A 57671-nucleotide genomic window follows, 5' to 3' on the forward strand; every position below is an offset into this window, starting at 1 on the left:
TGTTCAGCTGATTAGTACTAATAGGTCGAGGGCTTGACCAAGATGATTCACTAACATTGTTTGTTATTTGAATAGGTAAGGGTTAAAATATATAAGTGTGTAAAATATAATTAAACTTAAGTTTTTCTCTATCACTATTTCAAAACATTATAAATTTAATAATGTTGGAAGACTAATTGAAGGGTTATTAACCAGTCATATGTAAGCCAAGATTTACTCTAAACATGAGTAGATTTTGGTTTTTTTATATGGATTATTACTACTAAATGGGTTATTCAATAAATGAATAAAAAAACTACGTTTTGTTGCCGCAAAATTGTTTTACAATCCATTGGTAGAATAATAAAACGAAAAAGGCTATGAAGAATAATTCCCCAAATTATTTCATAGCCTTTTTTAATGTTGAAATAAGTAAAAGCGAGATTAGATACCAGGGTAATCGGGTAAATGTTGGCTTTTCCTATATTTGTATTGCAATATGCTTAAATATAGACTATTCTGAACTAAAGTTTATATGACAGAATACGACATAATATATGTTCTAAAGGAGACCTCCAATGAGTATGACTAAACATGTAACAAAAGATAACATTGTAAACAAATATAGGCTTATTATAATACCATTAATCATTACTATGATATCAATTTTGAGTGTCAGTATAATAAGCTATAATGTAAGCAAAAATATGCTATTAGAACAAATGAAAGAAGATGGAGTAAGTCTTTCGAAACTAGCGACAAGACAAATCGCAGTTAATGCAAGCTCCTTAGAAGTAATCAATGATATGCTAGAAGAAAAAATTAGAATAGCAGGCAATGCGGTAATTGAAAATAGGCAAAATTTAAGTAATGAATATTTACAACAATTGCAGGAAGCACTGAGCATTGATGAACTTCACTGGATGAATGAAAAAGGCAGAATTATATACACAACTATTAATGAATATATGGGCTGGGAACCTTTTAACGGACATCCCCTATACGATTTTATTCTTAATGATGATAAAGAATTGATGGAAGAAATCCGACCGGATGCTGAGTTTGGAATTCTCCTTAAATATGGATCCATTAAAGCAGATGATGGTAGCTTTGTTCAAGTAGGTATTCTAGCTGATCATGTAAATACCTTAACAGAAAGGTTTAGCTATCAAAGAATTGTTGAAGATTTGTCAGATGAAAATAGTATAGCATATGCTATGTATATAGATCAAAGCTTAGTTGCAGTTGCTGATTCAAACAAAGAAGGTATTGGAAAATATCACAACAACAATGAGTTTAAAGAGGCATTGAATGGAAAAATCTCCACGAAAGAATTATTTGTTCATGAATTAGACTCAAACGTTTTAGAGATTGCTGTTCCAGTAACCAATAAAGATCAAACCATGGGTATACTAGTAATTGGTCTTTCCATGGAAGGTGTATATACTTCTATCAACACTATTTTTATAAATTCATTGATGATTACTCTATTTATGATATTAACATTTTTATGGGTTCAAAATAGAAATGTAATTAAGCCAGTTATTAGGCTAGATAAAAATATTCATGAGATAGATATCGAAAACAATATAGAATATAGACTTCCAATAAGGAATAACGATACCTTTTTAGGACTGGACTTATCTATTAATAAAATATTAGATAAAACACATACTTATTTCTATCAGCTTAAGGAGAACAAAGAGGAACTAAAAGCCTATAACAAAGAAATATCTGTTGCATATGATCAACTATCAAGTACTGAAGAAGAATTAAGAGTTCGATATGATGAAATACAAAGCTATGCACAGAAGCTAGAAAGCCTCAAGCAGAAATATGAAATTGCAATTAATGGTACGAATAGTGCGGTATGGGAAATTAATTTAGAAGATGAGACCATTTATATTTCCCAAGAATTTAAAAATATCATAGAGGTGCCATTTGAAGAAAAGGAGACTGTAACAATATTTTTTGAAGAATATGTGGAATTAGAAGATAAAAAGCAATTGATAAAGGATTATGAAAAAATTAGAAATGGTGAAATAGACGAGATTTATAGTCAAATAAGAATTAGAAGCAAAAATGATAAGTTAAAGTGGCTTTTATTTCATGGTAAAGGAATCAGTGATGCAAATGGAAAAACTAGCTATATCAGTGGTATTTTCCTAGATATTCAGAAGCTAAAAGAACAGGAAGAATATATTGAATTTCTAGCTTATCATGACGCCTTAACAGGTCTCCCAAATAGAAGAAGCTTTATGTCAAAGCTACTTAGCGAAATGAGTAATAAGATACCAGGTGCTGTTATGCTTCTTGACCTTGATAATTTCAAAGGAATCAATGATATGTTAGGGCATGTATTTGGAGATATGGTCTTGAAAAAAGTATCACAAATGCTTATGGATATAGCCAATGATAAAATATTTGTATCTAGATTTGGTGGTGATGAATTTCTTATTCTAATTACCGGTGAAGAGGATTACTATAAAATTGAGGAATACGCAAAAAAAATCATTGGTCTATTTAAAAGCAAATTATTAGTTGAAAATGATGAGGTATATCTTAGCTGTAGCTTGGGAATTACAACATATCCAGTTGATAGTAGCGATATGAATCAGTTGATTATGAATGCTGATATGTCTATGTACAAGGTAAAACATTTAGGAAAGAATAATTATATGTTTTTTGACAAAAGCATGACTGAAGACCTGAGAAAACATACAGAGATAGAGAAAATTCTAAGAGAGGCCATTAAGAGTGAAGGCTTTAAACTTGTATATCAACCACAAATAAGTACAACTACTGGTAAGATCATAGCATTCGAAGCTCTTTTGCGGCTTAAGAATCATAATATATCTCCAGGAATTTTTATACCAGTTGCAGAGGAAACAGGGATGATTATTGAAATTGGAAGATGGGTAACAAGGCAAGCAATTATTCAATTAGCCAAATGGAGGGAAACTGGCTTTGAGCAAAAGCCAGTTGCAATAAATTTTTCTGCCAAACAGTTAAATGATGAGGATTTCATTGGGTTCTTACAAGAAACTTTGCAAGAGTTCGACATATCCCCAATTTATTTAGAACTTGAAATTACTGAAAGTATCTTGGTAGAAAAAACAGATGAAATTATGGAGTTTTTACATAACATAAAGAATCTTGGAATGCAAATAGCGTTAGATGATTTTGGTACAGGATATTCATCTATTAGCTACTTAACCTTTGTTCCAGTAGACAAAATTAAGCTTGACAAATCTTTAAATGATAGATTCTTAGAAATTGAGAACATTAAAGTTATGGATAGTATTATATCACTTGCTCATAGTTTGAATTTGGAAGTTATTGCAGAAGGGATAGAATACTTAGAACAATATAAACGGTTACGTGTTGGAGGCTGCGATTACATTCAAGGCTACCTATTTAGTAAGCCTTTAAATGTAGAAGATATTGATGAGATTTACGATTGTAATTTCACTGAAAAAATCATGTAATTAGGTACCTATTTATACGTAGATTATTATGATGCAAAATAAGGTAGCTACATTTGTTTTACAATGACTTTACACGAAACTTTCTTTATCTTAATATGTCCATGATATGATGGTCATATTAAATGAAAAGGAAGTGTTTATCATTAACCGAGTTGAAGAATTTGACTTGATATTGAAAAATAAAAGTATAACTATTGTTTATCAACCGATTATTTCCTTGCAAAATGGCGACATTTTAGGATATGAGGCTTTAATGAGAGGTCCTGAAGATTCATTTATTAGGTCCCCACTTGAATTAATTGAAGTTGCAAAAGAGAACAATCGAATCTTTGAATTGGAAATGCTTAGTAGAGAAAAGGCTATTTCAGGTGCAAAAGAATTAAATAAAAACATGCAATTATTCATTAATATAGAGCCAGATATATTAAAAGATATTCATTATAAAATGGGACATACCAAGGCATTATTAGAACAAAATGGCTTGAGCGAGAACAACATTGTATTGGAAATTACAGAACGTACTGCAATAGCTGATTATGGAAAGTACATTGATTTAATAGATAACTATAAAAAACAGGGTTACAAAATTGCTATTGACGATGTTGGAAGTGGATATTCGGGGCTAGCAAGAATTAACAACACGAAACCGGAATATATCAAAATAGACATGGATTTAATTAGAGGTATAGATAAAGACTCTTTTAAGCAATCATTATTAACAGCATTGGTTAAGTTTGCTTCAATGACGGGTATGCGTACGATAGCAGAGGGTATTGAGACAAAGGAAGAGCTTGAAACCATTATTCGACTAGGTGTTCATTATGGACAAGGTTATTTTATTGCGCGTCCCAATGCAAAAATAATAAAAAAAATGGATGATATTAAGGATTTGATTTTAGATACTGTTTATAAAAGGGACAAACTTACTGCATATGATATTTATACTTGTAAAATTGGTGCAATTGCAGAAACTGGTCATTCCAAGCATTCTTATGATTTGTGTTATATGATTAAAGAATATATGTATAAGAAACAATGTGAGGGGGTAGCGATAGTTAATGAATATAAAGAACCTATTGGATTGATCATGAAAACGGATTTAGATGCTAAAATGGCTACGCAATATGGATATTCTATTTATGCTAAACGACAAGTCCTTCTTCTAATGGATCATTATCCAATTATTGTAGATTATAATATACCGATTAAAAGAGTATCAGAAATCGTAACATTAAGAGAAGTTGACAAAGTATATGACAATATTATTGTCACACAAAATGGTGAGTATTACGGGATTGTTTCTGTAAGAAATTTATTGCAACAAATTACCAATATTGAAACCAATTATGCAAGACATCTAAACCCTCTTACTTTACTACCAGGTAATAAAATCATCAACAGTATTATTTCGAAAAACATTTCTTTAAATAAAAAAGTAGCTATTTGTTACTTGGATTTAGATAATTTTAAAGTCTATAATGATACCTATGGCTTCGAAAATGGGGATAAAATTATTAAAATGACAGCTAGAATTATTGAAAAACATGTTCAAAATTATTTTCCTTTTGATAGTTTTATTGGACACATTGGTGGAGATGATTTTGTGTTTATTATTCAGAATAATCTAGACAATCTGAACGAAGCGCTGATTCGTATATTAGATGAATTTGACCAATCTATAAAACAATTTTTTAGTCAAGATGACTTAATAAAAGGGAAAATATACGCATATGATAGAAACAAAAGTCTTAAAGAATTTGATATTACGTCTGCATCAATTGGTGTGTATTCGGGAGGACTACAAGGTTTTCAGTGCGTAGAAAAATTTGGTGAATACATAGGTGGAATCAAGAAAAAAGCCAAAGAAACAACAGGAAATTGTTACGTAATCTATGATGAAAATAATAGGATGGTTAACCATTATTGTAGCAATAAAATTGATGTGATAGAAGAAAGGGAACAAATTGAACTCCAAGTAGTACGAGGAGTAAAAGATTTGCAAGCTACTCAGTGAAACAATTGCCTACTTCAACTAGATATACCCCTGTCGTTCCCATTTGACATATTCTCAGGGGAACAGTATAATAATGAAAGAGAGTAACTGTGTTGATAGGCCATTAAAAGGGCATTCATAACTAGAATTAGGTGAAAAAGGAGATAATAATTATGGCATTGTCATCATCATCATCATTAATAGCTTCTTTGAGGGCAAAGTCCCTGACAAACTTATCCAAAACTAGTATATCAGCGTTATCAAATGCTTCAAATAAATTTTCCTTACCAACAATAGAAAACGATCATAAGGATGCCTCACCCAGAGAACGATATGTTCCTAACACACCATATTCTAGAGAACATTACATACCTATGGCACCATTAGCCCGAGAGCGTTATAATTCAAGTACAACATCGATCCATGAGCAATTCTTATCCAATAGAGAAGGACAAGATGGAAATATATTCGAGAGTTATAATCCCTCTGGAAATATTGATTGGACAAGCATAATGGATAATTCATCTTTGAATCCAATTACTTTAAATGCATTAGAGCTAAGGAATTCGCTAGTTAGTATTGGGGATAGTCAAATACCTGATACTAGTGATGCTATGAATACGAACGCCTCTAAGAAAATGAATAATTTGAAGAAAGCTTATGGATCATTACCAGTTACAGGAAACACCTTATTGGATAAAGCAAAGGGAATTGCAAAAAGAATCACATCGTTATACGAGGGTGGAGAGGTTACTGGAAACTTTGATGGACAAGGGATGTCTGTTGGATATCTTCAATGGAACATGGGATCTGGTACGTTGCAACCTCTTTTAAAGGAAATGGCGAACTCATCAGCAACACAAGCTGAATTTAATGAAATATTTAAGGATACTGTCTATATAAAGGATAAGAATGGAAATAAAACGAAGATGACTATGGCAGATGCACTTCGTAATGTTCTTGGTAAAAGTAAGTCTGAGCAACTTACTTTTGCAAGATCACTAAACGATCATAAGAATCGCATCGTAGAACCTTGGAAATCAGCTTTTAATTCTTTAATTAAAAATACTAAATTCATTCAAATAGAAGATAAGCACGCAAAACCATATTTGAATACGGCATCTAATATTATTAACAATTCAGATTTTGGTGTTAAGACTGTTCGTGGTTATGCGTTAGCCTTTGACATTGCGGTTCAAAATGGTTCCATTAAATCATCAGCAAAAACATTAATTCAAGATGCTTTAGCCGGCAAGAGTAATAAGCTGACTAATTATAACAATGAATCCCTAAGTAGAAATCAAAAAGTGGTTATCAAAGACTTAAATGAACGATTAAAAGGCGAAACAGACCCTGAACTTAAAAAGTTATATTACACAGCAGCTGCAGTTGCAATATCTTCAAACGATAGGTTTGTTAAAGATGTTTGGGCTAGAAAGTCTGCAATTATTGCTGGAACTGGAAAGGTACATGGCAGCAACTTCAACTTTAATGACAGTGTTGGTTTGAGTGATAATGCAGTGGTATAATAAATGAATATGAATTTATGATAAAACCCTATAACAAAAGTTATTGGGTTTTTATTTATCTATTGACAATTACCTATATATGTAATATATTACATATATAGGTAATACATTACATAGTTGAGAGGTGTATCACATGGATCAAACAGATAAATTAGATAAAATCAAATTCATTTTTGGGAGTTTGTTTATTCTAGCAAATAAACTTCAGGTTCTAGGAGACAATTTTCTAGATGAGATAACCACAAAACAGTGGTTTCTACTAGTTATGGTTGGCCAATTTAAAGATCATTATCCCACACTTAGCCAAGTAGCATCATTAATGGGAAGCTCACATCAGAATGCTAAGCAAATAGCGTTAAAGTTAGAAAAGAAAGGACTTATATGCATTGAAAAGGATACAAAGGACAGTAGAGCAATTAGATTAAAATTAACTCCAGCATGTTATGAATATTTTGAAGGAAGACAAGGAAAAGACAACGAATTTTTGGAGGAACTATTTAAAGACTTAAATGAAATGGAAATAAACACATTGGCAGTTGGTATTCATAAAATAACGGAACGAACTGGAAAAATAGATCCAACGTTGACAACAGAAAAACAAGGATGGATAACAAATATGTTTCATAACAAAGGGGAGGAATTAAAATGAAGATAGTAGTACTTGATGGTATGGAACAAAAAAACCCATTGTCAAATCCATTAATGAGATCTTTAGAGGATAACAATACGGATTATTCTTATTTTAAGTTAATGGATATGGATATCAAACCTTGTAGATCTTGTGGTGTCTGTGGACTCGTTACCCCGGGAAAATGTAGTATCAAAGATGATATTGAAATTATTATGAGTGCTGTAGCTAAAAGCACGATGCTCATTTTCCTTACTCCAATCAGATTTGGAGGATATTCCTCGGAGCTTAAAAAAATTATTGATCGATTTATGTTGCTGGGATTACCACTTTATATTGTTAGAAAGGGACATTTGCTGCATCCATCACGCTATAATACGATTAAATGGCTTTTTGTAATTGGACTATCAGAAAATAAAAGCTTAGTGCAGGAAGAAAGCTTAAGAAAGCTAGTGAAAAATAACGCTTTAAACATGAGGGTATCACAAAAGGCTCTCATTTTCAAACCAACAGAGGACGGACTTTCAATAAAAACTCGAATTGATTATATTCTAGAGGGGGTTGGGATGAATGCTTAAATATCTTTTAATAAATGGAAGTCCAAGAAAAACAGGAACCTCGTATAGTTTTGCAAGAACAATTAAGATGCTCATTGAAAAAGAAGGTAATAACGCAGAAATCATTCATGTTTACGACTATTTTGATGGTAAAGAAAGCATTCATAATTTGAAAACTATTATTCCTGAGTATGATACATTAGCGCTCATCGCACCACTCTATGTAGATACGCTTCCTTATCCAGATATATGGTTTTTAGAAGAAATGTTGAAAGATTGTAAAGATGAGCTTAATACAAAAGGGCTGTTTGCAATAGGTCAATGTGGGTTTCCTGATATTACAAGATGTGAGCCTTTATTAGATGTATGTAAATTTTTTGCCGAAGAAACAAAAATGAATTGGCTCGGTGGACTAGCATATGGTGGTGGTGCAATATTAAATGGTGCATTGCTAGAAAATTTAGGTAAAAAAGGAGAAACAATAACAGCTGCATTCAAGTGTGCATTAGATAGTATTCACCAAAACAAACCAATTTCCCAAAAGGCTCAAGCATTGATTACTTTAAAAATACCTAAACTTCTTTATCGTCCATTAGCAGTATTTTTAAATAACAATGCTAGAAAGACCGCGAAAAAGAATGGAATATGTCTTGAAAGAAAATTTTATCTCGAATAGAATACCAATAAAAATAAATATATCTTCTTCCTTTTCAATTATTATGGTAGAATAGTTTATAAGATATATCATAGGAGGGAGGTCAAGAATGAAGTATAGCGTAGCCTTTGAACCTATTCCTTTCGAGTTGAAAAACGGTGTTAAAACACAAGAAACAGTTATAATAACCTTTTTTGATGATAAAGGTCTACAAACGGAAATAAAAGAATATGGATATTTAGACAATCATGCATTAAGAGATCTAAAAATGGCATCTCCTTCCTTTCAACTTAAAGAGTTATACTTTAAGGATTTTTCTATACAGGATAATCATGATATATATGAATGGGATGATAATAAAACGGTACATAGCTTTCATGCAGAAAAGTGTTTTTTTGATGGAGATGTTAACTTTAGTGGTGTAACTTTTGGTAAAGGCGGCTTTAGTTTGGCTCATTCTTGTTTCGGGAATGGTACAATAGATTTTCATAAGACGGTTTTTTTGTCGGATACAGTACAGCTTAGTGGTATAAAATTTGGTACAGGTGAGAAAATATTTACATCAACTAAGTTTAATGGTAAAATCATAAATTTCTTCAGCACTGATTTCGGTAATGGAGATGTTAATTTTAAGTGCAGTAGCTTAATCAATGCACACTTGAATTTTAGTGGTGCTATTTTTGGCGATGGTGATGTTGATTTTGATTTTACAACATTTGGAGTAGGGGGCGTAGATTTTTCAGGTGTTAATTTTGGAAAAGGACAAATTTCCTTTAGAAATGCCCAGTTTAATAATGGTGATGTTATGTTTTTTGGCTCTAGCTTTGGAGCAGGAAAAGTTACTTTTAGTGACGCTGTTTTTGGAAATGGAAATGTAGATTATAGTTTTTGTAAATTTGAAAAATGTATTGTTCATTTTAAATATGCGAAGCTAGGCATTGGAAAGTTTAATATGAGCAATATAAACCTAATAGATGGGTATATATTGTTCAAATCTGTCCGGTTTAAGAGTCGAAGTATTTATTTCTCAGAAAGCATAATTGATAAGCTGATTTTTCTAAACTCGTTATTTATTGAACATGCAGAAATGAGCCTAGAACAATGTCATGAGTTAGTAGTTGAGAATTGTATTATTGAAAAAACTTTTGATTTAATTGCTACGAGCAAAAAAAAGGTTAACATAGATTGTCTCAATTTGATCAATACAAAAAACCTTGGTCAGATTTACATTGATTGGGGCACAAATGATGTGAAAAAAGCAATTTATTCGCAAGGAATTTCGACAACTTATCGTGAAAAAGCTGATCAGTTTCGCTTGCTAAAAGAGAATTTTCATAAAATAGGACACTATGACGATGAAGATTATTCCTATGTTGAGTATAAAAGATGCATGAGTATGTCTGAACTTAATGGAGAGGACTTATTTAACCATAAATATAAAAAAATTATAATTATAAATAGACGTATTGTATATCCATTTAAATGGTTTGTACTTGACTTTGTAGGAAACTATGCTACAAATCCTTTTAGAATACTTAGTTCAATGTTCATGACAGCGATTATCTTTACTATCTTATATACATTGCCGTTTATTCAATTAAATGGTGATAAAGGATATGCAAAAGCCTTAAATAATCCGTTACTGGACTTGTATTCAAATGCGCTATATCATAGTGTAGCTACGCTTTTTACAATTGGATACGGTGATGTTAACCCTGGGAATATTTATGCTATGATTCTATCTGGTTTGGAAGGTTTTACTGGGTTATTTTTGATGTCATATTTTACAGTTGCATTTGTACGTAAAATATTAAGATAATTTAGCAAAGAATCTAATAACTTGATAAGTGCATATATTCTGTGATATTATATAGTAACAAAGTATGTCATATTATTTAGGAGGATTGTTATGGATGATTCTAAAAAGCGTTATGATAATACAAAATCAAGTCTTGATGAAGGCCTTATTATAAATACTATTATGAACAATTCTCATGATACTATTTATTTCAAAGACATCAAATCAATTTTTCTTTTAAGTAGTAAAGCTCACGCTATGCAATTCGGTTTTGAAAATCCGTTAGATATTGTAGGGAAAAGTGATTTTGATTTTTTTCCAGACTCATTTGCTCGTCAAGCATATGAAGATGAACAAAACATTATTTTTTCGGGGGAACCGTTGATTGGAAGGGTTGAAAAGTGGGAAAAGCCTGATGGTACCACCACATGGCTTTCAGCATCAAAGCATCCTTTATTCGACTATGATGGAAAGATCATCGGTACGTGGGGAACTTCTAGGGACATAACACCGCTGAAAAGAGCAGAAGAAGAATTGGCTAAAGTAAATCAGAAACTTGTTAAAGTGAATAGGAAGCTAGAAGAATTATCGGTTATTGACAGTCTTTCAGGACTTTATAATCATAGACATTTTTACGAGGAACTAAAAAAGACCTTCGATTTATATATAAGACAGAAGCAAAAAGGAAATACCAATAGTTTTTCTGTAGCATTTTTAGATATTGACAATTTTAAAAGTATAAATGATACATATGGTCACTTAGTAGGGGATTTAGCAATTAAGCATATTGCAGATATTATGATTAAACATACACGTTCTATTGATGGGTGCTTTCGATATGGTGGTGATGAATTTGCAATTATTCTATCTGATACCAACCTTGAAGTTGCTAAGGGAATTGCAGAAAAATTGCGGAAAATAATTGAAAGTTCACCAGTGTTCTTAGAAGATATGACTGTATTGATAACAGTTAGTATTGGCGTAGCATGTTATAGTGAATCTGATAGTATGAAGGACTTGATTCAAAAAACTGACGACAAGCTCTATCAATCAAAAAATGAAGGTAGAAATAAAGTCAGTTAATTTTACAAAAGAGGTGATACTATGAACGTTGAATATTTAAATCCGGTAGTGAGTGCTGCAACATATGTATTAAAGGAAGCGTGTGGTTTGGATATAAGCACAGGGAATCCATATTTGACACAGGCAGTATACGATGAGAGGATTTTCATAGTAATGATTGGCATTACAGGTCAGCTTCATGGACAAGTTATATTAAGCATGAATGAAAAAGTTGCCTGTATGGTTGCTTCAAAAATGATGATGGGAATGCCAGTAAATGAATTAAATGATATTGCAAGGAGTGCCCTAGGTGAGCTAATGAATATGACTATGGGAAATGCTGTTACAATGTTTTTTAACAAAGGGATAACCTTAGATATAACACCTCCAACAATATTTTTAAGTAATACGTTGACAATGAACGTAGGTGACGCAAAAATGATTTGCATACCAATAACCTTCGATGGAGATTTGTTAATCGAATTAAATATTGCTATTAAGGAAAATAAGAGCTAATGCAGAAAATTAACGCAGAATTTGTTAGACATGCCTTTGCGAGTAAGGATTCGTTAAGGGAATATAGTATTGCTGCTATGGAAATAGAGTTATGGGAATCTGAAAAAATTATATTCGAAAAATATTTTAATAAAGAAGATAGAATCCTTGATATTGGATGCGGAACAGGCAGAGTTACGTTTGGACTTCACAATTTTGGATATAATAGCCTTATTGGGGTTGATGTATCAAAAGAAATGCTTAAGGAAGCAATTCGCATTAATAATATAAGGAATGCTACCATTGAATTTAGACTTGGAGATGCTACTAAGCTAGACTTAGGAGATAAGATATTTGATGGGGCTATTTTTGCGTATAATGGATTAATGCAAATACCTTGGTTGGAAAACAGAATGAAGGCATTTAAAGAAATAAATAGAATCCTTAAGTTAGGTGCCATATTTATTTTTACTACGCATGATCTGAAGACTAAGGACGTAAATGTTCAAAGGTATTGGAAAGAAGAAATGGAATTATGGAGCAAAGGAAAGCAAGATCCAAGGCTTCCTGAGTTTGGAGATCTACTATATAAAAGTTTTGATAGGCAAATGTATATGCATGTTCCAAGTAGAGAAGAAATAGTGAATTGTTTAAGCGCAACTGGTTTTGAAATTGTCGAGGACTTATATAGACCAGAGATCATTGAGGAATCAGAAGAAGTGCAGTGCTTTTCGGATGATTGTAGATTCTGGATTGTTAGAAAAACAATAGACGTATCCCTTTAATCAAGCATATCAACCACCCTAAATGGGGTGGTTTTATATATAAAGGAGAACTAAAATGAGAGCATTCTATGGAATAGTTTTTGATGATGAAACTAAGAATAAGATTTATGGTATTCAAAGTGAAGTTAAGAAGTATACAAGTAGAGGTAAGTTTGTGCCGTTAGCTAATTTTCACATAACACTAAAATTTTTAGGTGATATCGACCCAAAAGAATTTGATGATTATTGTGATTTACTTGAAAGTGCGGTCGGGGGCTTTAATGCCTTTCAAATCGTTACGAAAGGAATAGGTGAATTTACCAAGGCGAACAAGGCAATGCCATATATAGGAATTAAAGAGAGTAAAGCACTTATTGCCATGAATAATAATATTCAACAAATGGTAAATAGAAGTTATTTGTTAAGACATGAAAACTTCACGCCACATATTACCTTAGCCAGACAGGTTGAAACCAAAGAGCGGCTAAGTGATATAGAAATTACGAACTTTAATATTGAAGTAAATAAAATTGCTTTATTTGAAAGTAAGAATGAGAAAAATAAACTTGTATATGAAGAGAGAGCAATTATTAGACTTGTTTAATTGTAATAAGAATGTTCTGCGAAAACTATTTACTGTTTTATTAATTTGTGATAAAATTAACAGTGTAATAGATTTACCATTCATTGCTAATTGTATTTCATAATTGACAATGACAATATTATGATATAAACTAAAATTGGGATATTTTAACATACTTATTCTTAATAAGAAGGCTTAGGTTTTCTTATTGTAATAAATAAAATAGTTTCTTTATAGAAGCTAAACCCAATTCAGTTAGTGAAAAAATATTTCTAGGAGGAAAAAAAATGGCAGTAAAAGTAGGTATTAATGGTTTTGGACGTATTGGACGTCTTGTATTTCGTGCAGCAATTGACAACGCAGAGGTAGAAGTGGTAGGGATTAATGATCCTTTCATCGACCTTGAATACATGGTATACATGTTAAAGTATGATTCTGTACATGGACAATTTAAAGGTGAAATTTCTATTAGTGGAGACAAACTTGTTGTTAATGGCAAGGATGTTTCTGTATTTGCTTCAATGAAAGCGGATGAAATTAATTGGGCTTCATGTGGAGCTGAATATGTAGTTGAATCAACAGGCGTATTCACAACAACTGAAAGCGCTTCCGCACATTTAAAGGGTGGAGCTAAAAAAGTTGTAATTAGTGCACCATCTGCTGATGCACCAATGTTTGTTATGGGTGTTAACCAAGAAAAATACACTAAAGATATGGTGGTTGTTTCTAATGCATCTTGTACAACAAACTGTTTAGCACCAATTGCAAAAGTACTTAACGATAACTTTGGTATCGTAGAAGGCTTAATGACTACTGTTCATGCTACAACTGCTACTCAAAAAACAGTTGATGGCCCATCAAAAAAAGACTGGAGAGGCGGACGTGCAGCAGCAGCTAACATCATCCCTTCATCAACAGGCGCAGCAAAAGCAGTTGGTAAAGTAATTCCTGAATTAGCAGGTAAATTAACTGGTATGGCTTTCCGTGTACCAACAATCAACGTTTCAGTTGTTGACTTAACTTGCCGTTTAGAAAAACCAGCTACTTATGCTGAAATCAAAGCGGTTATGAAAAAAGCTTCTGAAAATGAATTCAAAGGTATCTTAGGATATACTGAAGATGCAGTTGTATCAAGCGACTTCATTACAGACCCTAGAACTTCAATCTTTGATGCTAACGCGGGTATTAGCTTAAACGATAACTTCGTTAAAGTAGTTTCTTGGTATGATAACGAATGGGGTTATTCAAACAAAGTAATCGACCTTATTGCATACATGGCTAAGGTAGACGCTAAATAATAAGTGGTTATAAAATAACTATACATTTTAAAAATGTTTCGATTGCAGTTGCAGTCGAAACATTTTTTTATTCATTAAGAAGGTTCTGTATATGCAATTGAAAAACAGATAGGTAACGAGGATTTTAACTCGGCGTATAAATAACAAAGATATTTAACGCTGCGCAGCCGATTTTCTTGTAATTCACTTTGAAGTAGAACTATGGATTTACAAAAACGCACATGGCTTTTTGTGAAGGCATATCGGACATTAAAAGCATTTCTCTATCAAAGGTTGCAACGTGAATCGCATAATCCAGTACTTTGCCTGAAATTAGTGTGGACAGCTGATTAGGATGTGAAAGTAATAAATCTTTATTAAAGGAGTTCGACATTTCTGGGAAGAAAGAAGCATAGAAAATATTGCTTTCAACCAAATCTTGGAAGAAATGACTTCCGAAAGAAAGTTCTGGAATCATTCCTCCTTTTGGATATGATTCTTCACAGATTGCAGTAAATTTATTAATTTCTGCAAACATTACAGGAACTCCGAGTGAAGCCATAGTCGAGCCACATCTTCCTGGTACAACGAGCATAATATCATCAGACTCATCAAAGACAGCATTAAGCTTTCCAATTGTTCTGGCAACTTCATGGCGATCTTGTTCTGATAATAAAATATATTGTTCAGGTATTACGTAAACTACTGTTTTGATTACTCTAGCTTCGCCACCGCCTACAAAGCCACCATTAAGTGAGAATAATTTATAATGATCAGGAAGGTTTTCAGGTAATTTGATAGTACTTCCTGCTTTGAAGGTTTGCAAAGGCCTACATTGGACAAAATCAATAATGATATTATCTTTTGATTTATTCATTGTAAACTCTACATCTACAGGGCATTCATAAACTTTTTCGAGGAGTGCTAGAGAGTCTCTCATTTTATTTAGAAAATCAGTGGTTTCGAATAATTGTTTGAAATCAGTTCTTATCACCTTTAAATGATTCATGCCAATGTCTCGTGCTCTTTTTTCGGCAGCTAAATCGCGGCTTATAATCCAATTGGTCTCTACTTCTGTTAGATTATCAATCGCTTCTTGAACTGATATCGTACAGGAGGTATTGTTTTCAATATCCAATACATCCATATAACATTGGGAATTGTTTTCACCATGGTGATCAGTTGGTAAGGTATTAGGCATATCTAAAGAAACAATGCTCGTATAGTCACCATCAGTTCGATCAACTGCTCTTGTGCCAAGCCCCATTACGATTCGAATCATACCAGCCTCAGGATTCATATTTAAATGCCATACATAAGAGCTATAGGATAGACCTACGCCAGCAACCAATGGATAGAAGTAATTTCCATGATAAGAGCCCGACACCCTTTGAACCAATACAGACATTTGTTCTCCAAGATTATTCAGTCCTCGTTTCTTGCGATATATTAATGCAGGTAATTCAACAGTACTAGCATATACGTTGCGAATTGCACTAATGAAGGATTCCATACGTTCTTGTGTATCGCCTTGATTTGCGCAAAATACACTATGGTATTTGCCAGCAAATGCATTGCCATATCCATCCTCAAGTAAGCTACTAGAGCGAACTATAATTGGAGTTCTTCCTAAAGCATCTAAAGCTTGCTCAAATTGACTCATAATAATACTTGGAAAGCTACCTGCAAGTATTTTTGCATGTAGTTCCTTGGCAACGGTAAAGTAACCTTCTGTTGAACGTTGTTGCATATGTAATAGCCATAAGCCATTATGGATTAAGAAGGACTGCCATACATCAGAACCAATGTATAAAGAATCTTTTTGTAAATGTGCAGCTGCTTTCTCACCCTTGGTATGACCGCATAAGATACGCCTAGCAAGCAACATTCCAACTGATTTTCCACCTATATATCCAGTGCCAATCATGCGATTCCGAATACCCAATAAGTCATCTAAAGTAAAATGATTTTTAGCAAGAGCTAATATTTTTTCGTCTTTTCCAAGTAAAAGGGTACATAGTCTATGTATCATTCTATCTATTTCTTCTTTATCAGGACTAGACCATCTAAGTGATTCTGCTTTAATAAATAGCTGTTCCCAATAATCTAGTTTATGAATGATAGGATATGGAAGACGTAATATATGATGCAATCCATCTGTTTGAGGAATTAACTTATTATCCGACCAAATATGAGGCATGAACATAGTAGGTGAATCTCTATTCCAAACCTTTTTTGGTTGTACTACTTGGCCATCATCGGACGTATTTAAATCTATCATAATTTGTGTTGTATCTAATATTCTAGAAACTGTAGCCCAATCATGGTGCTTACGCATGATACAGAAATAAGCAACAGTATCTAACAAAAATAAATAGGGGCAAGTAACAGCAAAAAAATTGCCAATCATCAAATCGGTTGCCCAGGTTTGTTGTAGTGATGAAAGTGAATCAAAAATGTAATAGGCTCCTAAACCAGCCTCAGTTATAATGTTATAAATCTCAAAAGAAAAATGCTGAAACCCCAACGAAGAATCTAATATATATACCTCAACACCTTCTGTATCTTCAATAATCGGAGGATGTGAAGCAAATCTAATATATAGAATTTTTCTGCCTTCTTTTCTTGCATTTGAAGCAAACGCACGAGCATATTGCATATAATCTTCTAAACTATCTACCTTCCAAACTACATTATCTCCTAGCCAAATATGATCAATGATCTCATCAAGTGCAGGTACTCCAGAATGAATTCTCTTATCAGACATTTAGTCAACTCCTTTGATATCTGTATCTATTTCATAGGGTTATATTCATTTATAATACTAAATTATAAGAAAACATACAAGAGTATTGTGATTTAAGCTTGCATTTGGTTACGAAACCGTAGCGAATGCAGAGGTTTTGTAGATTGACTGCCAAGAATTTAACCTAAAAAAAAGAAAACTCCCTAGGAACAATGTTGACACCTATGTGCAAACAACCCAAGAGTTTTTCTTCTAATATTGAATATATAATAGAAATAACTGTTTTGTCGATAGCTTAAATCAGTAAGAAATGAACTAAAATTACTCTTTATTTTCCACTTCAATATCTGTTAATTGCGGATGCCACAATGGTAATGCAACAATCGCTTTATATAAATCCCCATCAATCTCTATCTTAAACGTACCACCTTGAAGGGTAGTTAAGCTTTGAGCTATAGATAGCCCTAAGCCAGAGCCTTCAGTAGTTCTTGATACTTCACCACGCACAAACCTTTCTGTCAATTGTTCAGGGGAAATATCAAGGGGCATAGCCGAAATGTTTTTTACTGTTAACTGACCGTGTGTAGCCGTTTGAATGATATCAATATATACTCTGGAACTCTTAAGCGAGTACTTTATTACATTTGACATTAAATTTTCGACGATTCGCCACATATACTTCCCATCCGCACTTACAAGGGTAGAAAGATCTGAATTTATTCGAATATCTAATTCAGAAGCTTTAATTAGTTCTTCATATTCACCACATGCTTGTAACATCAGCTCATGTAAATCTACTTTTTCAGCAGTAACTATAAGATTTCCACTTGATGCTTTGCTCGCTTCAACCAAATCTTCGACCAGATTTTTTAATCTATTTGATTTTTCTTCTAGTATTTCTACATATCCATTGGCTATCTCATTTTTTAATTCTTCTTTTTTCAGAAGGTCTACATATGTGATAATAGAGGTCAAAGGAGTTTTTAAATCATGAGAAACATTTGTAATAAGATCTGTTTTCATTCGCTCACCTTTAACGGCCTCTATAACTGCTTTTTTAAGTCCAATCTGTAAACTTTGAACGTCTTCCGCAAAGCTTGAGAATGCAACGGATATTTTAGAAGAATCTATTTTGTAGTCTAAGTTGCCTTTTGATATCTCTTTTGTTGCTTCCATTATTTTGGATAGGGAAACAAGTGACTTGCCTAAAAATATTAAAACAACAGTATTAAAACCAATTAAGAAAATTGTACCAAAGAAAAATGATGTATAGCCACCTAAAATTGACAAAGCAAATACAATACTATTTATACCGCCATAGGCTAAAAGTAAGAGCATGAGCCATACCTTGAATACCTTGCCGTTAAAGCACATTTTAATAAAGTTTCTGAATGCTTTTAATATAACATAAAATAAGGAATTCGTTATTAACTGCTTGTTTTTAATTTGTCTTATCATTGAAAGTAAGTAACTTAGGCCAATCATAAAATCAATTGAGAGCACCATTGATGTGATTATAATGAGTTCAAGATCATCACCATAATATGAAAATTGACCTACAAAACCAACTGAGATAATTGCGGCTAATAGAACCAACAAAGAATGCATATCGGTATATATTTTATCAATAAAGATTAAGTGAATATGTCCACCCTTTTCTCTTCTTCCTGCAACACAAAAGAGATAAATCATTAAACCAAGTAAAGTAACAAATGAAACAATACCAATGATCATAATATTTTTAATATTATCTTTAATTTTGTTATAGGTCACATAGGAATCATAAAATATATCTCCAGGTTGTAGTGGTTCTTGAATAGATGCATATATTTCATAATTTGTTTGAGCTAGCATAGAATTAAAATCAAAATAATATTGATATCTATAGTTTTTTGTAGTGGTATAATTTGATTCGAGTTCATTAAAATAAACGCTCATTGGCATATTTTGAATGAATTTTACTTTATCTGGGGCCGTTACATTTGTCATTTGATCATTGGTTTTCGTATTTTGAATTAAAAAGAAGAAGTTTTTGGTACCAGAGATATTATTTTCAATAGTCTTTAAGCGCTTCAAATTATCTTGAATCATATATAATTCATTGTTTGATGCTTTGATGGTTTCTTCATCAATGAGCACAGTTTTTAATTCAATAATATTATGTAAAAGATCTGTGAATTCACGTTGAAAGTTGGAGGTTTCAAGGTAACTTTTAGTAATGACTTCTTCATGATGATACAATAAATAAATACCGCTTCCAGTAGCCCCAATAAAACAAATCAAAGCTAAAACAGTAGCTATTATTTTTGAACCTAACGCATATTTAATATTTTTCAATTTTGTATCCAATGCCCCACACCACCTTTAAGTATTTCGGATCCTTGGAATTAATTTCTATCTTTTCTCTAATACGTCTTATGTGTACAGCAACGGTATTTTCAGCAGAAAAAGAGGGTTCATTCCAGACCCGTTCATAAATTTGATTAATAGAAAAAACTTTCCCTAAATTTTCCATGAGAAGCTTAACAATGCCATATTCAGTAGCAGTAAGTTTAATCGTTTCGGAATCTAAGTGCAGTTCTTTGGTGTCTTGATCGAGCTCAAGTGCACCAGTTTTTAATACATTTGCTTTTTGAGCGATACTTCCGAGTGCAGTATAGCGACGCATTTGAGACTTCACTCTTGCAAGGAGCTCTAAAGGATTGAAGGGTTTGGTAACATAATCATCTGCTCCGAAGTTAAGCCCTATTATCTTATCTGTATCCTCAGATTTTGCTGACAAAAGAATGATTGGTATATTTTGAGTTTCTCTTATTTTAAGAGTTGTTGTTAGTCCGTCTAACTCGGGCATCATAATATCCAATATGATCAAATGGATTTCGTTTTCTGATAATGCCTTTAGAGCCTGTGTACCAGTATAAGCTTTTATTACTCCATAATTTTCTTGCTTAAGGTAGATTTCAAGAGCATCTACAATTGCAATTTCATCGTCACATACTAGGATATTTAGTGAATTCATTTAAAGAACCTCCATTGTTTTTATTCATTGATTATGAACGTTCCACATAATCAATTGGAAAAGCGGCAGATAGCTAACACTGATTTTAGCACGTCATAGCCGATTTTCTTGTCCAGTAGGAAAGTTCTACTTTCCACGAAGCATAGAACAAAGTGTTAGATAGCATAAATTATTACGTAACGCGCTGACAAGCGCTTTGTTCTAGTATCACCTGCCTTTTGTACTATAATAGCAAGTAATATTTACAAAACCCTTTATATAAATCTTACATTATTCTTAATAAAATTGCCTTTCAATATATAGCCAATATACACTATTATACTGAAGGAAGCAACGAATTCTGAGGCTTTTGTTGCCTTAAGTTATGATTTGCTATATACTTTAACCAAAGAACATTACTGTGATGGAGGTATTATTTGATGATGATTGGGTTTATTGGAACAGGCGTAATGGGTAGAAGCATGGCGTTACATTTAATAGAGAACGGCTATAACTTGATTGTATATAATAGAACGAAAGCAAGAGCTGAGGATTTACTAGAAATGGGCGCCATATGGAAGGACACTGTTGGTGAGGTTGCTAGGGAAGCAGATGTCATTATTACAATGGTAGGATACCCAAAGGATGTCGAAGAGATATATTTGAGTGAAAATGGAATTATTCAATGTGCAAAGCCGGGAAGTACAATGATTGACATGACGACCTCCAAGCCTTCTTTGGCAAAACAAATTCATGAAATAGCTAAGACCAAAGGTCTGCATGCATTAGATGCTCCTGTTTCCGGTGGTGATATTGGTGCTAAAAACGCTACTCTAGCAATTATGGTAGGTGGAGATTTAAAGGTATTTGAGGAAATGAAAACTATATTTGAATGTATGGGTAAAAATATTGTATGGCAGGGAGAAGCAGGAGCGGGACAACATACAAAAATGTGCAATCAAATAGCGATTGCATCAAATATGATAGGTGTATGTGAAGCAATGGTATATGCAAAAAAAGCTGGACTTGATCCGGAAATTGTTTTGAAAAGTATCGGAGCTGGTGCGGCGGGTAGCTGGTCATTGAGTAATTTGGCTCCGAGAATGATTAAGGGTGACTTTGCACCAGGGTTTTATGTTAAGCATTTTATTAAAGATATGAGTATAGCATTGACTGAAGCAAAGGAAATGGGGTTTAGTGCACCGGGATTAGAGTTATCAAAAAGTTTATATGATCTGATTGCAAGTGATGGAAAGGAAGATCATGGCACACAGGTTTTATTCCAATTATTGAATAATCAAAAGTTACTTTAATGGAATGTGCAAGACCGATAGAAGGTTATAATGAAAGAAATACAATGTGATAGGAATATATAAAAAACTTTATTTATGAAGAGCTTAAGTGTATAATTATATATATATAATTGCTACTATATGTAGAATAACTTGAGGTGGTATTATGCAGGTTAAAGAGATTAAAAAATTATTTTATACAAATGATGTAAAAGAAGATCAATATCGTGCATATACAATTATATTCATGGCATCAGCACTTGGGCTTTTGCTACACTTATCCTTTGCGATTATATTTCATCTATTGGATATTCATATTTTGGCTAGAATTAATTATGTTAGCATATTCATCTATAGCTTTTGTGTATTCATTAATCGAAAGGCTTACCACAATCTAGCATTACTCACAGCTTTGTTTGAGGTTGTGGTACATTCGGTCATAGCTACATTGCTATTGGGGTGGAGTGTGGGATTTCATTACTACATTTTGTGTATTGGTTCACTTTCTTTTTATGCAACAACAATAAAGATTCATTTGAAAATTGCGGTTTCAGTTTTTTTGCTGATTACATATATTTTATTAAGCTATTTAACAGACGGGATAGCAGGTCCTTATACATTAAATGTAACGCATAGCGCTTTATTTAATTACTTTAATATTATTTGTTCTTTTTCCGTATTCACCTTTATGGCATATTTATATAGTCATTCAGTTGGAAAGGTTGAGTATGCTTTGCGAAAAGAAAACGTAGTTTTAGGAGTAGATGCAAATACGGATGTTTTAACTGGAATACTTAACCGGAGATATATCATGAAGGTAATTGAAGAAAGAATTAGGGACTATCAAAAAAACAATGAATCATTTGTGCTGGTTATGTCGGACATCGATGACTTTAAGAGTTTAAATGATAAGTATGGACATGAGTGTGGTGACATCGTTTTAAGTGCCGTAGCAGCCTTTTTTTTAAAAAATTTAAGGAAAGATGACTTGATAAGTCGATGGGGTGGCGAGGAATTTCTAATACTACTCCCTAAGACTACTATTTCTGAGGGTGAAGCTGTTGTTGAGAAAATTAGAGAGAGGTTATCAAATCATACGATATTATACCAAAGAGAAGAAATAAGAATTACGATGACCTTTGGGATATGTGAGTTTTATGAAAATATGAGTTTTTCTGACTTAATAAATATTGCGGATCAGCGATTATATAAAGGGAAGAATCAAGGTAAGAATTGTGTTGTTTCTTAAGATGAGAAATAAATAAACATATAGCTGACTTCAGGTTGTCGATAAAAGCATTTTTTCTGATAAGTGTATTCATTATTGGAAGTAAGTGTTCATTTTTCTGGCCTTACCCTTCGGCCGGTCAGGCGAAAAATGAACACTTACTTCCTTAGTATGAATCTAGAAGAAAAAATGCTTTTATCTCTGTTTCGATAAGATCAAGTAAATTGTCAACATTTTGTAGCCTCTTTAGGAGGTTTTGTTTTTTATTCGTGAAAAATTTTTTTGAGCCATATTAGGGCGAAAGTAATAATTCCGTAGAACATTAATACAATCATCAGGGTGTAAAGTCTTTCCATATTGGTACCATCAGCCATTAAAACAGGACCTAGACCAAAAAAGGTAACTAAAAGGTATAGAATAATAAATAGGAAGTAGATTATTATTTTTTTCATCCAAATACTCCTTTACATAAATTATATTATATTAATTTTAATCAATTTTAATACTATAGCAAAAGTGTTATTTCTTCAATTATTAACCATTATCAAAATCATAAATATCTTTATTTCTCAAGAGAAAAAGTGTATAATTAATCTTATATATTGACTTTTTTTGCACGGGATCATCTTTGAATAGGAACAGCTTTGCACTAGTAACTAAAAATTTTCATAAAAAAGACATCAGGAGGATAAGAATGAGTATTAAGCTAAAAAACATAATCATAGTTGAGGTATTGGTATTTTTGACTGTATTAATTATTTCTACATACTTTTATAATGTTACGAGGGAACAATATTTTGATTCAATTCAGGGGAAACTACAAGCAATCGTTTCGACAGTTGCTCAAAACATCGACACTCAAACGCATGAAGAAATTTTTCAAGGCAAAGAAAAGACGGAAGCCTATATGGATATCTTTAATAATTTATCCAAGGTGGTTGAACAAAATGAGTTAGAATTTATTTACACAATGAAAATAGTCGATGATTCTATTTTGTTTGTAATAGATAGTGATCCAGAAAGTGATACTCAAGTTGGTGAGATATATATGCCTTTAACTGAGAGTACTGAAGCATTGAAAAAAACAATAGATGGGACAATAAGTGTAGAAGAGGAATTCTATACAGATGGATATGGAACGTTTTTATCAGCCTATGCCCCTATCATTGATAGCAATGGAGATATAGTTGCAATTGTTGGTGCAGATATAGAGGCAAGTGAGATCATATCAAATTTACGAGAACTAACTATAAAAATACTTGCATTTGGATTCATCATTTTATTAGTTGTGCTAGTTGTAATATATTTTGTTTTTGATAAAATGACCAAGCCACTTCTAGTAATTAATAAAAAGGTGCATGACCTTTCGACAAGCAATGGAGATTTAACGCAGCGTCTGGAGGTACTATCCAATGATGAACTTGGTAATTTAGCTAAAAGCACCAATGCATTATTAGAGTTTTTGAACGGGGTCATTAGCAATATTAATAAAGATACAATTATTTTAAATAAGAGTATTGATCGTATCAATGATAAAATCAATCATTTTGATTCTGATACAAATATTATGCTAGGGCAGAGCCAGAAATTAGCTCAGGATGCGCATAATACGAAAGATAATTTGGATGATAGCAATTTACATATTAACGAATTATTAGATTCTATAAATGAAGTTAAGGGTACTATGGAGGGATGTAAGAGCCACCTTGCCACAGCTACTAAGATGATTAGTAAGAACAAAGAAAATATTACGAACGAAAAAGAAACCATAAGTAAACTGAGTACTGCAAGTGAAAAGACCAGTACTGCTGTTACTAGGCTTATGAATGTATCTAGTAATATTGGAGATATACTAAAGATTGTAATGCAAATATCTGAACAAACAAACCTTTTGGCTTTAAATGCAGCTATAGAAGCAGCTAGAGCAGGGGAATCAGGCAAGGGCTTTTCTGTAGTAGCAGATGAGATTAGAAAATTGGCAGAGCAATCTGCTCAATCCACTTCAAAAATTGGAGGACTACTAACAGAAGTCCAAAAGGAAATCGGAAATATTAAAGACGAAAAAGACAATATGGATGTTGAGTATGAACATACGATTGATTTATTCCAAGCTAGTAGCCAAGAGCTAGACCAGGTATTTGAATTAATAGAAGTAATTAGTGAAGCGATTGAAAACAGTCAACAAGAAATTAATGTACTGGCTAGTATGAAGAGTGGTATTGAAAAGAATCTTAATTCCATTCAAGATATTGCATTGACAACAAATGAGAGTGCAAGTAGCATTGAGGATAGTTTAAGAAGGCAAAGAAGTACTGTAAAAGAAATAACTAGTTCTATGAATGAAGTGGTTAATATCTCTACTAGTTTGAATAAAGAAGTACATCGATTTAAAATATAACCTAGGAGAAGGAAATGAACCCTTACGAAGAAAAATTAAGAAATTATATAGAACAGAGCAACATTGAGGCTGAACAATTGATATTTCAAGAATCTTGTCATTCTGTAGCAGAAGCAGCGCTTGCACTAGGAGTTCCTGAAGACGAAATTGTCAAAAATATTTGTCTAATCGATGTTAAAGATAATTTGATTTTAGTAACTGTGAAGGGTGAAGACAGGGTAAGTACCTCAAGGGTTGCTAAGGTATTAAATGTTGATGGGGTTAGAGTAGCAACTGAAGAAGAGATCCGTGATAAAACAGGTTATTTATGTGGAGGAGTACCCTCTTTTGGTTTTGAGGCTACCTATATTATTGATCCTAGGGTGATGGAAAAAGAATTTGTATATACAGGTGGAGGTTCTGAAAATGCTTTGCTGAAAATTTCAACAAGGGATTTGCAGGGAGCAAGTAATGGAATGGTTTTACGGGTAAGAAGGTAGAAAGAGAAACAATCATTTGTGAGCGAGAAAAGATATAAATAAGGCTACTAGTTGATAAATATACCCTTTGAATCAAGTATATTTATTAACTAGTAGCCTTATGTTTTTTTGTTTATACGGTTTGTAATTCTAGCATGAGCCCTGCAATGATGTCTTTTACGGATTCGATTTTAGTACATTTATAAACGTTGCTTCCAACAAACATTAGACCATCTTGAACATTTCCTTTAACCGAAGTAACAAGTGCTTTGGTTATACAATATGGTGTTTGTGTGGGATCACATTTGTTGAGGCAGGCATAGCATTTAGTAATTGCTTCTCTTTTTGTGATATCACGTTTTTTTAGAAAGTTATTATACAGTGCCCTACCAGGTAGACCTACAGGACTGTTGGTAATGACGATATCTTCTTCCTTTGCATCTAAATATGCCTTTTTGAATTCATCGCTTGCATCACATTCAGGAGTTGTTACGAATCTAGTTGCCATTTGAACTCCAGATGCACCTAATTTTAAGAACTTACCAATATCCGCACCACTAAAAATACCACCAGCGGCAATAACTGGAATCTCTATGTTAGAATCCTTAAGATATTCAAGCACCTCAACCACTATAGTCTCAAGGGTTTGTGTCGTATGTTCAATTAACTCATTATACTTAAATCCAAGATGTCCACCTGCTTCAGGACCTTCAATGATGATTGCATCTGCTTCTCGGTTGTAATTCTTTCGCCAAGAGGTTGTAATGATTCTTGCAGCTTTTAGGGAAGATACAATAGGTATAATTTTGACCTTTGTATTATCAACAAGTGCAGGTAAGTCAAGAGGAAGACCGGCACCAGAAATAATAACGTCTACTTTTGCTTCTACAGCAGCTTTAACCATTTCTGCATAATTTTTCATGGCAACCATTAAATTTATGCCAATGAAACCATCAGGGCTCTTTTCTTTTGCCTTTGTTATTTCACTTTTAATAGTTCTTATATTGGCTTCCTTGGAATTTGTTTCAAAGTCTAATTCTTCATAACCAATCTGTGCACCGGATATGACACCTAAACCACCTTCATTTGCAACAGCGGAGGCTAAAGAAGAACGAGATACTCCAATTCCCATACCACCTTGTATAATAGGTATCTTAAATGTAAGATCACCAATTTTCATTTTAGGTATATTCATTTCATTACTCCTTATAATTAGTTTGACTATCAAAGCAATTGCAATATTAGAATACCACATATTACAAGTATTAACAATATAAAAGTTCAGTAATCGTTAAAATTTACATGGTAGAACTTTTTTGATAAATAAGAAAGTGCTGCAAATGCAATTTGAAAAGCGGCATATAGGTAATGAGGTTTTTATCTCGGCGCAGCCGATTTTCTTGATGAATAGATACTAGATAAAAATATGTCGTGAACGTATTTTGAGAAACAAAAAAAGCATTTATCGAAAATGCTTTTTCATTCACTAGGAAACCGAGACATCAATTTTTGCTGTATCTAAGTCAGGTATTCTACTGTTATAAAGCAAACCTATTAATACAACAATTCCTCCAATAAAATCACCAGTGGAGAACTTGTTGAATCTAAAATAATCAATAATCATACCAGCGGCTAATTGGCCAATGAATACTAGCATTGTAGTATATACAGCAGGTATTTTATTAATAATCGTTCCATTTAGCATCGTTATAGCAATTACTACCACTGAGCCAGAGTAGAGATAAATAGGAACATCTTTAAGGATTTCTATATTAAACTCATGTATAAATAAGAGAATAAGGATAGAGCCTATAGTTCCGGCAGAAAAGTTGACGAGAGTAGTTGGCATTAAACCAACCTTTTTATTAATACTGCCAAGCATGATTATACTAATAAGTACTGTGAAACCAGAGAAAATAGTTAAAGGAATATACATAAAGGACCTCCTATTTAATATAAAATCATAATTAGAATACCTAGAGACATGATGATGATCCCTATTAATTTCTTGGGACGAAAGGGTTGCTTAGCAAGTCCGAACAACCCGCCAAAGTCAACGATAACTGAAGCGAGTAGTTGTCCATATAATACGAGTCCCATCGTTAAGGTAGCGCCTAAATTGATAAAGCTTATATTGTTTAAGGTGATGTTAACGAGACCAATCACACCAACAAAATATAAGTATTTTGGAAGAAAAAGGACATCTTTAATAGGGATTTTTTTGATTACTATAATAAGGATTACTATGATTAAGCAAAGACTATTGATTATGAATAAAGAAAAATATAAGCCAGTAGCTGTTGCGAGTGTTCCGTTTAGAAGCACCATGATGGAGATAAGCAAGCCATTTAGTATTGCAAGATATTTATACATGTTGTCTCCCTTATAATGTAATAAATTGTGTGGTTGCATAGTTATTAAATCATTGTTACAATGAAATAAATAGGACATATGTCAGGTTGAGGAGCTTCTTATGAAAAATATTGAGGATAAAAATAAAATTAAGCATTACATACAGGAATATGATTTGGATAAGGTAATAGGAAAAGAGCTTTTCAGTTATTGTGAACTGCACACCTTTGATAAAGGAGAATATATTTGCCAAACAGAGCAGGAGGTAAACTATTTTTATTTTTTTGTTGAAGGTAAGGCTAAAATATATACCTTATTAGAGAATGGTAAGAAGTCACTTCTTAGGTTCTATCAACCACTAAATGTGCTGGGAGATGTTGAGGTATTTCATTATAATCAATATAGAGTATTTGTTGAAGCATTAGAGGCTTGTACCTGTATTGGAATACCAATTAAGCTTGTTAGAAAACATGGCATTCATAACGCTAATTTTTTAAGGTTTCTTGGTACTCACTTAGCAAAAAAGCTTGACTCCATTACATTTAAATCATCGATGAGTTTGTATCCTCTAGAGGCTAGGTTAGCTAATTATATTCTTGAGAACAATCAAAAAGAAAATAACATTTGTTTAATAGAATCAAATTATGTTGATTTAGCTGAATTACTTGGAAGTAGCTATCGGCATCTCAATAGAATCATCATTAAACTGATTGGAGATAGAATAATTGATAAAAAGGGTAAAACAATCATAATAATCAACCTGGAAGCATTGAAAGCCCTTTCGGGAGATTGTTACGATAGTTAATGCAATATCAATCATTGTTATATAGGTAGAAGTCGTTGACAATTGGGTTGGAATAGCCTATTATTTAAAGTGTAATATTTTCCCGCCTACAAGAGCTAAACAAAAAGGTGGGGTTTTTTATTCGTGGTTGACTAGATTGGAGCATTAAAAATGGGGATTACAACATTGAATTTGAGATTAGATCAAAGAAAATTTGCTGTTATTTGTTTTTCATTCTTTTTTGCATGGATATTAGCGGTTCCTTTTGAAGGACAAGTACTATATGCATTGACTGAAAAAGCAAATGTGGATCCATCGAAGTATATTTTTATTTCAATACTTGCTAATTTTATTGGACTAATTAGCTGTGGTTTTATTGTAAGAAAACAAATCTCCGCCAAAATAGTAATGATCATATCAATACTGATATGTGTGTCGGGTAGCATGGTTTTTTTTCTGGAATTTTCGATGCTGTGGTATATTGCACTCATTATCGCTTCCTTTTTTGCAGGCTTATTTGTAGCAAGTTTTGGCTTTTATGTTAAGAATTATGCTGCATCTGATCAACGTTATAAAATGGCAGCGGATGTGTTGATTTATTCAAATATCATTATGATTATTATCAATGTCATCACAGTAAATTTGTCTGTTCAATTAGGATTGATGATTTCTATCGCCGTATTATTAGTTGCTTTGGTTGCTGTTTATAAATTAGAGGCTTATCCAGATCATAAGAATACAATTCATAGATCAAAGCTAGAAGAACATAAACAACTCCCAAGTGTTTTGAAGCCATTTCTTATTTTGTGTCTATTCATAACAATCATCACCATTAATTCTGGCTTAATGTATCAAGTTGTTACACCTGCCTATGGTCATTTTGAGGTGTTAGCTAGTTACTATTGGGCAGTTCCGTATATTCTAGCACTCATTATTCTTAGAAACTTACCAAAGCAAAAAAATCAAGCATATATTTTATATATTGCAATGGCAATGATAGGATTATCATATATTGCATTTATGTGGTTAGATCCTTCCATTTCAAGTTATTTGTTGATTGATACACTAATGTTAGGTGCCTTTGGGGTTTGTGATTTGTTCTGGTGGAGTATTCTAGTAAGATTTTTTGATTATTCAGATAATCCAGCTCGGATTTTAGGTATTGGGTCATCGATGAATGTTTTAGGGATATTGATCGGTGGGTTTTTGGGAAATAAATTCTTGTATACTGAAGGAGATCATACAAATGCTTCGGTCATCGCATTAATTATTATATTTATTGTTTTAATTATGTTACCGGTCTTAAATGTTCAACTAACGAGACTCTTTAAGAACCATATCTTTTTAGTAAAGTTTGCTAAAATGGACGAAAATGAGCAAGTGAAAACGGTGCAAGAATTTAAATACAGTGATTATTTGACAGAGAAGGAAAGCGAAGTTGTTAAGCTATTACTTAAAGGGTATACATATAAAGGTGTTGCAGATAGCTTGTTTGTTACTGAAAATACAATGAAGTACCACATAAAAAATATTTATCAGAAGTTGAATATTAACAGTAAAATGGAATTAATTAAGTTGTTTTCAGACAAAGAATAATAAGTTCATTAGCGAAAAAGATCAACACCCACACGATTAGTGTGGGTGTTTTTTTACATACCACCCATTTAATGTGTTTTTGTAGAATTATAATTTTGGTATGTTTATAGGTGGGTGGAAGAGTTATTGCATAAGAGGTACGGTTAACGTTGAAACGGTACCCCAATATAAATCAAATAGAATCAAAGTTAGGAGGAATATCATTGTCATACATCATTGGAGTAATCATTTCATTGCTTTTATTCATTACAATCGGTCTCGTTTTCTTTTACATTCAAATGATTCAAGAAAGCCGGATTGTAAAAAGAAATTGGGAGGAAATAGAAGAGTCATTTTATATTTGTAAAACACTGCTTGTAAAATTTCTAGTACATAGTAGAAACCATTTCGGATATGATGAGGAGTCTCTTAATCATATTGAAAGAAGGATCTCAAAATTAATAATATTACTAGAAACTGAAGTAGTTGCCAATAGCTTAAAACAACTCCAAGAGACTTTAGAAAGAACTTTGGTAGAGTTAAGCATATATGCTGATCAGAAACTTGATGAAGACTTAAAACTACTAGTAAATCAGCTTTATGATATAGAAAATAAAATAGTATTATGTTTACATGATTACAATGCTGCTATAACCATTTTCAACCAGTGGTTAACAACGTTTCCAAACAGCATTTCAGCTAATATTATCGGAGTAGAGCCACTACCATACTTGCTGATGGAAGAAGAATAACGAAAGGTGGGATAAGATGTTTAAAAAAATTATTATTACAATAATTGCAGTGTTTATTTTGTTTTTGATGGGAACGGGTATATATGAGAAACAAATGGGAATTTTGTATTCTGATGGAAGGAAGTCTATATTGCAAGACTTGAAATACGAGGTGACTATTCTTTCCGATGGGAGTGCTATCGTTAATGAAGTTAGAGAATACAAATTTCTAAAAGGTGATTTTAGTAGAGGATACATAGAAGTGGAAGGTTTTGTAGATCAAGTAGCTGTATTTGAAGAAAATGAGTCTTATGAGCAAATGGAGGCCTTTGATAATAATAGGCCGGGTGGTTTTTATGCGGTAGAACCGACTGGATCCAAAACAAGAATTGAGTGGTACTATAATGTCAAAGAAAAAGAAACGAAAACTTTTGAGATACAATATAGAGTTTCCAACGCGGCAAGGCTTTATAATGATTGCGTTGATTATTTTCAAAAGTATGTTGGGAGTGACAATCAATATAAAATAAAAAATCTAGAAGTCCAAGTTCATTTGCCAGAGGGCGCCAATAGCGATAATACAAAAATTTGGGCTCATGGGCCTTCGGGCGGTGAAATTATCTTTAAAAATGACACAACGGTAGAGCTGTTTATGAAAAATGTTCCACCTAAGGTATACGTTGAAGCAAGGTTTTTGATGCCAACAAAGGTTATGCCGCCAACAGATGAAAAAATAAGCGTTGATAGATATGACGAGCTATATGAAATGGAAAATAAGGCAGCTAATGAAGGCGATAAAGAAAAGGTAAAGAATGGTGCTATCAACATCCTTACACTATTCATATCTATAATCATTATTCTTCTTCCTATGATTTCCTCAATAAAATATAAAGCTAAAGTAAAAAGACTTAAACCAGAGCTTGAGCCCGACTACTATAGGGATTTGCCTTCAAACATATATCCAGCTGAGTTAGATTATTTGATGAATCATTATACCGGTAAATATGATCCATCCGTTCAAATCTCTGCAACACTACTAGATTTAATTCATAAAGGTGTTGTATATGGGGAGGCGAAAGATAAAAGTGGAATTAAGAAAAAAGATACGGAATTTATGAATCTTTCTGCGAATTGGAGTAAATTATCAGGGCATGAAAAAGCATTATTGGATTTTCTTTTTGTAAAAATTGGTGGAGGAACTGGAAGAGTATCGCTAAAGGAAATTAAAAAGTTCTGTTCAAACAAGAAAACAGGAAAAGAAGCATATAGCTTTTATCAAGACTTTAATAATAAAGTTCATAATATTGTCAGTAAAAAAGGGTATTTTGAAACGAAAAGAAATGCGCTACCTAAGAGCACGAACCGTTATATTATTTTATATTTGTTTTTAATGGTTTTACCAATGATTATGATGAACAAAATAGAAGTATTTGCAACATCAACCATTTTTTATATTTCTATAGCAGGTTTTGTAGGTTTTATGATTGTTGCTTTCTTTGGAGGTAAGGTAAAGCCGCTACTTACTCAAACTGGAGAAAACCAAATGGCACTTTGGAAGGCATTTCAAAGCTTTTTGAATGATTTTACAACCTTCGATAAAAAAGAGTTGCCAGAGCTATTTATGTGGGAAAAATATTTGGTTTATGCAACTGTTCTAGGAGTTGCAGGAAAACTTTTGAAGCAGCTCTATGCTAAATATCCGGAGCTTGTTGATATGGATCAAAATTCAAGATTGTTTTATTTAATCAATAACGGAAATTATCAAAGTTCATACCAATATTTAGGAGATATAGGAAATGCGATATCTGAAGCAATGAGGGATTCTATTCATATTACTTCAAAGGCATCCAAGGGCGATGGTGGAGGTTTCTCTTCAGGTGGTAGTGATTCAGGTGGTGGAGCAGGAGGTTCTAGCGGCGGTGTTGATTAGGAATATCCATGCACACCGATTTTCCGACGAAAACAATGAAATAATGGAGGGAAAGCTATGTATTGTAAGTATTGTGGAACAAAAATACAAGATAATGAAATGAACTGCAGTCAATGCAACCATCAAGTAAACAGGGGCACTCAAATCACCCCAGTTCATACAGAGGAACTTAAGCCAGTTATGCCTGTACATAGAGTAGAGCAAAGTTCTATTACGCCTGTAAATGTGACAGAACAAAAAAGCGATGCTCCGATAAATAGGGCAGATCAAAAGCCTGTAAAGTGGGAAATGGATTCACCCTATGGAGAAATAAAAGATAACAGAGCGATTAAGACAACACAAAAACATTCCAGAAGAAGTGTGGGTATCGGACTTGCAACAATAGCTTTGATTGTAGTTTTTGTACTTCTCATTAATTCACTAAGTGGGGTAAAAGAAATCATAATGAGTAAAAAAGACACATCTATGGTTGGCGGCGTGAGTATAGACAGACCAAATCTTGAAACCATGCTGACGGCATCACCGTTTTATGCTCCTGACTTAGTACTGCCTTCAAAGGTAGGTAAAGAACATAGAGAAAATGTAAAAAATAAGATCGAAGAAATCTTACGTGTTACGGATGAAATGATGATAAGTTATGCAGGGATGAAACAAGAAGTATTTGATAACATTATTAGAATCCAAGTTATATTAGCTAAAATCGATGAAGTTCATGGCACGAACTATCTTGAAAATAGTCAAGTGCTAAAAGAGCTAGAGCAATTGGTTGCTGAATTTGAATTGCAGGAACTAAAGTATTATGGGCTTGATATTGACGAAACAAAGGAAGCTCTATATGATAGTGACATTGCATTTGCAAGAGTTGCGGCTGCAATGACGTCGTGTGAGAAGGTAACAGAGGCATACCAGTTACTCATAAATTATTCAGCAAATATTTTTATAGCATATGAAGCTGATACAGACCCAAATATTCAAATATTTATAAATATGCTTGAAGATGTAAACGTTGAAGATCCAGAAAAGGAATATGCCCCAACGCTTATGGCTGGTGTAGACACAGTAAACCAATTGTTATTAGAGTTGGACGCTGCAAATGCTTATTTAGCACTGAGCAATCTTGAATATATGGGAAATGAATTAGACCAAGTTAAGGATGATATTGAAGAGATGAAAGATTCGGATTTAGTAGATGATGAATTTATTGAATTGTCAGAGCTAATGGTTGAAGAATATGAAGAGATGCAAGCAGCATTGACCCAAGAACTTGAGTGGTATGTAGGTAGTTTGGATTTAGACATGGCATACTACGAGAATACAGAATCAAAGTTTAGGTTCTTCAATCCGATTATCGCGGAGGCTTCTTCTGATAAATATAGTTATGGAGCAGGCTACGATGTGCAAATGCTTCAGAAAAAGGGGCAGGAATATATGCAAGCCCAAAGAAAAGAATATCAAGAAAAGTATAAGGATGAATCCTACTGGCAAACTACAGTAAGAACTGCAAAAGAGGTACGTAAGGGCACTCAAGATATCGTTGAAGGTTGGGATGCTGCAACCTTTGAGTTAATGAGATCAGCAGCAGGAAGATTTACACCAAGTTTAGGGAATAAAGAAGAAGACGCATATAAAGATATTCAAGACAGATACGCACTTGCAAAAAAAAGAAAAGAGGAAGGCAAAGGCGGTCAGGATGTATTTAAAGTAGCAGTGAAAGGCTTTCAAGCGACTCAGGACATGGCAGGGGAAGGCTGGTACAATATAGCAGCTTTTTGGGAGGATGAATTAGGCTTGCCAGAAGATAGTGTAGCTCAAGTTGCTAGCGGAATGGGAAATTTAGCAGCAGAGAGCTTTACCCAGTTTGGTCAAGGGCTTGCAAGAATTCTTGATCCAGACGCTAAGGATTCAGATATTGCAAAAGGTTGTTTAGAAGTTGCAACATCAATGGTAGGAGGAAGCAGTAATATATTTTCTGCCACAAAAAATGGTGGAAAGGTTCTTGTGAAAATGGGAGAAATCATAGCCAATCCGAAGATCAGTGCAAAAGGAGTCATAGATGCAGTAAAGGCGATAAAGAACATAGGATTGCCACAGCTAGGCTCTTTGAAATATAAGGATGCGGCTATAAAGGGTACTATGGCTGCGCTTAAAAAAACAAAACAAGTTGCAGGAAGCATGATAGATAAGCTCGATGAGACCTTTACTAAAGAGATATCAGGTATATTTACACAAAATTGGAAGGAAAGTCTTGCAGGGCTTAGAGACTATGCAAATAAAGTAGGTTCTAATGTTGACGATTCAGCTGTTAAGCTAATAGATGAATTTGTGAATGGATATATTGATAACAAAGTTACAGAGTTGGCCTCTCATCCATGGCTCTGGGACCCTGATATAAGTGAAGAGGAAAAGGAAGCTAAGCTAGGTGAGGAAATAGATAAGATGAATGAAGAGGTTGAACAGGGGCTTAGTGATATTGAAACAAATATTGAGGAAAGTATTTTAAATGGAAAGTATACAGGCAGTTGGAGTATATTAACAATTGAGTATTATGATGGAATAGAAGATCCAGAGGAATGGTTGCCAATACTTGAACTTTATCAGGAAAGCATAGGAGTAGAATACCCATGCACATTTAATATAATGGGTGGGGAAATGCAAATGGATATGTCTCTAGATAAGGAACTATTAATGAATCCAAATTCAACAGATAAAAATGATGTTATAAGAAAGAAAATTGAGATTGACACAAAAAAAGGTGAAATACTTGGATATAGAGTACCGCCTAATAATGATGTATCAATAACCTCAAAAGCAACAAAGGAAAAAACAGTTATTGAGGGAACGTATTATTATACAGTATCATTTTCTGACGAATATTCACCTAATTTCAAAGTATCAAAAAGTGACCCATATGTTGTAACCATCAGTTTTAGAGTTGAAAAATATAATTAAAGCAACTAGGAGGAAATAGTATGCAATACATAATAATAGGAATTGTAGCGGCACTTAGTTTATTTGGAATGAGACTTATATTATTTTATAATAAGATGATCAAGAAAAAAGCAAAGGTAGATAACAGCTGGGGACAAATTAATGTGCAATTAAAAATGAGGGCAGATTTGATACCTAATTTAGTTGAAACGGTAGGAGCCTATGCCATCCACGAACAAGAAACATTGGCGAAGGTAACGCAAGCAAGAAATAACTATTTAAATGCCCAATCTACAGGAGCAGCAATTCAGTCATCCGATGCAATTACAGGAGTATTAGGTAAGTTATTTGCAATATCAGAACAATATCCAGACTTAAAAGCAAACCAAGGCTTTTTGGATTTACAGGCGCAATTGAGGGAACTAGAACAAAAAATTGCCATGTATAGACAGTTTTACAATGATACAGTTTTGATGTTTAATCAATTTGTAATTTCTTTCCCAAATAATTTTTTTGCAGCTATTTTTGGTGCTAGGGAACTGCCGTTCTTCCAAATAGATGCTTCAGAAAGATCAGCACCTACAGTTCAGTTTAAGAGATAAAAGGAGAGAGGAAAATGAGAAGGAAAATTGCTATTTTTATAACTTTAATGATTCTATTAACGAGCTTACCTGTGAATTCCTTTGGTAGTAGCAATATTATTAATGATTGGAATCAGGATACAGATTATGGAACAAATCCTACGGTAAAGACTTTTGTAACCTTTGAAAACAATAGCATCATTGATATGGTTAGAGTTTATCATAAAAATCCAAAAGGAAATATTTCTATTACTTTAAAAAACAGTACGAATACCTATACAATTAATAACCTTATAAATACTGAATCTTTTGGTGGTAGCAAGGAATATAAAATATATAGAGTGGATAATCCATATACCTATGTGAAGGCTGGAACTTATGAGGTTATTTCCTCAGAACCAAGTACTTGGATACATAATAGTGCAACAGGAAGAAGAGGCTTTTTAGTTATAAATGCGAGCGCAATTTATATTTCAGATGCATCTGATATTGAAGGAATCATAAGCATTGAAGATGAAGATCCAATGATTATTGAACCAGAAGCTGAAACTCCAATTATTGTAAAACCAGAAGTGAAAGCTCCAAGTTCAAAGGACGATAGTGCAGTCGTATTTTTAAAAATTGGCAATCCTTCCATGTATATAAATCAAGTTGAAAAAGAAATTGATCCGGGAAGGAATACCGTGCCAACGTTAAAAGACGGTAGAACGCTTCTTCCAATTAAAGCTTTAATTGAAGGTTTAGGTGGAACGGTAGAGTGGTATGGAAATGAAAGAAAGGTTTCAATTAAGTTGAACAATAATCATATTGAAACTTGGATTGGAAGTAAGACGTATAAAATCAATGGTGTTAGCAAAACAATGGATGTAGCACCAGTAATCATTAATTCAAGAACTATGGTTCCGTTAAGATTTGTTGCACAAAACCTCAATGCAACGGTTCATTGGGAAGGAACCCAAAAAGTTGTAATGGTTGCCTATTACGGCTCAACAGCAACCGTTCAAACGATCAATGCAGATAACAATTCCTATTACATTGGAGATATTAGTAAGGCATATCTGATTAATTACGAAGACAAGGTAAATGTATATATTCCAAAGAATACATTAAGCAAGCCAGATGAAATTACAATTACACCACTCAGCTTAAAGGGAGTAGATACTTCAATCGCAAAGGTATTGTATTCCTATGATATATCAATTGGGAATCAACATGAGTTTAAGAATGATTTAACCATTAGATTTCCATATGATAAAAGCAAAATGGATAAAAATTATTCGGATGAGCTTCAATTATTTGCTGTAACGCATAATGAAACCACTAAGAAACTTGAAAATGTTCCATTTGAGGTTGTTTCCTCAACAGGACTATTTTTCATTGAAACAAATCACTTATCAGCAAAAACTGTTTTTACAATGGATACGAAGGGACAGTACTTTGTAACTACTGTACAAAATAATAACTTAACTAAGACGGATAAGCCAGAAGATAGCAGTGGTTATTTTCAATCCTTTGTTACAGCACTCAATGAGAATGTAATTACCCCTATCAGCAATCAAGTTGCAAAGACTACGAAACCTGCAGTTGATTTCGTTACAGATTTTATTGATTCAACACTGTCTGCAACAAGGGGTTGGACTACGGCAATCAAATTAGGGCTAAACCAGCAAGATTATATTATTTATGTAGCTGGTAAGTTTGCAATTGTGTATGATGATGATACCGATTACGAGGATATTGAAGATGCTTTTGGGTATTTGAAAAAAAACTATGCGAACTACGTTTCTAGCTTTGGCAGTTCCTTAATCGATAATCCAACTTATGCACAGGTATTAAATTATAAAAAAGATGGAGAAGTAATTAGTGTTCCTGAAAATAAAATATCTAAAGTTGTTCCAGATCCAATAAAAGACTTAGCCTATGCGTTAAATGAATATGAAAAACGTTTAGCTGCTATAGGAATAGAAGTAAAAAGTTCTACAGAAGGGTATGTCCCTATTTATGTGCTTCCAACCTATAGGCAAGCTTTTGATGAAACAGTAAATGCCATATATTCAGGTATGCATATTAGTGAAGCTTCCTATTCTTGTACTGAAACCATCGTTCAAAATGTTACCCATGAATTATTTCATTATATTCAATATAATAAATATTACGGGAAGAATAATCTAGCAAGTGCTTTGGCGAGTATGGCTGGGAATGATTGGATTAATGAGGCGACTGCGGAATATGTATCAGTAGTGAAAGGCTTAAATAAAAGTTTAATCAAAAATCCAAATAATCGGAACATGAAAGATGCTTTTTATTCTGAAGAAATATCAAAATCATCTGACCCACATTACTACCAATCTGCTTATTTTATCGAGTATCTGGTAGATAAAGAAGGATTGAATCTCAATGATTTTATGACTTTTTATGCGAAACAATCCAATACAACTCAATCTTTGTATCCAGAAGAAATCATTCAAGACTATTTTGCAGAAGAACTCCGAAATGAAGATGATACAACAGATTTATATGCAAAGTTTCTTGCATATATGCTGCTTACGAATGAGGGACCAAACAAAACGAGTGAAATACATAAAACAAAAATTAATCAAGCAACAGAATCTCTTTTCGTTGCTACGAAAAACAAATGGGAGCAGTCCTTGGCTTCTGCTGCATATACGCCGAAAATATTAGCAGTTGAATTGCCAAAGGCAGGTGCATATTCATCAACCTATATGGCAACCGTTCCTTGCTCAAAGAATCAAGTGATTTATGTGTATTCCTTAGATAATAATAAAAAGGTAGTAAATCCAGTTCCAATCAAAGTATTTAAAGGCTACAGTGACAATAACTTATCTATTACAGTGCCTGCCAATACGACAAAAACGATATATTTTATTTCCATATCTAGTGAAGAAGTTAGCCCACTCAACAAAATTTTAATGATGGAAAGCGAAAACATTACGACAGTGAAGCAAGAGCTTTATGTGGAAAGAGGCATGATTACTGATCCAGATACAAATGAGTCTTATGAAGGCGTTGTATATTGTGAGGGCAATGTAGAATTAGAGTTAGAAGGTTTTGATAGTGTAAAAAACTTAGTATACGAATGGAATTTGGGAGATGGTAATACGACTACAACCAATAATAACAAGCTTAGCTATACGTATAAGGATTTGACGGAAGCCTATAGAAAGAGCTTGAGTAACCCATTTCTACAAGTAGGATTTTATGATGTATCAGTAACGGTTTATAGACGTGTAGATGGTGATCTTGAGTACTGGTTTACTGCACTTGGAGCTGTAAATCTTTCGGGATTTTCTTTACAATAAGTATTTATTGAGGTAATAAAGGAGCAAAAATGAAAAATACACAAATAAATGCATTGATTTCCTGCGTTATCATATTCATTAGTTCAATTGTTACAACCATAATAGCCATGGATCATGGCTATTATGGAATCGTTCTTTTAAGCGTATTTTTAGCGATATCTAGTTTTGTCATATTTTTTCTTTTTGCAGGAAGAGCTAGTTGTATGGGTAAAATGCTCAATGGCAGTGAATTGATTGCATCGTGGCAATACTCAGATATAGAGACAATTAAAAATATCAAAGAAATGAAGGAAGAAAACAAAGGGTTGTTTGTTATGGCTTTTCCCTTTTTTTCTCTTGTAATGATTATCGTAGCAGTAACTGTAGGGGTTGCATCTGAGAATATAGCTACAGGGCTATTCATTTCTCTCATTGTAATAATAATCAATATTTTATTTTTTAAATTTATTATGGTAATCGACATCAAAGAAAAAGAAATAAAGATGACAGCTTCAAATGACAATAAGAGGTATGTATATATTTCTCAATCAGGAATATATGCTCACGGAATGTTAAATGTATGGAAGGGATGGGGATCAAGCTTGAAGTCGGTTCATTATGACAAAACAACTCAAACCTTAGACTTTATATATTCATACCTTAGGCCCTATGGTTTTGGAAGGTATACTGTCAACGTGAAAGTGCAAGATGATAAATTATATGTAATAGATGACTTAAGAAATGCTTTTTTGACTTATTGGCAAGAATAGGAGTTAAGCTACATAAAAAACATCAGATTTTGTTTGAAAATGTTAAGAAAAAAGCTTGATTTTATATGCTTTTTGTATTAAAATGCAGAAGTAGTACTTTGCATAAATTTGCTTTACTACCAATTTTAATAAAACAAATAATACTCGTATAAATTTGAAAATATGGTTCAAATGTTTCTACAAACTACCTCAAATAGTTATAGGCTACGAGTTCAAGCAAAATTTGTATACTTTATTTTAGTGTCCTTTCGTAATTTGAAAGGGGTTTCTATTTATTGGTACTAGTTTTGTTAGAACTCTGCTTGCGCAGAGTTTTTTTATTGACAGGAAAGTATTGCATAAGGGAGAAATATTAATGGAGTCTTTGAAAAAGAGAATACTAGAAGAAGGAAGAGTCGTATCAGAAGAAGTTCTTAAGGTTGATTCCTTCTTAAACCATCAGCTTGATATCGAACTATTTGAAGAAATTGGACAAGAGTTCTATAGAAGATTTGCTGATAAAAACATTACAAGGATACTTACTATCGAAGCATCAGGTATAGCAATAGCATCTATTGCTGCACTTTATTTCAAAGTTCCAGTTGTATTTGCAAAAAAGAGTGAATCTAGAAATCTTGATGCAGACACGTACAAAAGTCAGGTGTACTCTTTTACAAAGCAAAAAACCTACGATATTCAAGTCTCTAAACGTTATATTCATGAAGGAGATAGAGTGTTGATTTTGGATGACTTTTTGGCAAACGGGAAAGCTGCACTAGCTTTAACCGATATTGTACAACAAGCCGGTGCAACAGTTGAAGGCATAGGTATTGTTATTGAAAAAGGCTTCCAAGCTGGAGGTAAATTGTTAAGGGAACAAAATGTACAACTCGAATCATTAGTAATTGTTGATCGTTTTATAAACGGTCAAGTCACCTTTATGAACTAACTAACCCATTAACCCGACCTTAGCTCACTGATAAATGAGATAAGGATCCAAATCTTTCAATTTTCAGGAGGGAAACAATGAAAAAACTAATTTCGTTATTATTGGCGCTTACCTTAATGGTATCACTAGCTGGATGTGGTAAAAAAGTAGAAACAGAAGAACCAAAAGAAACACCAGAGGCAAATGAAGGAACAGAAGCTACAACAATTGCAGCAGAAGATATGATAGTAGGCTTTATCTATGTTGGACCAATTGGTGATGGTGGATATACTTTTGCACATGATCAAGGAAGATTATATTTAGAAGAACAACTAGGTGTTAAAACAATATATAAAGAGTCTGTACCAGAAACGCAAGAAGTTGAACAAGAAATTAGAAACATGATTGACCAAGGTGCTAAAGCAATTTTTGCAACAAGCTTTGGTTACATGGAATATGTTGAAAAAATTTCAAAAGAATATCCAGAAGTAAAGTTTTTCCATTGTTCAGGGTATTTATCTACAGATAATATGGCAAACTATTTTGGTAGAATATATCAAACTAGATACTTATCAGGTATCGTTGCTGGTTTAAAAACAGAAACGAACCAAATCGGATATGTAGCTGCATTCCCAATTCCAGAAGTTGTTCGTGGTATCAATGCATTTACATTAGGAGCACAATCTGTTAACCCTGATGTTGTTGTTAAAGTAACCTGGACATCAACTTGGTATGATCCTGCTAAAGAAAAAGAAGCTGCAATTGCATTATTAGATGGTGGCGTAGATATTATTGCACAACATCAAGATACAACAGGACCACAACAAGCTGCGGAAGAAAGAGGCGCTTTTTCAATCGGTTATAACACTGATATGAGTGCAATGGCACCAAAAGCATACATGACAGCTCCAATTTGGAACTGGGGACCATACTACGCGGCTCAAACGCAAGCAGTTATGGATGGAACCTTTGCTTCTCATGCATATTGGGAAGGTATGTCAGAAGATATCGTACGTTTAGCACCACTTACAGCCAATGCACCTGAAGGCGCGCAAGCAGCAGTAGATGCAGCTACAGCACAAATTCTTGATGGAACAGAATACATTTTTGAAGGACCAATTTACGACCAAGCTGGCGAAATAAAAGTAGCTGAAGGCGTTAAGATGACAGATCAAGAAATGTTAAGTTTTGATTGGTTTGTTAAAGGCGTAGAAGGAAAAATAGAAAAACAATAGGAGTTTTGCCATATGAATCAAAATGTTTTTGTAAAAATGGAAGATATATGCAAAACCTTTGGTACAGTTAAGGCAAATGATCATATTAATTTTGAAGTAAATAAAGGTGAGATTCATGCACTTCTAGGTGAAAATGGTGCAGGGAAAAGCACATTAATGAACATGCTGTCAGGTATTTATAAACCTGACAGCGGTTCTATTTATATCCATGGGAACGAAGTGAAGATCAACTCGCCTAAGGATTCTATTCAAAAAGGCATTGGTATGATTCATCAGCATTATAAATTGGTAGAGGTTCAAACAGCAAAAGAAAATGTAATCATGGGACAAAGTGGTAATTTTTTTACAAATGATAAAAAATTAACGGAGCAAATTAAAAAGATTGCTGAACAATTTGGATTAGCGGTAGATCCAAATAAAAAAATATATGACATGTCCATTGGTGAAAAACAAGCTGTTGAAATTCTCAAGGTATTGTATCAAGGTGCAGATATTTTAATTATGGATGAACCTACTGCAGTGCTTACCCCTCAAGAAACAAAAAAGCTATTTAAAATTATTAGGAATATGGCTAAAGAAGGGTGTGCAATTATTATCATTACCCATAAGCTTCATGAGGTTATGGAGGTTTCTGATAGAGTAACGGTTCTAAGAAAAGGAACTACAGTTGGAACATTGAATACAAAGGAGACTTCACCAAAAGCACTTACAGATTTAATGGTAGGTAAAGCAGTGGATTTATCCATAGAACGTCCTTTAGTACAAAGAGGACATGCAGTTCTTAAAATCAAAGACTTAGAAGCAACAGACATTGATCGGGTTAGAGTACTCAAAGCCTTGACCTTTGATTTGTATGCTGGTGAAATATTAGGTGTTGCAGGTGTTGCTGGAAGTGGTCAAAAGGAACTATGCGAAAGCATAGCAGGACTTTATCCTATTGATAGTGGTGAAATTCTTTATGAAGAAGAAAATCTTGTCGGAAAGTCACCGCGGGATATTATTAAAAAGGGTATCAGCATGAGCTTTATTCCAGAAGATCGACTAGGGATGGGTCTTGTTGCATCCATGGATATGGTGGATAATTTCTTGTTAAAGGAGCACCATAATCAAAAAGGGCTCTTTATTAAACGCAAGCCAATTATGAAAAAATGCGTAGAGATGATTGAAAGACTTGAGATTAAAACTCCGGGTATTCATCATCCAGTGAAGCAACTATCTGGTGGGAATATTCAAAAGGTATTGATTGGTCGTGAAATAGAAACAAACCCACATGTATTGATAACCGCCTATGCAGTTCGTGGATTAGATATAGGTGCATCACATACAATATATGATTTAATCAATGAGCAAAAGCAGAAAGAAGTTGCCATTCTTTTTATTGGAGAAGATTTGGACGTTCTTTTAGAGCTGTGTGATAGAATCATGGTCCTTTGTGATGGAGAAATCACAGGAATTGTATCTGCCAAAGATGTGACAAAAGAACAGCTTGGTTTCATGATGGCTGGAGAAAAGGGCCCAATGGAGGTGGATATCATATGAGGATGACAAAAAGAACGGATATGACGACTAAGAAAGCTGTATTTATTAGAACGTCAGCGATCATATTATCTCTTATTGTTTCTGCAGTATTTATTTTACTGTTAGGTCACAATCCGATTGATGTTTACTTATCAATGATAGAGGGAGCTTTTGGTTCTGCATATAGAATAAAAGATACGCTTACAATATCTATTCCTCTGATCGTAACATCTGTAGGTATTTTAATTGCTTTTAAGATGAAGTTTTGGAATATCGGAGCAGAAGGTCAAATATTGATGGGTGCATTTGTAGCAAGCTTCATTGCCCTCAACTTTTTAGAGCTACCTAAGTTATTGTTATTACCCTTTATGTTTGTAGGGGGATTTATTGGAGGAGGCCTATGGGCACTTATCCCTGCGCTTCTAAAGGTACGCTTTGACACGAACGAGACGATTATTACGTTAATGATGAATTATATAGCAATCAAATGGATTACTTATTTACAATATGGACCCTGGAGAGATCCAAAGTCTATGGGATTTCCTAAAATAGCAAATTTTACGGATAATGCCATTCTACCTAAGGTATTTGGCATTCATATTGGTTGGATCATTGCGATTGTGATTGTAATTATTGTAGCTATTTTTATGAATCGTACGAAGAGAGGCTATGAAATAGCTGTAGTTGGTGAAAGCATCGATACTGCAAGATATGCAGGAATGAATGTAAAGAAGATTATTGTTACTTCACTTTTTATTAGTGGAGGCATCTGTGGAATTGTTGGTATGATGGAGGCTTCAGCAGTTAATCAAACGTTAACCTCTCAATTATCAGCAGGGTATGGATATACAGCAATTATTACAACTTGGCTTTCAGGCTTAAAATCTGTGATTATAATACCTGTATCTATCCTTTTTGCGGGGATGATTAAAGGCGGTAGCTTTATCCAAACGGCGTATCAAATTCCGCAATCTGCTGCAGAGGTTCTACAAAGTATGATTTTATTTTTTGTAATTGGTAGTGAGTTCTTTATTCAGTATAAAATTGTATTTTCAAGAATGATGAATAAATCAGTGAAGGAGGCTAAATAATGAAAAAATCCTATTTATGGGTTGCAACGATTGGACTCTTACTGATCTTTATTCAGATTTTTATGGGCACCTCTTTTTTAGTAGCTGTAATTATTGCAGGAACCCCATTATTATTTGCAACCTTAGGTGAACTCATCACTGAGAAAGCTGGTAACCTCAACCTTGGTGTTGAAGGTATGATGTTAATAGGTGCAGTAGCCGGTTTTGGCGCTGGGTTTATTACAAAAAACCCTGTTATGGCTATTGTTGGCGCTGTAATAGCAGGCGCATTGTCAGCTCTTATTTATGGATTTTTGACAATTACACTTAGAGCCAATCAAGTTGTCTCCGGTTTAGCGTTAACCATTTTTGGAGCAGGATTATCGAGCTATTTAGGAACTAATTTTATAGGTCAGAAAATGCCTGAGAACATCATTACATTTTATGAGCCAATTAAAATACCATTGCTAAATAAAATACCAGTACTCGGACAAATGTTTTTTTCACAAGATATTTTTGTTTACTTAGGCTATATCATGGCGATCGTTCTTGGGATATACTTATATCATACGAGAACTGGTCTAAATCTACGAGCAGTCGGTGAAAACCCTTCTGCTGCAGATTCATCCGGGATTAACATAAATTTATATAAATACATTCATATCCTTATTGGAGGAGCATTGTGTGGACTTGGTGGAGCTTATTTAGCAGTAGTTGAAGTGCCTCAATGGCAAGAAAACATTACAGCTGGACGAGGCTGGATTGCTATTGCTCTGGTTATTTTCTGCAAATGGAATCCATATAAAGCAACAATTGGTGCCTACTTATTTGGTGGCTTAAGCATCATTGGATTTAGGTTACAGCACTTAAACATTTCGCAGAACTTACTTGACATGCTGCCATACCTAATTACAATTATCGTACTAGTTATTAGCTCGATGAAAAAATCAAAAGAAAACTCCCCACCAAAAGGACTAAGTATTCCATATTTTAGAGAAGAACGATAACGATAAGATAAACAAATAAAAACAAAAAGAAAACATCTTACTAAAAGTTGTTTTCTTTTTTTAGTTTCTTATATAAGAGAAGTCTTAAGCTGCTCCAGTTCGATTTGGAGACAACCAATTGAGAAAAACAAAGAAAAACAGAGCATACTTAAGAAATAAATAGATAATATAAATTAATTCCGAATAATTGTTAGCACTCACACGTAATGAGTGCTAACAGCATTTGAAAACACATGATGAATATGATAAAAATATAGTATAGAAAATAACAATCAATAACTAAGAACATTCACTTTGGAGGTGTGATTTATGTTTGGATTATCAACAATGAAAAGAAACGATTTAGCAAACAACAACAATTTTTGGGACATTGACAAATTTTTTGACGGTTTTTTTGATGAACCATTTCTTCCATATCTGAATAGTAGATATGGTTCCATGCACATCGACATCAAAGAAGACCCAGATTCCTATTCTATAATTGCAGAAGTTCCTGGTATAAAAAAGGATGAACTTAAAATTGGAATAGATAGAGATGTGCTAACAATAGCAGTAGAAAGAAAAGAAGAAGTCAATGAAGAAAACGAAAGTTTTGTAAGGAAAGAAAGAAGAGCAGTTAATATGCAAAGAAGTTTTAGACTGGATAATGTTAAGGCAGATGAAATTAATGCGAAGCTTGAGGAAGGAATCCTTACTTTAACATTACCAAAAGTACAACTTGTTCATTCAACAGTTAAAAACATTGAAATTCAATAAATAGTAAAGCGTTCTTTTGAACGCTTTCAGATTGTCGACAAAGAGGTTATACAATGTGTTCTTTTCCCTTAGACGCGCGTCCTGCGCGTAATTCGGGTCGCTTCGCATCCTGCTGCGCTAACGAACACATCGTATAACCTCTTTGTCTCGGTTTCGAAAATTTTATCAAGAAAAACCGCACCAATTATGCTGTTTTCACTAGAAGAATTTGCAATGGGAGGCTGCAACTAACCCATTGCCAATTCTTTGGAATACACTTGAAGCCAAAACTATGACTGTGTTGCAAAAAAAAGAACATCTATATTGTTATATATAAATGTTCTTTCTCGACAGTCTGAAGCGTTCTTTTGAACGCTTTTTCCTTGCTGAGTACAAATTTTCTAGTATTGAATTATAGAATAAATACAAATAGTAAATGCATATATTTTCTAGAGGTTCGCTGCTTTGGAGTTAGAATGAGGAATTTAATAATCGTCATTCCAAAGAAAAAATTTAATACAGATGTATTTGTACGGCTGCTTTTAAAAATAGCTGTAATTTATTTTATTTTAAGTTGTTTTATTTCTACGGATTTAATACTATTGGTTAGTAATTTTTCACCTAAAAATCCCATACAAAATGTACCCATTATATATCAAAATCCAACACTTCCTACTGGTTGTGAAGCTGCAGCTGCAGCTATGTTACTACAGTGGGCTGGTTTTAACGTTACAATGGAGAATATTGCAGATGCCCTTCCAAAAGGGAAATTACCTTATAAAAGTGGTAATAAATTAATGGGAGGTAACCCGGATTATGAATTTGTTGGAAGTCCTTATAAGAAATCTGGATTTGGAGTTTTTCACAAGCCGATTGCTAATGCTATTGAAAAATATTCGCCCTGTGAAGATTTAACAGGCTGCTCCTTTGAGGAGTTGTTGATGCTTATTGATAACAATCGTCCAATAATCGTTTGGGCTACCATTAACATGAAAAAACCATCCATAAACTCGACCTGGTATGATGAAAGAGGAAATAAAGTAGTATGGAAGGTTCCAGAGCATGCTGTAGTTTTAATAGGGTATACGGATACACATGTCATTGTGAATGATTCATTAGCTGGAGGAAATGTAAAATACAATCGTATAGATTTTATTAGAAACTGGGAATATATGGGCAAGCAAGCGGTTGCTCTTTTGGAAGAGTAACTATCGATTAAGTCCAATAATAATGATTCAGTTTATGTTATGATTTTTTTTGAAGTTTTAAATCTTGCTATAAACTGATCTAATAGTATACTAAATAACCAAGAACCCATAAAGATACATATCAACTCAAGAACAAATGTTAAAGTAGGTTCTTGAGATTTTATTTTTTCAAACAAAGACAAGCTATGCAAAACTTTCATAAACATAGGATGGCTTAAGTAGATCGTAAAAGAATGCTTACTTATAGATTGAACGGCCCTACTACTGACAATTTTAAAATGATACTTATTAAGGACTGCAGCCATTGTATATAAAAACAAAATTGATATTAAACTAAAATACCACCAACTATGTCTATAAAGTTCTTTTGATAAAAGCGGAACTTTAGCATTCACTTTATAAGTATCTAATATGTAATAACTTGTAATCAGAAAATAAAATATACTGATTATGACTGGTACAATCTTATGAAATGATATAGCTCTTATTTTTAAGTCAGCAAGGAAAAAGCCCAGTACAAAAAACATGATATAATATGTAAAGAATCGATCACTAAATTCAAACTTGATAAAGCGAATAAAAAAACTATTGAATATAAAAAAGATTGCGGTGGCAAAAATTTTATTTTCTATGGATTGATAGATTTTAAAAATGAGAGGAAATAAAATATATAGCTGAAGTATTAAACAGATGTAATACAAATGATAGTTGGCTTTTCCCAGTCCGAAGTAATAAATCAAACTTTTCATATCTATCGGACGTGCATAAGCCAAATAATTGACGAAGATATATAAGATGCTCCATATTAGATAAGGTACTAAAACCTTAGAAATACGTTTCTTATAAAAGGGTAAGGCCTCAACCTTTTTATTGTAATTGACATAGTATAAAACATAACCACTAATCAATACAAAGCTGGGCACTGCAAATTTAGAAAGTGTATTTAGGACTATAACTGCTTTAAACTGGGGGCTACCTGTTGTAAAGGTATACCAAAAGGCAGCTGTCACATGAATAATAACAACGAGAAGGCAGCATATGGCCCTCATAAATTCTATTTCTGATAATCTGTTTTTTGTTTTGGATGATGTCATAGGATGATTAAGCCAAGAGGCTTATTTAACTCCCTTCAAGTTATCTGAATTTACAAACACAAGAGAAGGGACTCGAACCCTCGACCCCTAGACCCCCAGCCTAGTGCTCTACCAACTGAGCCACTCCTGTATAATTCTATGCAATTATTAAACTAAATTATCAGCTACTTGTCAAGTTATTTAAATTGATTTAAATGAGGATCATATTCATAACCAATGGACTTAAGCTGCTTGTATAAGGCGACAATATCGAGATTATAGTAATTACATAACATATAGATATCCTTAAATTGGTTTCTAAGCTTCATATTAAGAGTGCTTAATAACATATATGGATCTTGGGGAAGTGAATCAGCGCTTTTCACGTTTATTACCCTCCTTATTGACTTAAGAGAATCAATGATTCCTTTATATTCGATAGTGTAACATAAATGGGATGAAAATGGTATCTAAATTGATATTTCTCTTATGAATAAAGTATGCTATAATGATTGTCGAAATGAACATTCATTAGACAGCGTTGTTAGGAGAATAATATTGAAAATAAGAAGTAATCGTTTGTTATGGGGTAATTTTTACGGCTTTATCATTATGGGTATGATTGTTCTTTTTTTAGGCTCAAATATGCCAAATATTAGTGAGCAATATCACCTTTCCTATGTGCAAGGTGGGCTGATTTTATCTTTTTTTGCGGCTGGTAGCTTGATTTTTGGATTCATTTGTGGAATCATAGGCGACTTCATTGGTATGAAACGAGTCTTGGTTTTTGCCCATGTATTAAATACAATTGGTCTTTTGGTGTTTGCACTTAGTAGCTCAGTTTTTGTTCTTTACATAGGTGTCTTTATTATTGGTGCGGGTACAGGTGCTTTTAGCATCAGTGTAAACATGATTGTGAGTGATTTTGTACATGGTGATGGTAGAATAATGAGCTTACTACATATGAGCTTTGGAGTTGGTGCATTTATTATCCCAGTGATTTCAAATCATGCAGTACAATTAGGCTTTCAGTGGAGGAGTGTTCTAATATTACTCGTTATTCTTGAGATAGTGAGTTTGATTTTATCCGTGAATATGAAAGTACACCTTCAACATCATACAGCTGAAGATAAGCCTTCTAATAAAAAAGTGCTTAAAAATTGGCGAATATATATATTTATGGCTATATTGTTTTTTTATGTTGGGGCAGAAAACTCAATCAATGGTTGGATTGTAACCTATTTAATTCATGGTCTTGAATTATCTAAAAGCTTTGCCAATAACACATTGTCGGTATTTTGGATCGTAATGATGTTGGGTAGGTTTATCAACAGCATCATTAGCCAAAAGCTTCATAAAGAAGATATCCTTTTATTTTCTAGCATGGGAGCCTTAGCAATGATTATCTTATTTATGAATGCTACTAATCCTGTTTTAATCGTAATTATAATTGCGCTACTTGCATTCATGTTTTCGGGTATTTATCCTCTAACTTTTGCAAATGCCAATCCGATTATTAGAGGATCAGGATCAGCGGGTGCAATGATTACCTCTGGTGGCGCGTTAGGTTCTGTAACTATTCCGTATATGAGTGGTTTAGCTTCGGAATGGGTAGGGGTAAAAGGCGTGCTTATAACCGTTTTCATTGCGCTGATATTTATGACGATATTCACCATTATAAACAAAAAAGCACAGGTTAAAAGTTAACTTGGATATCAATAGGGAGGCAAGTATGTTTCAATTATCAAATGAGAAGTTTCAAGAAAAAGAAGATATGTATAAACAACTATTGATGAGTGCAAAAGGCTTAATGGCAGGTGAAAGAGATATGATTGCAAATCTAGCGAATCTTTCCTCATTGATTTACCATACTATGGAGGAGGTTAATTGGGCGGGGTTCTATCTTCATAAGACAAACCAATTGGTATTAGGTCCCTTTCACGGAAGGCCAGCTTGTATTCGAATTGATTTGGGAAAAGGTGTATGTGGTAATGCGGCTAAAAATAGAGAGACCATAGTAGTTTATAATGTCCACAAATTTGAAGGACACATTGCTTGTGATGGGGAGACACTTTCAGAAATCGTTGTACCCATGATTGCAAATGAAGAACTGATTGGGGTATTAGATATAGATAGTATTAGAATTGGAAAATTTGATGATGTTGATAAAAGGTTTTTAGAAGAATTGGTGAGTATATTCATCACAGAGTGTTTCTAGATGTAGATAGGAGAAGACATGGATCATAAAAAATTATTTGATTATGCAATTTTAACTGGCGAAATTATGTTGAAAAGTGGTGCAGAAACATCTAGAGTAGAAGATACAATAAATAGAATTCTAGCAACCACCAATTTTAGAACAGTAGAATCTTTTGTTACGCCTACGGGCATTTTTGCTACTTTAGATGACCCTTCAATAGATATGATTACATTTGTGAAAAGGGTGCACAAAAGAGTGGTTCATTTAAATCGAGTTGCTATGGCGAATGACCTATCTAGAAGATTTTGTTCTGGTGAGGTGGAACTAGAGGAGGCTTATAAGTTACTTGAAGTGATTAAAGAGGAGCCACCTTACCCTAATTGGGTAATGATTTTAGCCAAAGGTATCGGTGCTGGAAGTTTTACTGTGGTTTTTGGTGGTGATGTTATAGATATGTGTGTAACTATGATCATTGGATTTGTACTTACTATGATGCAAATAGTACTCAGGAAATTTGATACCTCAAAGTTTTTCGAGGATATCATAGGGGGTGCTCTAATTGCATCCTTGGCAATCGTGTTTTTTTATTATTTGAATATTGGCTCAAATTTTGATTTGATTGTTATTGGTGCGATTATGCCCTTAGTTCCAGGAGTGGCTATAACAAATGCCATTAGAGAAATTATTCAAGGGGACTTCATTTCTGGTATTTCAAGAACAGCGGACGCCTTTATCATTGCTGCCTCTGTTGCAGTCGGTGTAGGAAGCATTCTTAAATTTTTTTATATCTATTTAGGAGGTGCTTTTTTATGATGATTGAGATATTTGCTGCTTTTGCTGGAACTTTCGCTTTTTCAGTTTTTTCAAATGTATCCAAAAGAGAATTGCTTTTTTGTGGAACAGTTGGAGGGATCAGCTGGGCGGTTTACCTTCTTACCTATAACTTAATCCAAGAGAGTATCTTTTCTAGTTTTATTGCAGCAATCGTTATTAGTATTATTTCGCATATCCTCTCTAAGATGCGAAAGAACCCGGTAACAATTTATCAAATTAGTGGTATATTCCCATTAGTACCTGGTGCAGGAATGTACAAAACTCTTTATTATATCGTAAACGAGGATTATAACCTATCTACAATTTATTTATATGAAACCTTGCAAATTGCAGGAGGTATCGCTGTTGCCATGGTATTAATTGCATCAATTAATAATTTGATTATAAAAAGATAATCATTCTTGTTCAACTTCAAACTGACTAGTCTTGCCCATGACGTAAGCTAATTTTATAATAGCTGTCTCTTCCAAAGTCATTTCACGTTCATACATTTTTTCAAATTGTTGGATTAACCTATCTGTTGCAGTGTATTTCTTCTTTGGCCGTATAATGATATTTGGATTATTGAAATTTGGAATATATGTTTCGTATAGCATAGTTTCAGAGTATATTTTTTTGAAAATTTCAGCGGTATAATAAGCATCATTATAAGCATCATGCAAAGGCTGTTCAAACGGTATACTCAAGAAATCAATGCTATTACGAAGGCTTAAGTGAATGCCTTTTGGAAGGTCTAAAAAAACAGCAGTATGAGGCTGTAGGTTTATATAATTTCTTGGAATTTCAAGGTTATCGATCTCATGAAAATGAAGATTTCTAAACATCTCCTTCATATCAGACATTCCCCAAATACATAAAATTGCATCATCGCTACCTATAAAATCAATAAAATCATGAACCACCTCATCAAAAGGTTGTTCCATTTCCAATTGCTCCATCGTAATTCGAGTAAGCTTAGATACGAAGGGATTCATTGTGGGATAGATACAAGGCTTAATCAAACGATTAAAGGTTGATATGGTTTCAAAAGAACTATTGACCTTTACTGCACCAATTTGAATTATTTCAAAAGGACATTTTATAGAGTTTGCAGTGATTTCCTCTGTTTTTGGTGGACAAACTTGATTGAACTCTAGATCAAAAACAATATAATGCATTGGAACATCTCCCATTTAAGTAAGTTAGTGTTAGTATAACACGAAATGCAGTACGATACACAACCTTATTGAGGTAAGACAAAATGAATTGACAAAGAACCATTGGCTGTTATATACTAATAAATGGTAATAAAAAATAATAAGAAAGTGAGGTTATGAATATGAGATTAATGAAATTAAGCAACAGTAATACAACTACAAATTATCACGTGGAAGTAACCTATGATCTATTATTCTAATTTTAGTCTAATCAATATGCCATAGGATACATATCCTATGGCTTTTATAATGTTGGAAAAGAGTATTATGAGAGCCATTAGAACATGTAATGTTTATGGCTTTTTTTATTGGAATGATTTAGGTAAAAGGATTGTAGGCTTTTAGGAGAGAAGAAATGAAAAAGTTATTTAAGCCTTATTTAGGGCTAAAAAGAGAAATATATATTATATTTATTTCTAAAACGATTAATGCAATGGGAGCGCTTATTGGCCCATTTATGACACTATTACTCAGTAAAAAGATTGGGTTATCCAGTGCAGAAACAGGTTTTTATGTTGCTGTTTTAGGGTTTCTATTTGTCCCTTCTAGCTTGATAGGCGGGAAATTATCAGACACCTATGGTAGAAAAAGAGTATTGATTATCTTTGAATTGATTGCAGCGGTGGGTTATGTTGCATGTATATTCATTCAGCCTTCCATGAATTTGGTTTATGTATTAATGGCTACAACCTTTTGTTTTGGTGTAGCAGGACCATCTCATGATGCTATGACAGCAGATTTAACTACCCCAGAGCAAAGACAGGGTGCATTTTCTTTGAATTATTTAGGTTTTAATTTTGGATTTGCAATTTCACAAATATTTGCTGGATTTTTATTTGAAAATCACTTCGTGTGGATGTTTATCATTGATGGGATAACAGCTTTAATTGGAATATTGCTCATAGCTGTTTTTGTTAAAGAGACGTCTACCAATACGAAGCATAGCGAGAGTAAGGATATTAAAATAAAGGAATTGAAGCAATCAGCTAAAAGTTCAACCATAGCTGTGTTATTTTCAAAACCAATATTAATGTACTTTGCCCTTGCTACAATTGGATACAGGTTTGTTTATTCACAATGGTCCTTTATGATACCTTTACATGCTGAAGCAAATTTTGTAAACGAAGGAGCAAAGCTATATGGTTTACTAGGAACCTTTAATGCTACCATAGTTGTAATCTGTACTCCATTAATTACATTGGCATTTGGTAAATTCACACATATTAGAAGAATATTCTATTCGGGATTACTTTTTACCGTAGGTTTTGGCATGCTAGGATTTGTTTCTACCAAAACAGCATTTTTTACCTCGGTGTTCATTTTTACCTTAGGAGAAATCCTTGAAGCAATTAGCTCAGTACCATTTATAATGAGTCATGCACCAGCATCTCATCGAGCAAGAATTAGTTCTATTCTTTCATTATTAATAGGAACGGGATATACGATGGGCTCTTTGGTTATGGGATCGGTACTTGAAATTGCTTCATTTGAAGTATGTTGGAAGATATCTGCAACGGTTGTATTGATTGCAGCTATATTGATGAAATTATTGGAAAAATATGATAACAAAAACACCTGTAGAATTGAGATAGGCAATTATGTAGATACAAAAAATGTTTTATCACAATAAGTAAAGAAAATAAAAAAGCGGCTTTTCACTATGTGATTCGTCGCTTTTTTTGTATAAGAAAAGTTCTGCATAAGCAAGTATAAGTCGATTTTCTTTTTTACTAGGAAAGTATTAAATAAGCAATTGGAAAAGCGGCAGATAGGTAACGAGAGCTTCAAACTCAATGCAGCCGATTTTCTTGTATTATAGTTTGTTTAGTGCCTGCAATGCTAATGCCAATGCTCCATAGGTTCCTGCATTTTCACCAAGCTGTGGACTTACAATATACTGATCTATATCACCTTCAAGTTGGGGTACTTTTATATACTCCTTCAATAATTCTTGAACGTTTTTTCTGACCATATCTAGTAAGTGTTTTTGTCCCATTACACCACCACCAAGGATTATTCTTTCTGGTGATAAGATCATGATATAAGTAAGAACACCTTGAGCTAAATAATATGCTTCCATTTCCCATGCAGGATGAGCTGCATCAAGGAGATAAGCTTTTTGCCCCCAACGCTTTTCAATGGATGGACCAGAGGCCATGCCTTCTAAGCAATTTCCATGAAAAGGACAAACACCTTCAAATTGATCTTGGGGATGACGTGGGATAAGAAAATGGCCCATTTCTGGATGGAGCAATCCATGGAGTAATTTTCCATTCACAAAAGCACCACCACCAATTCCTGTACCAACAGTAATATAAATACAGGAATTAACGTTTTGTGCAGCACCCCATTGATGTTCTGCTAGGGCAGCTCCGTTTACATCTGTATCAAAGTTCATTGGTATATCAAAATGCTCTTTTAATGCGCCTAGGAAGTTGAAATGAGCCCAAGGTAACTTGGGAGTATCTAATATATAACCAAAATTTGCAGCGTCAGGATTAACGCCAGCAGGACCAAAAGTGCCGATACCGATACTTTCAACTTGATTTTCCTTGAAATATTCAATAATTTTTGGCATAGTTACATCGGGAGTTAATGTATCAAGTCGTATAAGATTAAAAACCTCGCCTTGTTCATTTCCTACTGCACAAATAATCTTAGTTCCACCAGCTTCAATAGCACCGTATAGCATAAATGCACCTCTTTCAATTTTGTATTCTTTTGTTTAAGATAACTATACCAGTGACAATAGTATTAGACAATGGAGAATTTTATTGAAAAACTGTCTTTTTTTGTTTTATATATATGAAAATAGGTATTTGCATTGAGATGAGATGTCTTTTACTTGTAAATAACCTATGACTTGTTTTATAAAGCTAGGTTTAAGGGCAGGGAGAGAACAGAATGTAATATTGATGGTTTAAATAGACAAATATCATTTGACACATGGTCTAATCTGTGATAAAATCATAACAATTTGAGCTACAATTTACGAACACATAGCGACCTTTAATTTGGTACCGAGAGACCAGCAAGGGAGGAAAAATGGATGGGACACATTGATGCGTTCTTTTATAATGTAAAGAATCATTTTATGGATATAAAAAGTATAACAGGACTGATGTTGCAAAACCATCTGTCCCAGTTCGTCATTAATAAAAATATGGGTGTAAAATATAAAGCAATAGATGCAGTTGACTATTTCATTTAGTTAATGTATTTATTGCTTTTCTTATTCCTGGGAGAAGTTCTGCAAAAGTTTAATAACTGTATAAATAATCAATAAATACATCAATACTAGTATAAGAATTAAATGGAGGGAAAAACAATGTGGACAAGAAAAGACATGCTAGGACTTAATGATTTAACGAAGGAAGAGATACTTCAAATATTAACATTAGCAAAAGAAATGAAACCAATGATTGATGATAGATCTTTAAGCACGAACACTTTAAAGGATACAAGTATAGTATCCCTGTTTTATGAAAACTCAACAAGAACAAAAATGTCCTTTGCACTCGCAAGTAAGTATTTAGGCGCAACCTTTACTGATTTGGGTATTCATACAAGCAGTGTAACAAAAGGGGAAAGCTTAATTGATACAGGAATGACGATGGACCAAATGGGAACGGATATCATTGTTATGAGACATGGCATGACAGGTGCACCCCACATATTAGCAAAAAATGTCAAAGCTTCAGTTGTAAGCGGTGGAGATGGAACGAATGAGCATCCAACGCAAGGCTTACTAGATTTATTCACAATTATGGAGAGTAAGAAAAGCTTTGAAGGCTTAAAGGTAGTCATTAT

47 protein-coding genes, 1 tRNA gene, 1 pseudogene and 1 riboswitch (1 of these 50 running past the window's edge) are annotated in these 57671 nt (G+C 33.4%); of the genes and pseudogenes, 37 read left to right on the forward strand and 12 right to left on the reverse strand.

Translation table 11 applies throughout. From position 1 onward, the window contains the following. The first annotated feature begins 557 nt into the window (after positions 1 to 557). From CVU84_09720 to gap, 12 genes and pseudogenes are all read left to right on the forward strand, one after another. On the forward strand, positions 558 to 3467 hold the full coding sequence (locus CVU84_09720; GenBank protein PKM94343.1) for a hypothetical protein: 2910 nt from the start codon (positions 558 to 560) through the stop codon (positions 3465 to 3467). Positions 3468 to 3573: 106 nt separating this feature from the next. Beyond that, positions 3574 to 5481 carry a histidine kinase gene (locus CVU84_09725; protein ID PKM94344.1) on the forward strand — a complete coding sequence of 636 codons (1908 nt, stop codon included), beginning with the start codon at positions 3574 to 3576 and terminating at the stop codon, positions 5479 to 5481. A gap of 152 nt (positions 5482 to 5633) precedes the next feature. Further along, entirely contained in the window at positions 5634 to 6989 is a 1356-nt protein-coding gene (locus CVU84_09730) for a hypothetical protein (GenBank protein PKM94345.1), read from the forward strand. 133 nt (positions 6990 to 7122) lie between these two features. Further along, positions 7123 to 7548 (forward strand): annotated as a pseudogene (locus tag CVU84_09735) (MarR family transcriptional regulator). Between the two features lie 86 nt (positions 7549 to 7634). Continuing rightward, positions 7635 to 8195: a hypothetical protein gene (locus CVU84_09740; GenBank protein PKM94346.1), complete on the forward strand. Its 561-nt coding sequence runs from the start codon at positions 7635 to 7637 to the stop codon at positions 8193 to 8195. Then, positions 8188 to 8850, forward strand: coding sequence for a hypothetical protein (locus CVU84_09745; GenBank protein ID PKM94347.1), 663 nt, complete (start codon positions 8188 to 8190; stop codon positions 8848 to 8850). Before CVU84_09740 ends, CVU84_09745 begins: the two co-directional genes overlap by 8 nt. A gap of 88 nt (positions 8851 to 8938) precedes the next feature. Next, positions 8939 to 10648 carry a hypothetical protein gene (locus tag CVU84_09750; protein ID PKM94348.1) on the forward strand — a complete coding sequence of 570 codons (1710 nt, stop codon included), beginning with the start codon at positions 8939 to 8941 and terminating at the stop codon, positions 10646 to 10648. Between the two features lie 90 nt (positions 10649 to 10738). After that, on the forward strand, positions 10739 to 11710 hold the full coding sequence (locus tag CVU84_09755; GenBank protein ID PKM94349.1) for a hypothetical protein: 972 nt from the start codon (positions 10739 to 10741) through the stop codon (positions 11708 to 11710). Positions 11711 to 11731: 21 nt separating this feature from the next. After that, on the forward strand, positions 11732 to 12205 hold the full coding sequence (locus CVU84_09760; GenBank protein ID PKM94350.1) for a chemotaxis protein CheX: 474 nt from the start codon (positions 11732 to 11734) through the stop codon (positions 12203 to 12205). Then, positions 12205 to 12969 carry a class I SAM-dependent methyltransferase gene (locus tag CVU84_09765; GenBank protein ID PKM94351.1) on the forward strand — a complete coding sequence of 255 codons (765 nt, stop codon included), beginning with the start codon at positions 12205 to 12207 and terminating at the stop codon, positions 12967 to 12969. The genes CVU84_09760 and CVU84_09765 overlap by 1 nt, the downstream gene beginning before the upstream one ends. A gap of 55 nt (positions 12970 to 13024) precedes the next feature. Continuing rightward, entirely contained in the window at positions 13025 to 13552 is a 528-nt protein-coding gene (locus CVU84_09770; protein PKM94352.1) for an RNA 2',3'-cyclic phosphodiesterase, read from the forward strand. Positions 13553 to 13818: 266 nt separating this feature from the next. Further along, positions 13819 to 14829 (forward strand): type I glyceraldehyde-3-phosphate dehydrogenase, encoded by a 1011-nt coding sequence (gene gap / locus CVU84_09775; protein PKM94353.1) that lies wholly within the window; start codon positions 13819 to 13821, stop codon positions 14827 to 14829. A 199-nt stretch (positions 14830 to 15028) separates the two neighbouring features. On the opposite strand, the gene CVU84_09780 is transcribed toward gap, so the two are convergent. The 3 genes from CVU84_09780 to CVU84_09790 all read right to left on the reverse strand — a co-directional run bounded on the left by CVU84_09780 (position 15029) and on the right by CVU84_09790 (position 20573). Continuing rightward, positions 15029 to 17575: a hypothetical protein gene (locus CVU84_09780; GenBank protein PKM94354.1), complete on the reverse strand. Its 2547-nt coding sequence runs from the start codon at positions 17573 to 17575 to the stop codon at positions 15029 to 15031. Between the two features lie 300 nt (positions 17576 to 17875). Continuing rightward, positions 17876 to 19903, reverse strand: a complete 2028-nt coding sequence (locus CVU84_09785) for a sensor histidine kinase (GenBank protein PKM94355.1) — start codon at positions 19901 to 19903, stop codon at positions 17876 to 17878. Next, the gene (locus CVU84_09790; GenBank protein PKM94356.1) at positions 19878 to 20573 is read right to left on the reverse strand and encodes a DNA-binding response regulator; all 696 of its coding nucleotides are present in this window, start codon (positions 20571 to 20573) and stop codon (positions 19878 to 19880) included. The genes CVU84_09785 and CVU84_09790 overlap by 26 nt, the downstream gene beginning before the upstream one ends. A gap of 419 nt (positions 20574 to 20992) precedes the next feature. On the opposite strand from CVU84_09790, the gene CVU84_09795 reads away from it, so the two are divergent. Continuing rightward, on the forward strand, positions 20993 to 21865 hold the full coding sequence (locus tag CVU84_09795; protein PKM94357.1) for an oxidoreductase: 873 nt from the start codon (positions 20993 to 20995) through the stop codon (positions 21863 to 21865). A gap of 145 nt (positions 21866 to 22010) precedes the next feature. Beyond that, positions 22011 to 23093: a hypothetical protein gene (locus CVU84_09800; GenBank protein PKM94358.1), complete on the forward strand. Its 1083-nt coding sequence runs from the start codon at positions 22011 to 22013 to the stop codon at positions 23091 to 23093. 242 nt (positions 23094 to 23335) lie between these two features. Here the strand turns inward: CVU84_09800 and CVU84_09805 are convergent, their stop codons facing one another. Then, positions 23336 to 23524, reverse strand: a complete 189-nt coding sequence (locus CVU84_09805) for a hypothetical protein (protein ID PKM94359.1) — start codon at positions 23522 to 23524, stop codon at positions 23336 to 23338. Between the two features lie 242 nt (positions 23525 to 23766). On the opposite strand from CVU84_09805, the gene CVU84_09810 reads away from it, so the two are divergent. Further along, on the forward strand, positions 23767 to 25470 hold the full coding sequence (locus CVU84_09810; protein PKM94360.1) for a hypothetical protein: 1704 nt from the start codon (positions 23767 to 23769) through the stop codon (positions 25468 to 25470). Positions 25471 to 25517: 47 nt separating this feature from the next. Continuing rightward, positions 25518 to 25949, forward strand: coding sequence for a hypothetical protein (locus CVU84_09815; GenBank protein ID PKM94589.1), 432 nt, complete (start codon positions 25518 to 25520; stop codon positions 25947 to 25949). Between the two features lie 112 nt (positions 25950 to 26061). Here CVU84_09815 and CVU84_09820 read toward each other — a convergent pair whose 3' ends face one another. The 3 genes from CVU84_09820 to CVU84_09830 form a co-directional block, all read right to left on the reverse strand. Beyond that, complete coding sequence (locus tag CVU84_09820; protein ID PKM94361.1) at positions 26062 to 27123, reverse strand: nitronate monooxygenase; 1062 nt, start codon at positions 27121 to 27123, stop codon at positions 26062 to 26064. 291 nt (positions 27124 to 27414) lie between these two features. After that, positions 27415 to 27864 (reverse strand): hypothetical protein, encoded by a 450-nt coding sequence (locus CVU84_09825; GenBank protein PKM94362.1) that lies wholly within the window; start codon positions 27862 to 27864, stop codon positions 27415 to 27417. A gap of 14 nt (positions 27865 to 27878) precedes the next feature. After that, complete coding sequence (locus CVU84_09830; GenBank protein ID PKM94363.1) at positions 27879 to 28379, reverse strand: hypothetical protein; 501 nt, start codon at positions 28377 to 28379, stop codon at positions 27879 to 27881. Between the two features lie 22 nt (positions 28380 to 28401). Here CVU84_09830 and CVU84_09835 point away from each other — a divergent pair, with 22 nt between their 5' ends. The 15 genes from CVU84_09835 to CVU84_09905 all read left to right on the forward strand — a co-directional run bounded on the left by CVU84_09835 (position 28402) and on the right by CVU84_09905 (position 48558). After that, positions 28402 to 29085 carry a hypothetical protein gene (locus CVU84_09835; protein ID PKM94364.1) on the forward strand — a complete coding sequence of 228 codons (684 nt, stop codon included), beginning with the start codon at positions 28402 to 28404 and terminating at the stop codon, positions 29083 to 29085. A 150-nt stretch (positions 29086 to 29235) separates the two neighbouring features. Continuing rightward, a complete protein-coding gene (locus CVU84_09840) occupies positions 29236 to 30660 on the forward strand; it encodes a helix-turn-helix transcriptional regulator (GenBank protein PKM94365.1) in 1425 nt (474 codons plus the stop codon). A 149-nt stretch (positions 30661 to 30809) separates the two neighbouring features. After that, a complete protein-coding gene (locus CVU84_09845) occupies positions 30810 to 31391 on the forward strand; it encodes a hypothetical protein (GenBank protein ID PKM94366.1) in 582 nt (193 codons plus the stop codon). Positions 31392 to 31407: 16 nt separating this feature from the next. Next, the gene (locus CVU84_09850; GenBank protein PKM94367.1) at positions 31408 to 33300 is read left to right on the forward strand and encodes a hypothetical protein; all 1893 of its coding nucleotides are present in this window, start codon (positions 31408 to 31410) and stop codon (positions 33298 to 33300) included. A gap of 57 nt (positions 33301 to 33357) precedes the next feature. Next, on the forward strand, positions 33358 to 36249 hold the full coding sequence (locus CVU84_09855) for a hypothetical protein (protein ID PKM94368.1): 2892 nt from the start codon (positions 33358 to 33360) through the stop codon (positions 36247 to 36249). 20 nt (positions 36250 to 36269) lie between these two features. After that, on the forward strand, positions 36270 to 36830 hold the full coding sequence (locus tag CVU84_09860) for a hypothetical protein (protein PKM94369.1): 561 nt from the start codon (positions 36270 to 36272) through the stop codon (positions 36828 to 36830). Positions 36831 to 36844: 14 nt separating this feature from the next. Further along, positions 36845 to 40129 carry a hypothetical protein gene (locus CVU84_09865; protein ID PKM94370.1) on the forward strand — a complete coding sequence of 1095 codons (3285 nt, stop codon included), beginning with the start codon at positions 36845 to 36847 and terminating at the stop codon, positions 40127 to 40129. A 29-nt stretch (positions 40130 to 40158) separates the two neighbouring features. Next, positions 40159 to 40878: a hypothetical protein gene (locus tag CVU84_09870; GenBank protein PKM94371.1), complete on the forward strand. Its 720-nt coding sequence runs from the start codon at positions 40159 to 40161 to the stop codon at positions 40876 to 40878. A gap of 124 nt (positions 40879 to 41002) precedes the next feature. Then, positions 41003 to 41105: riboswitch (purine riboswitch) on the forward strand. A 128-nt stretch (positions 41106 to 41233) separates the two neighbouring features. Continuing rightward, positions 41234 to 41806: a xanthine phosphoribosyltransferase gene (locus CVU84_09875; GenBank protein ID PKM94372.1), complete on the forward strand. Its 573-nt coding sequence runs from the start codon at positions 41234 to 41236 to the stop codon at positions 41804 to 41806. Between the two features lie 77 nt (positions 41807 to 41883). Further along, positions 41884 to 43020 carry a BMP family ABC transporter substrate-binding protein gene (locus tag CVU84_09880; GenBank protein PKM94373.1) on the forward strand — a complete coding sequence of 379 codons (1137 nt, stop codon included), beginning with the start codon at positions 41884 to 41886 and terminating at the stop codon, positions 43018 to 43020. Between the two features lie 12 nt (positions 43021 to 43032). Beyond that, positions 43033 to 44559, forward strand: a complete 1527-nt coding sequence (locus CVU84_09885; protein PKM94374.1) for an ABC transporter ATP-binding protein — start codon at positions 43033 to 43035, stop codon at positions 44557 to 44559. Beyond that, on the forward strand, positions 44556 to 45629 hold the full coding sequence (locus tag CVU84_09890; protein PKM94375.1) for an ABC transporter permease: 1074 nt from the start codon (positions 44556 to 44558) through the stop codon (positions 45627 to 45629). The genes CVU84_09885 and CVU84_09890 overlap by 4 nt, the downstream gene beginning before the upstream one ends. A 62-nt stretch (positions 45630 to 45691) precedes the next feature. Beyond that, on the forward strand, positions 45692 to 46615 hold the full coding sequence (locus CVU84_09895; protein ID PKM94590.1) for an ABC transporter permease: 924 nt from the start codon (positions 45692 to 45694) through the stop codon (positions 46613 to 46615). Positions 46616 to 46924: 309 nt separating this feature from the next. Next, on the forward strand, positions 46925 to 47371 hold the full coding sequence (locus tag CVU84_09900) for an Hsp20/alpha crystallin family protein (GenBank protein PKM94376.1): 447 nt from the start codon (positions 46925 to 46927) through the stop codon (positions 47369 to 47371). Between the two features lie 455 nt (positions 47372 to 47826). Then, positions 47827 to 48558, forward strand: coding sequence for a hypothetical protein (locus CVU84_09905; protein ID PKM94377.1), 732 nt, complete (start codon positions 47827 to 47829; stop codon positions 48556 to 48558). A gap of 32 nt (positions 48559 to 48590) precedes the next feature. Here CVU84_09905 and CVU84_09910 read toward each other — a convergent pair whose 3' ends face one another. From CVU84_09910 to CVU84_09920, 3 genes are all read right to left on the reverse strand, one after another. Further along, on the reverse strand, positions 48591 to 49652 hold the full coding sequence (locus tag CVU84_09910) for a hypothetical protein (GenBank protein ID PKM94378.1): 1062 nt from the start codon (positions 49650 to 49652) through the stop codon (positions 48591 to 48593). Positions 49653 to 49709: 57 nt separating this feature from the next. Next, a tRNA-Pro gene (locus tag CVU84_09915) sits at positions 49710 to 49782 on the reverse strand. Between the two features lie 46 nt (positions 49783 to 49828). Beyond that, positions 49829 to 49981, reverse strand: coding sequence for a DUF4250 domain-containing protein (locus CVU84_09920; protein PKM94591.1), 153 nt, complete (start codon positions 49979 to 49981; stop codon positions 49829 to 49831). Positions 49982 to 50120: 139 nt separating this feature from the next. Between CVU84_09920 and CVU84_09925 the strand changes: the two genes are divergently transcribed. The 4 genes from CVU84_09925 to CVU84_09940 are packed head-to-tail and all read left to right on the forward strand — an operon-like array spanning position 50121 to position 53060. After that, positions 50121 to 51338 carry a hypothetical protein gene (locus CVU84_09925; protein PKM94379.1) on the forward strand — a complete coding sequence of 406 codons (1218 nt, stop codon included), beginning with the start codon at positions 50121 to 50123 and terminating at the stop codon, positions 51336 to 51338. A 25-nt stretch (positions 51339 to 51363) separates the two neighbouring features. Continuing rightward, on the forward strand, positions 51364 to 51849 hold the full coding sequence (locus CVU84_09930; protein ID PKM94380.1) for a hypothetical protein: 486 nt from the start codon (positions 51364 to 51366) through the stop codon (positions 51847 to 51849). 18 nt (positions 51850 to 51867) lie between these two features. Further along, positions 51868 to 52644, forward strand: a complete 777-nt coding sequence (locus CVU84_09935) for a threonine/serine exporter (protein ID PKM94381.1) — start codon at positions 51868 to 51870, stop codon at positions 52642 to 52644. After that, positions 52641 to 53060 carry a threonine/serine exporter gene (locus CVU84_09940; protein ID PKM94382.1) on the forward strand — a complete coding sequence of 140 codons (420 nt, stop codon included), beginning with the start codon at positions 52641 to 52643 and terminating at the stop codon, positions 53058 to 53060. The genes CVU84_09935 and CVU84_09940 overlap by 4 nt, the downstream gene beginning before the upstream one ends. Here CVU84_09940 and CVU84_09945 read toward each other — a convergent pair whose 3' ends face one another. Further along, positions 53061 to 53822: a hypothetical protein gene (locus CVU84_09945; protein PKM94383.1), complete on the reverse strand. Its 762-nt coding sequence runs from the start codon at positions 53820 to 53822 to the stop codon at positions 53061 to 53063. It lies immediately after the preceding gene. Between the two features lie 394 nt (positions 53823 to 54216). Here CVU84_09945 and CVU84_09950 point away from each other — a divergent pair, with 394 nt between their 5' ends. Further along, positions 54217 to 55491: an MFS transporter gene (locus tag CVU84_09950; GenBank protein ID PKM94384.1), complete on the forward strand. Its 1275-nt coding sequence runs from the start codon at positions 54217 to 54219 to the stop codon at positions 55489 to 55491. 183 nt (positions 55492 to 55674) lie between these two features. Here the strand turns inward: CVU84_09950 and CVU84_09955 are convergent, their stop codons facing one another. Further along, on the reverse strand, positions 55675 to 56553 hold the full coding sequence (locus tag CVU84_09955) for a fructokinase (protein PKM94385.1): 879 nt from the start codon (positions 56551 to 56553) through the stop codon (positions 55675 to 55677). Positions 56554 to 57189: 636 nt separating this feature from the next. Between CVU84_09955 and CVU84_09960 the strand changes: the two genes are divergently transcribed. Continuing rightward, on the forward strand, positions 57190 to 57671 hold the 5' portion of the coding sequence (locus CVU84_09960) for an aspartate carbamoyltransferase (GenBank protein ID PKM94386.1). 454 nt of this gene lie beyond the right edge of the window; the window shows 482 of its 936 coding nt (coding positions 1-482); its start codon is at positions 57190 to 57192; its stop codon lies beyond the right edge, outside the window.

This window comes from Firmicutes bacterium HGW-Firmicutes-1, assembly GCA_002841625.1.
Classification (GTDB): Bacteria; Bacillota; Clostridia; order Lachnospirales; family Vallitaleaceae; genus HGW-1.

Bases quoted from the DNA above. Each gene is read 5' to 3' on its own strand.
- CVU84_09720 (PKM94343.1), top strand. From the start codon at position 558: ATGAGTATGACTAAACATGTAACAAAAGATAACATTGTAAACAAATAT.
- CVU84_09725 (PKM94344.1), top strand. From the start codon at position 3,574: ATGATGGTCATATTAAATGAAAAGGAAGTGTTTATCATTAACCGAGTT.
- CVU84_09730 (PKM94345.1), top strand. From the start codon at position 5,634: ATGGCATTGTCATCATCATCATCATTAATAGCTTCTTTGAGGGCAAAG.
- CVU84_09740 (PKM94346.1), top strand. From the start codon at position 7,635: ATGAAGATAGTAGTACTTGATGGTATGGAACAAAAAAACCCATTGTCA.
- CVU84_09745 (PKM94347.1), top strand. From the start codon at position 8,188: ATGCTTAAATATCTTTTAATAAATGGAAGTCCAAGAAAAACAGGAACC.
- CVU84_09750 (PKM94348.1), top strand. From the start codon at position 8,939: ATGAAGTATAGCGTAGCCTTTGAACCTATTCCTTTCGAGTTGAAAAAC.
- CVU84_09755 (PKM94349.1), top strand. From the start codon at position 10,739: ATGGATGATTCTAAAAAGCGTTATGATAATACAAAATCAAGTCTTGAT.
- CVU84_09760 (PKM94350.1), top strand. From the start codon at position 11,732: ATGAACGTTGAATATTTAAATCCGGTAGTGAGTGCTGCAACATATGTA.
- CVU84_09765 (PKM94351.1), top strand. From the start codon at position 12,205: ATGCAGAAAATTAACGCAGAATTTGTTAGACATGCCTTTGCGAGTAAG.
- CVU84_09770 (PKM94352.1), top strand. From the start codon at position 13,025: ATGAGAGCATTCTATGGAATAGTTTTTGATGATGAAACTAAGAATAAG.
- gap (PKM94353.1), top strand. From the start codon at position 13,819: ATGGCAGTAAAAGTAGGTATTAATGGTTTTGGACGTATTGGACGTCTT.
- CVU84_09780 (PKM94354.1), bottom strand. From the start codon at position 17,575: ATGTCTGATAAGAGAATTCATTCTGGAGTACCTGCACTTGATGAGATC.
- CVU84_09790 (PKM94356.1), bottom strand. From the start codon at position 20,573: ATGAATTCACTAAATATCCTAGTATGTGACGATGAAATTGCAATTGTA.
- CVU84_09795 (PKM94357.1), top strand. From the start codon at position 20,993: ATGATGATTGGGTTTATTGGAACAGGCGTAATGGGTAGAAGCATGGCG.
- CVU84_09800 (PKM94358.1), top strand. From the start codon at position 22,011: ATGCAGGTTAAAGAGATTAAAAAATTATTTTATACAAATGATGTAAAA.
- CVU84_09805 (PKM94359.1), bottom strand. From the start codon at position 23,524: ATGAAAAAAATAATAATCTACTTCCTATTTATTATTCTATACCTTTTA.
- CVU84_09810 (PKM94360.1), top strand. From the start codon at position 23,767: ATGAGTATTAAGCTAAAAAACATAATCATAGTTGAGGTATTGGTATTT.
- CVU84_09820 (PKM94361.1), bottom strand. From the start codon at position 27,123: ATGAATATACCTAAAATGAAAATTGGTGATCTTACATTTAAGATACCT.
- CVU84_09825 (PKM94362.1), bottom strand. From the start codon at position 27,864: ATGTATATTCCTTTAACTATTTTCTCTGGTTTCACAGTACTTATTAGT.
- CVU84_09830 (PKM94363.1), bottom strand. From the start codon at position 28,379: ATGTCCTATTTATTTCATTGTAACAATGATTTAATAACTATGCAACCA.
- CVU84_09835 (PKM94364.1), top strand. From the start codon at position 28,402: ATGAAAAATATTGAGGATAAAAATAAAATTAAGCATTACATACAGGAA.
- CVU84_09840 (PKM94365.1), top strand. From the start codon at position 29,236: ATGGGGATTACAACATTGAATTTGAGATTAGATCAAAGAAAATTTGCT.
- CVU84_09850 (PKM94367.1), top strand. From the start codon at position 31,408: ATGTTTAAAAAAATTATTATTACAATAATTGCAGTGTTTATTTTGTTT.
- CVU84_09855 (PKM94368.1), top strand. From the start codon at position 33,358: ATGTATTGTAAGTATTGTGGAACAAAAATACAAGATAATGAAATGAAC.
- CVU84_09860 (PKM94369.1), top strand. From the start codon at position 36,270: ATGCAATACATAATAATAGGAATTGTAGCGGCACTTAGTTTATTTGGA.
- CVU84_09865 (PKM94370.1), top strand. From the start codon at position 36,845: ATGAGAAGGAAAATTGCTATTTTTATAACTTTAATGATTCTATTAACG.
- CVU84_09870 (PKM94371.1), top strand. From the start codon at position 40,159: ATGAAAAATACACAAATAAATGCATTGATTTCCTGCGTTATCATATTC.
- CVU84_09875 (PKM94372.1), top strand. From the start codon at position 41,234: ATGGAGTCTTTGAAAAAGAGAATACTAGAAGAAGGAAGAGTCGTATCA.
- CVU84_09880 (PKM94373.1), top strand. From the start codon at position 41,884: ATGAAAAAACTAATTTCGTTATTATTGGCGCTTACCTTAATGGTATCA.
- CVU84_09885 (PKM94374.1), top strand. From the start codon at position 43,033: ATGAATCAAAATGTTTTTGTAAAAATGGAAGATATATGCAAAACCTTT.
- CVU84_09890 (PKM94375.1), top strand. From the start codon at position 44,556: ATGAGGATGACAAAAAGAACGGATATGACGACTAAGAAAGCTGTATTT.
- CVU84_09895 (PKM94590.1), top strand. From the start codon at position 45,692: ATGGGCACCTCTTTTTTAGTAGCTGTAATTATTGCAGGAACCCCATTA.
- CVU84_09900 (PKM94376.1), top strand. From the start codon at position 46,925: ATGTTTGGATTATCAACAATGAAAAGAAACGATTTAGCAAACAACAAC.
- CVU84_09905 (PKM94377.1), top strand. From the start codon at position 47,827: ATGAGGAATTTAATAATCGTCATTCCAAAGAAAAAATTTAATACAGAT.
- CVU84_09910 (PKM94378.1), bottom strand. From the start codon at position 49,652: ATGACATCATCCAAAACAAAAAACAGATTATCAGAAATAGAATTTATG.
- CVU84_09920 (PKM94591.1), bottom strand. From the start codon at position 49,981: ATGTTATTAAGCACTCTTAATATGAAGCTTAGAAACCAATTTAAGGAT.
- CVU84_09925 (PKM94379.1), top strand. From the start codon at position 50,121: ATGAATAAAGTATGCTATAATGATTGTCGAAATGAACATTCATTAGAC.
- CVU84_09930 (PKM94380.1), top strand. From the start codon at position 51,364: ATGTTTCAATTATCAAATGAGAAGTTTCAAGAAAAAGAAGATATGTAT.
- CVU84_09935 (PKM94381.1), top strand. From the start codon at position 51,868: ATGGATCATAAAAAATTATTTGATTATGCAATTTTAACTGGCGAAATT.
- CVU84_09940 (PKM94382.1), top strand. From the start codon at position 52,641: ATGATGATTGAGATATTTGCTGCTTTTGCTGGAACTTTCGCTTTTTCA.
- CVU84_09945 (PKM94383.1), bottom strand. From the start codon at position 53,822: ATGCATTATATTGTTTTTGATCTAGAGTTCAATCAAGTTTGTCCACCA.
- CVU84_09950 (PKM94384.1), top strand. From the start codon at position 54,217: ATGAAAAAGTTATTTAAGCCTTATTTAGGGCTAAAAAGAGAAATATAT.
- CVU84_09955 (PKM94385.1), bottom strand. From the start codon at position 56,553: ATGCTATACGGTGCTATTGAAGCTGGTGGAACTAAGATTATTTGTGCA.